Here is a 53,161-nt window from a genome sequence, read left to right as displayed (position 1 = left end):
AAGTGTGGTAACACATGGAGCTGACTGTTACTAATCGGGTGAGGGCTTGACCAAGAAACGCAGGTTAAGAATTGATTCAAAGAGTTTGATTAACGATCAACAAGCATGTATGTAGTTTTGAGAGTACAATGTAAAAGAATTTGTGGCCAACAGCCACTTTTTCTTGTATATAGGGGATTGGTCAAATGGTATGATAGGGGTCTCCAAAACCTTTGGTGGGAGTTCGATTCTCTCATCCCCTGCTCCTTAGGAGCCTGAAAGCCTTTAAAATCAAGGCATTCAGGCTCTTTTGTTTTGTCCAAAAAGGGCAGGGTACCAACTTTGGGGCCCTGCCAAAATCCAGACAAAAAGGAGGTTGCACGTCAAAGATTTCTTCCCCCGGTATGATTGCAAATTAGAACATTTTGAGCAAGAGATGGAAATGAATTACGATGAATTTGTGTCATATTTATTAAAGAAATATGGACCAGCTAAATATGATTATTTTACAAATGCTACTTGTAAAACTAAAAGTAAGCGAATTTCAAGAACTAAAGAAGGGTTATTTTGTCATCATATAGATGAAGATAAAGGCTATATGCTTTCGCGTACAGGATGTGCATTAGAACAACCGTTTGAGTACCAAAAAGCAGAACGTCTAGTTTATTGCAATTATATTGAGCATTTATTACTTCATATATTGATTGGAAAAAACGCTTTTTGGTCTAAACATCAAAAGTTAATTGCACCTAAGCAATTTTCTTATTTCATTGTTCCTGGTGTTTCTTATATTTGTTCAGAAATAAATTTATTGTATGATCAAAATGGAAGTTCTGTAGAATGGAGAAATAGATGTTTTAAAGAAATAGAAAACAATTTTGAAGATTATATTTACATATTAAATTCATTTATTCAATATATAGTGGACAATTATTCTGGAAATATAAATCAAAAAGAAATTATGGTGGGACAACATCTTATCCACAAAGAGCTGGGAGAAGGTATCATTACTGATATAGATGGTGAAGAAATATTTTCGAAAGTGACTATTCAATTTGCAAATTGTAAGAAGGTCATTTATAGAGATCGGATTGATAAAGGAGATTATCATAAGGAAATAAGGAACATTAAAGAGAACCTTGCTTCCGATACATATAGTAATGTGATAATAAAATCTGTATATAATCGTTTAGTAGTAGAGTGAGGTTAAGAAACAAGGCGAAGCCGATACGCCGTAGGGAAGTTTTTGACGGAGCGTTTATAGATCGCTAACCAAAATTTATTAAGGAGTGTTGATATGTGTCAGGCTGTACAGGAAATGTGTGATGATGCAAGAGCAGAAGGCAGAACACAGGGGGGTACAGAGGGTGAAAGTATTGGGCTTCAGAAACAGGCGCTGCTTACAGCATAGAAAATGCTCAAAGACAGCAGATTTACACTGGAAGATATCTCTAATTTTTTCGGGTTGCCGCTGGATGAGATAAAGAAATTACAAATGAAATAACATTCTTAGAATTATGTAAACAAAACCAGGGGATTGCCACCAAGCAATCCCCTGAAATATTTCATACGAAATTATAAAATTATTTCGCTTCAGCTTCAGCGCCTTCAGCGTCCTCATCCTCTTCCGGAGCTGCCTCATACTCACCGATATGAACAACAACTGCATCCTCAGGTGTAATGAAGTGAACCTGCTTGCCTTCCGGGATCGGGAGGTCTTTTACATGGATATCATGGACGTCTGCAGGATAGCCGTTGAAGTCGATGACGATGGTGTCAAGAAGGTTGGCCGGATCTGCTTTGTAGTGGATCTCTTCCATCTCCTGCTCAACGATACCCTGAACCATGTCGGTGTGCTCCAGTTTGACAGCGACTGTTGTGGAAACCTTCTCACCGGCTACCAGTGCCTGGAAATCCAGAGCCATCAGCTGTTTTTCAATTGGATTATAGTCAATATTTTTTACCAGGGCATCAACTTTTTCGCCTTCGATGTCCAGGTAAATCTGTGTACCTTCTTTATTTGCTTTAATGAATTTGGCTGCCTCGGCACCGTCAAACTGAAGTGCTACAGGCTCTTTCATTTCTTTTCCACTAAGAATTCCTGTGACGTAACCCTCACGTCTTAATTTTTTAGCTTTTACATTCGGGTTTCTTTTCTCTGCTTTCAATGTGATCATGTCAAATTCCTCCTCCTGATGCATGGATTCCGGTAATGTTGCTGTTCGCGCTGTTCGCAGTAACACGAATTCTGCATTTCTTTTCTGACTGGGATCATTATAGCACTTCTCGGACGAGGTGGCTAACAAAAAGTTAGAAAATTTAAGAACAATATTTTGTATTGTTTAACTTATGTACAAAACTTCAAGGGTAAAATTAGACAAAAACAAAGCATATATTTGAGATTTTACAGAAAAAATTAAAACAACATAAAAAATTGCACAAATCAAGTGATCATAAAAGCCTGAAAGTTGGCATTTATCTGGAAGAGAGGCAAGTATTAAATATGAATATTCTATTTTTATTTGATTCAGATATGCGAGGAGACGGGAAATATCCATATTGCTGACATATTGGAGAGAGCTGTTGTGATCAATGTAATAAAAATTGGAAGATATGATGCAGGACAGAGATGACGGCGAAAGAAGGTGGCAACATAACACGATGGGTATTTTACTCTGGAGAAAGAATTTAACGGAATTGCATATAATTTCTGAAACAATTTAACATACAATTCACAAATCTTTATCTCAATCACGATATCTGAACAGCCGGAAAAATCCTATACTACAAACTATGTGAGCGAGAGAAGAGAAAGGAGATAAATAATGTCAGAAATTGCACTTAGAAATGTATGTAAGCAATTTGATTCGGAGCATTACGGTGTGAAGGATTTTAATCTTGATATACATGATAAAGAGTTTGTGATCTTTGTAGGTCCGTCCGGATGTGGAAAATCCACCACTTTGCGTATCATCGCAGGCTTGGAGGAGATCACAGACGGTGAGCTGTGGATCGACGGTGAGCTTTCCAATTATCTGGGACCGAAGGAGAGGGGAATGTCCATGGTGTTCCAGAACTATGCCTTATATCCGAACATGACAGTTTATGGAAATATGGCATACGCCCTGAAGATCCGTAAGCTTCCGAAGGATGAGATCGACAGAAAGGTCCATGAGGTGGCAAAGATCCTGGAGATCGACCAGCTTCTTGACCGGAGGCCGGCGGCTCTTTCCGGCGGTCAGAAACAGCGAGTTGCCATTGGAAGTGCAATTATTCGGAAGCCGAAAGCCTTTCTCATGGATGAGCCCCTTTCCAACCTGGATGCAAAGCTCCGTGCTCAGATGCGTGTGGAGCTTGTGAAATTACATAAACAGCTGGACACCACCATTATTTATGTAACGCACGACCAGACAGAGGCCATGACTCTTGGGACTAAGATCGTGGTCATGAAGGATGGTCTGATCCAGCAGGTGGGAGCGCCGCAGAGTATTTATGACAATCCGGTAAATCTTTTCGTGGCAGGCTTCCTTGGTTCTCCGTCCATGAACTTTTTCCGGTGTACGGTAAAAGCAGAAGAAAATAATCGCACGGCTCTTCTTCTGGATGATGCCAAAACTGTGAAAAAGGTTTATCTGGACGGAACCAGAGGAAAACAGATCGCAGACAGATATAACGGCAGACACGTGATCCTCGGAATCCGTCCGGAGGATATCTACGAGCTGGACGAGGCGAAAAAGCTTGGTATTGAAAATGAAAGCGTAGATGTAGATGAGCCTGTAGTAAACCGGGAGATGCTGGGAGCGGAAGTGATCCTCTATTTTGATGAGCAGGGCAAAACCCTGGCAGTCCGCTTAAGTCCGGAAAATCAGACACAGGTAGGGGAGAAGGTTTCTCTGTATTTTGATATGGAGAAGGCCCATGTGTTTGATCCGGAGACAGAAGAAAATATTTTTGTGTCATGAATTTATGTCACGGAAGAGCTTGAGTACAGGCAGATCAGCCTGTAGATAGAATCTGATTATGCAAGGAGGAGAAATAGTTATGGAAAATAACAGCAAAAGCAAGATCACACCGTACTTATATCTGGTGCCTTGTATGCTTATTTTTGGAATTTTTCTGTTTTATCCGTTTGTGAAAACAATTTATTTAAGTCTTTACAAGACCAACAAGATGGGACAGGCAAAGCTGTACGTTGGTCTGGGCAATTATAAAGAGCTGCTTCAGTCAGCATCCTTTATCAACAGTCTGAAGGTGACGCTGATCTTTGTGCTGATCGTTGTGGTCGGCGGCATGCTTCTTGGTCTGATCGCAGCAGTGCTTTGTAACAAGGCGTTTCCGGGAATCCGGGTGTTCAGCACATCCTATGCTCTGCCAATGGCTATTGCATCCAGTTCTGCGGCGATGATCTTCCAGATCATGCTCCACCCGGCAGTAGGTATTGTGAATAAGCTTACCGGCCTGGATATCAACTGGCTGAACGATCCGAACACGGCTCTGATCTGCGTAGCCATTCTTACTGCGTGGCTGAACAGCGGGATCAATTTTCTGTATTTTTCCGCAGGACTCGGAAATATTGATGAGACCATTTATGAGAGAGCTTCTGTGGATGGAGCCAGCAGTGTGCAGCAGTTTTTCAGCCTGACGCTTCCGGGACTTTCCCCGATCATGTTTTATACACTGGTGGTAAATATCATACAGGCATTTCAGTCCTTTGGACAGATTAAGATCCTGACAGAGGGCGGTCCTAATGAGTCTACCAATGTTATTGTTTATTCCATTTACAGGGATGCGTTTTTTAACTACCGCTTCGGAAGTGCGGCAGCCCAGTCTGTTATCCTGTTTGTGATCATCATGATCATCACACTGATCATGTTCCGTATTGAGAAGAAGGGAGTGAATTACTGATGAGCCAGATGGAAAATATGGCAGTCCCGGCAGTGGGAAATATGTCAAAAGAGGAGCTTCTGGAGCTGAAAAAAGCTATGAATGCAAAAGCTCTTGCAAAGAGAAGGACAAGAACAGCACTCCGTGTTACGGCAAATGTGGTGTTTGCAGTTCTGATCCTGCTTCCATTGCTTTATGCCATCAGTAGTGCACTGATGCCTTCCAGTGAACTGTTTACTACAGAGTTGAATCTCTTTCCCAAGAATCCGACCTTTTCCAACTTTATCAATGCATTCCGCACCGTTCCACTTCTCCGATTCATATTGAATTCCTTTATCATGGCGGGATGCATTACCATCGGACAGATCATTACCTGTTCTCTTGCTGCTTTTGCGTTTTCTTTCCTGGAATTCAAAGGAAAAGGTATTCTCTTCATGGTTGTGATGGCAACCATGATGGTTCCAGGAGAGGCAACGATCATTTCCAACTACCTGACGGTATCAAGCTGGGGAATGCTGGATACTTATCAGGTACTGATCGTGCCTTACCTTACATCCGCAATGGGAATTTTCCTGTTCCGTCAGTTTTACATGACTTTCCCGATCTCACTGTATGAATCGGCAAAGCTTGACGGCTGCAGCAATCTGAAATTTATCGTAAGGATCCTGCTTCCGCTGACAAAATCCGCTATTGGCGCTATGGCAGTGTATACCTTTATCAACGCATGGAATATGTACATGTGGCCGCTGCTTGTAACGGGCTCCAACAATATGCGAACCGTTCAGATCGGTATCAGTATGCTGGATAGTGTGGATTCACAGTCCATCACCCTGATGATCGCAGGCGTTGTTATGATCATTATTCCGTCCATTTCCATTTTTATCGTTGGACAGAAGCAGCTGATCAGAGGAATGTTCTCGGGTGCAGTCAAGGGCTGATATCGGAGCAGGCAGCAACCCTGCAGCATCCTGCTGTAAGGGGAAAATATTGCAAAAAGATACTGCAAAGTCGTAAGACGGGCAGTTCATCTTATATAAAAAATGAAAAAAGAGAAAATTTTTCAAGAGGAGAAAAAAGTTATGAAGAAAAAAATCATCGCAGCTTTCCTTACCACAGCAATGACTATCGGTTCTCTTTCCGGAGTAACTGTATTCGCCGCAGATGCCGGCACAGATGAAAAAGTGGAAATGGCAGATGCTTCCGATGTAGACGGAACTACCATTACCTTCTGGCATTCCATGGGTGGTGTCAATGGTGAGGCGATCGATACACTGGTAAAAAAATTTAACGATGAGAATGAATACGGAATTACGGTAGATGCTCAGTATCAGGGGGAATATGATGATTCCCTGAACAAGCTGAAAAGTGCACAGATCGGAAACATGGGTGCGGATCTTGTACAGGTATATGAGATCGGAACAAGATTCATGATCGATTCCGGATGGATCGTGCCTATGCAGCAGATGATCGACGCAGACAGCTACGATGTATCTGAGATCGAGCCGAACCTGGCTGCATACTACACCATCGACAATGAGCTGTACTCCATGCCGTTCAACTCTTCCACACCGATCATGTATTACAACAAGGACATGTTTGATAAAGCAGGCATCACAGAAATTCCGGACAGCCTGGAGGGCATCGGTGAGATCGGACAGGATCTTCTGGACAAAGGCGGCGCAGGCGAGGTAATGTCTCTTGGAATCTACGGATGGTTCTTCGAGCAGTTTATCGGAAAGCAGGGCCTTGAGTATGCAAACAACGGAAACGGACGTAAAGAGGCTGCTACAGCTGTTGCTTTTGACGAGAATGATGCTGCAAAGAATATCCTTACAGCATGGAAGGATCTTAACGACAAGGGCTTCGCACCGGTCGTAGGAAAAGGCGGCGATGCTGGTCTGGCAGATTTCTCAGCAGGAAAATCTGCGATCACTCTTGGCTCCACAGCTTCCCTGAAACAGATCCTTCAGGATGTAAACGGAAAATTTGAGGTTGGTACTGCATACTTCCCGAAGATCAAATCCAGTGACGAGGGCGGTGTTTCCATCGGTGGTGCATCTCTTTGGGCACTGAACAACAATGATCCGAAAAAGCTTCGTGCAACATGGGAGTTCGTAAAATTCCTGATCTCTCCGGAGTCTCAGGCTTACTGGAACGCACAGACCGGATATTTCCCTGTAACTGTAAAGTCTCAGGAAGAGCAGGTATTTAAGGATAATGTTGCAAAATATCCGCAGTTCCAGACAGCGATCGACCAGCTTCATGATTCTTCCGCCGACTATGTAGGCGCTCTGTTAAGTGTATTCCCGGAGGCAAGAGCTACCGTGGAATCCGAGATTGAGAGCATGCTCAACGGAAAAGAGGATGTGGATACGGCTGTGAAAAACATGGCAGATTCCATCAACAAATCCATCGAAGAGTATAACCTGGTGAATGAATAATTCGAAAAGGCGTGGAAACTGAAAAAGAAAAATAAATATATACAGCCAAAAATCCCCGGATAAGCTCCTGGGGATTTTTGCTATAGTCACGGAAAAAAACATCCTGACAGGAAAATATCAGGAGAAAAATCAGAGGAATCTCTGGACGTAAGAGTATATATTGGCTATAATGATGAAGTTAATATCTACTCCTCAGGAAGGAAGAAAAATCTGTGAATAGAAGTAAAAGAGAAGATTATAAGAGATTTGTGGTATTTTGTCTGGCAAGTCTGATCGTAATCGCACAGGCAGCGATCTTTGCTTATGTATGGTATGATTTTTACAGTGACCTGATCCTGAAGCCATTCTGGAGAAAAGGTAACTGGGTAATGATCCTGATCTATGCGCTGATCTATCTGATGTTTGCCAAGCTTTACGGAGGTCTGAAGGTAGGCTATCTGAAGCGTATCGATGTATTTTATTCATTGACGCTGGCAACGATCTGTACCAATGTTGTGACGTATTTTCAGATCACACTGATCAACAGATGGTTTATGTCGGCCAGACCGGTGATCGAAATGACCGGAGTCCAGCTTGTTGTGACGGTACTGTGGATCTGGGGCTCCAGGTATATTTACTCCAGACTGTACGGAGCCAGAAGGCTGCTGGTGATCTACGGAGACCGTGATCCCGGTGATGTGATCCACAAGATGAACACCCGAAAGGATAAATACGATATCAGCGGTAAGGTTCATATCCGTGAGGGCGAAGAGAAGATCCATGCCATGATGGAAGATTATGAAGGCGTGATCATCTGGGATCTTCCGTCCCAGATCCGAAACAGGTATCTGAAATACTGTTTTTCTCATTCCATCCGTTGCTATATGAGCCCGAAGATTTCCGATATCATCCTGCTTGGAACAGACAGGATCCATCTGTTTGATACGCCGCTTCTGATGTGCAGGAATCAGGGACTTTCCATGGAGCAGCGTGCAGCCAAGAGAGTTCTGGATATCATTGTTTCCGGACTTGGGATCATCGTATCCTCACCCATCATGCTGATCATTGCCATTGCGGTGAAGGCTTATGACGGCGGTCCGGTATTTTATCTCCAGGATCGTCTTACCTATCAGGGAAAGGAATTCCGCATCCGGAAATTCCGAAGCATGTGTGTGGATTCCGAGAAGAACGGGGCGCGTCTTGCATCCAAGCACGATTCCCGTATCACACCGGTAGGACATGTTCTGCGTAACCTGCATCTGGATGAGCTTCCCCAGCTGTTTAACGTGTTTATGGGTGATATGTCTCTGGTAGGTCCACGTCCGGAACGAGATGTGATCATGCAGGAATATGAGCAGGAAATCCCGGAATTCCACTATCGTCTTAAGGTAAAAGCCGGACTGACCGGTTATGCTCAGGTATATGGCAAATATAACACCACACCGTATGATAAGCTGAAGCTGGATCTGTTTTATATTGAAAATTATTCATTCCTTCTGGATATCAAGCTTCTGTTTATGACTGTAAAGATCTTTTTCCAGAAAGAAGTTTCCGAGGGCGTGGATGATAATCAGAAGAACGCTCTTAAGGATTCCGAAGACAAAAAATAAGTAACGAAACGAAATGCGTGTCAGGCTGCGGCAGATCATCCTGACGCGCATTTTGTGGATAGAGAGGACGGAGGTTGTTTTTATGGAAAAGCCGTTGGTTTCCGTAGTGATGCCCGTATATAACGGGGAAAGATATATTGGAAAAGCGATCGAATCAGCACTGGGACAGGAGGTTCCGGTAGAAGTGCTGGTCATTGATGACTGTTCTGCAGACGGCACAGAACTTGCTGTAATGAAATATATGGACAGCGGAAAGATCCGTTATATCCAAAATGAACAGAATATGGGGGCTGCCCGTTCCAGAAACCGGGGCGTAAAGGAAGCCCGGGGAAAATATATCGCATTTCTGGATGCGGATGACTGGTGGGAAAAGGGCAAGCTGAAAGCCCAGACAGAGGTTATGGAACAGACCGGCTGTGCGATCTGCTCCACCGGAAGAGAGCTGATGACGCCGGATGGGCGCACTACCAGCAAATATATTCCGGTAAAGGAACGGATCACATACAGGGAGCTTCTGAAGCATAACAGCATCAACTGTTCTTCCGTATTGCTGCGCAGAGAAGATGCACTTGCGTTTCCAATGGAACATGATGACAGCCATGAAGATTACATTACCTGGCTCCGGATCCTGAGAAAGGGAGGATTTGCAGCAGGGATCAACAGACCTTACCTGAAATACCGGCTCAGTGAAGGGGGAAAATCCAGAAATAAGCTGAAGTCTGCGGCAATGACTTATCAGGTGTATCGGTATGTGGGATATGGTCCGCTGAAGAGTCTGTTTTTCTTTGTTTCCTATGCGCTCCACGGGATATGGAAATACCGTTGAAAAATTCTGGAAGAGGTGAATAATTCTGACATATATTAATTCTTTATTTCCAAATTCATAAATATATGTTATTATTTATTCATACTTTTATCAAATATTACAAGGTGGAAACAAATGAAACAGAGAACGGATAGCCAGGGAGTTCCGTATTCTTACCTGGTCGATAACATTAAAGTAGTACTGATCTTTCTTGTCGTATTTAATCATCTGATCGCATTTCAGCTGGTCAAGGTGGACATGGTGGTGCGTTATGTATGGTATGGGATCACCATTTTTCACATGCCTGCTTTTATTTTTATATCTGGATATCTTTCCAAGAAGCCACAGGATGTACTGAAGAATGTGAAGAATCTGCTGATCCCTTATATTCTTGGATACAGTCTGACCTGGTATGCTTATATCTGGACCGGCAGAAGCATGGATTATGAGCTGCTCCGTCCGTCCGGAACAGTTATGTGGTATGTGTTGGCACTGTTTATCTACAGGCTGACTATCGAAGCACTTGGCAAGATACGTTTTATCGTGCCTCTGAGCATTATTTTTGCATTGTGGGCAGGAACAAGACCGGAATTTACGACTTATCTTTCAAGCTCCAGGATTGTTGTATTTTTTCCGTTTTTTGTGGCAGGCTATCTGTGGAAGAGTGATTACACAGACGTGGTCCGTAAATTCAAGGGTAAATGGATCCTGCTCCTGGTTTCAGCCCTGCTTTTGTATGCAGTTCCGAATTTTATGATCGCCAATGAGATCCCGGTAGATATTTTCCGTGGGAATCATACGTATCAGTTATCGGGAATGGATGATATCACAGGAATGCTGATCCGCCTTCTGATGTATCTGGTATCTTTTGTGCTGGTGCTGACGTTTCTGGCATTGATCCCGGATGTGAAGCTGCCGGTTACCTTTGTTGGAAGAAATACCATGGGGATTTATTTTTTCCATTATCCGATCATGATCGTACTCAACGGCCTGCTTCTTCTCAGCATCCCGCAGATGCTGAATGTCTGGGTGCTTTTCGGAGTATCCTGGATGCTTGTGCTGATCCTTGGAAGCAAGCCGGTATCTTTCCTCTACGGAGGGGTACTAAACCTGCTTACATTTATTCTGTTCAAACGTGAGAGGCAGGTGCAGGATGAAGGACTTGAGGATGAATATGATGAAGATGACCGTTATGAGATCATACTGAAAAGAAAGAAAGCCATTGAGGAGCTTGCGGCAACTCTGGACGAGGAGGATGCACGTAAGGTGAAGGACGATGTGGCGGCTGTACTGGAACATGAGACAGAAGAGACGGAAGAAATCCGTGGCGAGGATTTCTTTGTAGATGAGGATCTTGAGATGGAGGAAGGCATGGATGATGCCGGAGCTCCACAGGAATTTGAGCAGCTCCAGGACCTGGATGATATATTAAAGATCACAGAACCGCAGGGGGAAATGGAAGTGCTTTTGAAAAATAAAGAAGAGAAAGCGCAGGATTAAATTAATAATGAAAAAAGTCATTACTTACGGTACCTTTGATCTGTTCCACCAGGGACATTACAATATTCTGAAAAGAGCCAGGGAGCTGGGGGATTATCTTGTTGTGGGTGTCACCAGTGAAAGCTATGATATCGAACGCGGCAAGCTGAATGTACAGGACAGCCTTCTGAAGCGTATCGAAAATGTCCGCAAGACTGGTTTTGCGGATGAGATCATTGTAGAGGAATATCAGGGGCAGAAGCTAAATGACATTACAAAATACAATATCGACCTTCTGGTAGTCGGTTCGGACTGGCGTGGCAAATTTGATTATCTGAAGAATTACTGTGAGGTCGTTTATCTGGAACGTACCAAAAATATTTCCAGTACCAAGCTCAGAAGTGAGGGTATGATCTACAGCATGGGCATTGTTACGGATGATACAGAGGACAACGAAATGGTGATGGAGTCCAAGTATGTCAGCGGACTGCATGTAGAAAGTGTGTATTCCGAGGACGTTTTTGTTGCGAGAGAATTCTGTGACAGATACGAACTTGACTCTTATGGTACAGATTACGGGCAGTTTCTGGAAGGACTGGATATCATTTATATCCGATCCGGTCTGAAAAACAGGGCAGATTATATCCGAAAGGCACTGGAATGTGATAAATATGTGATCAGTGACACGCCTATGGCTCTGGAGCCGGAAGAGATAAGAGAGCTGTTTGCACTGGCAAAGGCACATCAGGTTGTTCTGGTAGAGAAGCTTACCATGGTCTATCTGCGCGCGTTTACGCAGCTTGTCTGGCTGACACATGGAGCGCTTGTGGGAGATGTGGTAGCTGTAAAATGCGCGATTTCTCAGGATGATTTTGAGGGCGGAAAAAATTTCAGCGAAACAGTCAGCCAGGCGCTGTGTGCATGCATCAAGCTTCTCGGTAAGGATTACCTGGAGGTGAAGAGCAATGCAGTGAAAAGCAGTGACGGCTGCTTTATTTATGATATGATCACGATGAAGTATCTCCGGGCACTGGCGACCATTGAGATCGGAACAACGGTGGATGTGGAAAACGAGCTTGCGATCATCGGAACCAGGGGGCGTATCACCGTACCCGGTGACTGGTGGAATACCGGATATTTTGAAGCCAAAATAGAAGGTCAGGAATTCCTGAAACGCTACAGCTTTAATTTTGAGGGAAATGGTCTTCGCTATCTGCTTCAGGAGCTGGTCATCATGATCCGTGACAGACGGACAGAATGTACGAGATTTTTTTATGAAGAATCAGAAACTCTGGCTGAGCTTTTGAAAATAATTAATCAAAGAGGTTGACAGATGACAGAAAAACAGAAGCTTCTTTTGCAGCTCTTCCGAGAGGTTGACGCGATCTGCAAAAAGCATGATCTTAGATATGTAATGGCCGGAGGTACTCTGATCGGTGTTCTTCGAAATGAAGGCTTTATCCCATGGGACGATGATGTGGACATTTACATGCCCAAAAGTGACTGGGATAAATTTGTAGAAATATGTCAGAACGAGATGCCGCCGAACCGGGCGGTTTATTGTGCAGAAGTGGACCGTAATTATACCAACGGTTTTCCGCGCTACGGAAGTACGGATACCTGTGCGATCCACAAGCATCAGATCATAGGAGACGACAAGGCTGGTGAGATCATTGACGTACTGACTCTGGATCCCATTCCGGATGATGACCGTGAGTATGAGAAATACCGGGACCATATGATGATCTATACGGAACTTCTGAATATCAGCATGGTCGTGGGAGTCAGATGGGAAATTTCTCCCTGGCGGTATCTGTACTGGCTTTTCCGCTATACCTTCTGCGGAAAGGACAGAACCTTAAAGAAATTGGAGAAGATCATGTTTTCTTATAAAGAAGAGGAGTGCAGCCGCTATGCCATGCGATGGGGAGGCTGCCCGTTTCTTTTTGACAAGGATATGATGTTCCCTGTAAAATATATGGACTTCGAGGGCGAAAAGGTTATGATTCCTCACAGGACCAGCGATTATCTGATCTGGCATTACGGGGACGAATGGTCCTATATACCGCCTCATGGGGAAAGAGAATCTCATGAGTCTGTTGATGTTCCGGGCGCCAGCTATCAGGAGGTGCGGGATGAATATATGCCAAGGATCGACAAAAAACGTATCCGCAGACAGATGCTTTTCCGCAAATTCTACTGCCTTCTTATGGCAAAGGGAGACCATAAACAGGATGACAGACGAAGAAGGATCAAAGCCGGTGTTGTAGCCCGGGATGTGTCTGCCCGACTGATGAGATCCGAAAAAACAGCGGAGACCCTGCTGAAAGAGAGAAGATATGATGTGCTTGGTGAGATCTTTGAGGAGTATTACCGTGTACAGCTCAGCATGGAGTTTATCGGACGTGAGGATTTTAAGGGGATCCGTCCGTTCTATCATCCGGTCCTGATCCCGCTGGAGGATGAGGCTTTTCAGGCGGCCATGCTGACACTGATCTATCAGGAGCGTGTTTCCAAGGCATACCGTATGTACGAGGTACGCAAGAAAATGGATCATCTTACTCCGGAAATGGAGCAGACAGTGGAGGATATCCGACGTTTCCGAAAAGCAGCCAGCCACTATGAATTTAAAGAAATGCAGGAAGCAGAGGCGATTGTGGATGATCTTCTCAGAAAATATCCGGATGCTCCGGGATTCCTGAAATTTAAATGCCGGTTTGTGATGGAGCGCCTGGAAGGACCGCAGAATGCTTCAGAAGCGGAGAAATTTCTGTCTTACTGCCTGAGAGTATTTCCCCAGGATGGATATTTTATGAAATATAAGGGGGATCTTCTCTGGAAAAAGGGCCTCCGGAACGAAGCAATGGCAGAGTATCTGAAAGCCAGAGAATGCACCAATAACGGCATTGTGCAGCTGGAACTGGATAAATTCCTGAAAAAACAGAAGTCCCAGGCGATCCGGGACTGTCGGGATCTGCTTGGAAGCCAGAGAAGATCAGAAGCACTCTCTCTGATGGAGTTCTGGAGCAGACTGATGCCGGAGGATGAGGAGATCAGAGGCGCTCTTTATCTTGCGAAGGTATCTTCCGTCCGTACAAAAGGGGAGCTGGAAGAGCTGGTGAGAGAGCTTTGCAAAGAACTGGGGATCATCGGTAATTCTCCAAGGGAGGGAACTCTTGAGGAGCCGGTGTACAAAGAGGCACTTACCTGTGCATGGCAGAGATTCGGCTATCCCAAAGCACTGGCAGAGGGCCGTACCAGGATCCTGTGCAGTGAGGAAGAGGGCGAGATGGAATATCTGGCAGAGGAGATCCGCAGCTTTCTGGTCCATAAGGAATGGCAGGGAGAGGTATACAAGCTTCTGGGAGATATCCGGAAGAAACAGGGGCGTACCCGGGAAGCCTTCGAAAATTATTTCCTGGCATTGGATCATGAGCCGCATCCCTATATAAAAAATGAGCTTTCCAGGATCTTCCTGGAGGATCTTTACGATGGAAGCCGGCGTACCGGATTTTTCGCAAAGAAGGCAGACGTGACAGAATTTCTGAACAGCTGGCTGGATAAGTATAAAAGTCAGGAGGAGCTTCAGGAGCTTCTGAAGCGGATCCTGTAATGACAGATCAACAGAAACGAGGCAGAGTGTATTGAACAGAGAACAGCAGAAAGTACTGGAACTTCTAAAAGAAATAGATACCATATGCAGAAAAAATAAGATCACATATTATCTTTCTCCGTATCTTACCCTCTGTGCGGTAACGGAGCGCCCTTTTCCCATGAATCCGGCAAGCAATGATATTTATATGAAGACCGGTGATATGGCCCGGTTTAAAAATATCTTTGATGAAGAACCAGAGCTGCGCAGAACTCTGGAATCTATGGAGAATAACAGCCGTTTCCCCGGATTTTTTCTGCGTTATACAGATAAAGATACGTTGTTTTATAAGCTGGACGAGTACGGAAAATACAAACATCCGGGACTGGGGATCAATATCCTTCCGCTGCAGTGTGAATATGGTCCAAAGGGAAAATATCTCTGGAACCGTATGCGCGAAGAGGGATGGAAGAGGATCTACGGAAAAAAAGGCAAGTGGCGGAACCGGCGTGAGCTGGGATGTATCTGGATGGTGCGAGTCCTTTCCCTTTGCGGACGAGGCTGGCTGGCAAAGAGCATATTCCGGGATCTGCTCCGGCAGCCGCAGGATGGCGCAAAAACCTATGTACTCCGATATTTTGACCAGAATCTTTATTTTCCTGCGCATATTTTTGAAAATCCCGGGGAGGCAATGCTTGGAGGAGAATCCTTTATGGTCCCGGGAAACACAGACAGCTATCTCACCCGGGCCTACGGCAAAAATTATCGAAATAAGTCAATGGAAAACTATGTTCCCGGCTCGCTGGTGGTGTGCAGCACACTGATTCCATGCGAGGAATTTCTGCAGCAGTCAAAGGAACTGAAGAAATTTGCTTTTGTCAGGAAGAAAAGGGAAAAGCGCAGGCAGTTTGGAATGAATTACCGGGAATATCTTGCACAGTGCTGGGATTATGCAAAATTCTGCGGGGAAAAATATACCTGTGCACTGGCTTATCGCAAAAAGCTCAGCTATATCCGGAATCTCTTCAAAAATGAAGATTATGTGGAACTGGAAAAAGCATTTGCAGGATATACCAGGATGAATGATCGCTGTCTGAAATATGAAGAAGCATTTGAAACAGATCCGGAGGTTTTTGACCTGTATCTTAAGTATCTGGAAAAAACAGGAAGGATCTCGTATATGGAGAAGGTAAAAAAATATGTCTAAGGTCAAGCTTACAGATTATGTTGTGGAATTTTTGCAGAAAAAAGGGATCCATGATTTTTTTGGATACCAGGGAACCATGATCGCACATCTGGTAGATTCCATTGAAAAGAATCCCCATGCAAGAAGTCATTCCAGCTATCATGAGCAGGGAGCTGCTTTTGCCGCCTGTGGTTATGCTCAGGCAAAGAATGCCTGCGGCTGTGCCTATGCCACCAGTGGTCCGGGAGCTGCCAATCTGCTTTCCGGTGTGGCAGATGCGTATTTCGATTCTCTTCCGGTGATTTTTATCACCGGACAGCTGAATACCTATGAATATTCCGGTATTACAGGCCTTCGTCAGCAGGGCTTTCAGGAGATCGATATGGTTTCCATGGCAAAGCCGGTAACCAAGTACGCGGTGCAGGTCCGTGATCCGAAAAATATCGTTCGTGAACTGAATCTTGCATGGCAGATCGCCAATACAGGACGGAAGGGGCCGGTTCTTATCGATCTTCCTATGAATGTGCAGAGAGGCGAGGTGGAAGATCCGGCTTATGATATGGAATTTTCCGAGGAAGAGATCGAGACAGCTGTATATGGAAAAAATGATCCGGAAAACGGGGCAGCCTTTTACAGGGATGCAGTTGCAAAGGCGGATTCTTCTGATGGAGCAGAGGCGGCAGAATATATTCTGAATAAGATCAGGACTGCAAAACGGCCGGTATTTATGATCGGTCACGGAGCTTCCGGAGAAGCAGAAAAAATGCTCACAGATCTGGCGCGTGCCCATCACATTCCGGTGATCACAAGTGTACTTGCACGTTCCGCACTGAGCTTTGATGATCCTCTGAACTTCGGGTGCATCGGAGGTGCCTACGGACACCGGTATGCAAATATGATCGCCAATGCAAAAAGCGACCTTCTGCTCTGCTTTGGAATTTCCCTGTGTACCCGTCAGATTGGTACTAAGGTTCATGAGTTTGCGAAGAATGCCGAAATCATCCGTGTGGATATTGATCCTTATAATCTTCAAAGAGAGATCCATGCGGGAAGAGAAGGTGAGAAATGCTTTTGCGTCAGCGCAGAGACTGTGGTGCGTAAGCTGACAGAGCAGCAGGCACAGATCGGTTCCTATGAGGAATGGCTTGCTGTCTGCCAGAAGATCCGTAAGGAACTCTGGAAAGTGGACGATGAGACACCGCAGCGTTATCCGAACCGCATGATCGCATACTTGAGTGATCAGCTTTCCGATACCGGAGCGGTTGCTGTGGATGTGGGACAGCATATGGTATGGAGCTATCAGTCCTTCCACAATCAGCAGGGGCAGAAGACACTTTTTTCCGGCGGACATGGTGCTATGGGATATGCACTTCCGGCGGCTATCGGAGCTTATTATGCTACCGGCAAGCCGGTGGCATGTATCTGTGGAGACGGAGCCTTCCAGATGAATATCCAGGAGCTGCAGTGGGTGAAGCGCGAGAATATCCCGGTGAAGATGATCGTAATGAATAATGAGGCGCTGGGAATGATCCGTCATCTTCAGAGAGATTATTTTGACTGTGTATATGCGGATACCTCCGATGGCAGCGGATTCTCATCCTGCGATTTTACAGATGTGGCGCAGGCCTACGGAATTCCTGCAAAGCGCATCCAGGGAGAAGACGTAGAAAAATATGCCGGTGGATTCCTGGAGCAGAACGGGCCGGAGCTTCTGGAGATCATGCTGGAGCATGGAACCTACGCATACCCGAAGACCTGTCTGGGTGAGCCGATCCACAATCAGCAGCCTTATATACCGAAACCGATATTTGATGAACTGATGGAGCTGTAAAATGGGAAAAATAACTGTGATCACAGGCGGTACCTCCGGAATCGGAAGAGGAATCGCCGAAAAGATCCTGGCAGAGTCGGCAAAAACTGACAGGATCTTCGTAACATATGGACATGATGAGAAGAAGGCACTGTCGTTTCAGGAGAGCCTTCCTGAGGAAAAAAGATCTCAGGTGACTTTGATAAAGGCAGATATGTCTTCTTATGAAGAGATGATGGTTTTTGTGGAGAAGCTGAAAAAGCAGACAGACCATATTGACTGGCTTGTAAGCAATGCCGGCATCAGTACCTACGCAAAATATGAAGACTACAGCTTTGAGGAGTGGACACGGATCGTAAACACCAATCTTTCCGTACCTGTATTTATGGTCAAAGAGCTGAGATCCATGATGGTAGAGGGCGGCAGTGTGCTCTTTACCGGTTCCTATGCAGGACAGCAGGCGTATTCTTCCTCCCTTGTATATGGAGTCACCAAGGCAGCCATCCATTTCCTGACAAGATCCCTGGTAAAGGAATTTGAGCCAAAGGGCATCACAGTCAACGCTATTGCACCTGGCTTCATCGAAACTCCGTGGCACAGCGCCCGCACCCAGGAGAGCTATGACCGTATCAACCGGAAGATCGCACTCCACAGGTTTGGAACTGTGGAGGAAGTGGCGGATATGGCTTATGCAGTACTGTCTAACGGATATATGAACGGCAGTGTGGTGGATATTCACGGTGGTTATGACTACTTTTAACCGCTTGCCTATCAGTTGAAAGTGCGCAGGAAGACAGAAGAAGACATGTTGTGCCTGCACATAAGGGTCTTCTTCTGTCTTCCTGTACAGGGGCGACGTCCCGAAAACGAAATGCAGCGAAGCAGAATCGGGTTTGCGCACTTGAGACGTCCGTACGGAATCTATGAAATTCTTTATATTTAAGCGAAAAAGGCTTGACTTGCACACCTGCTCTGTGATAAAATTGACGAGCGACATGGAAGTTAGGTCTTTTTTTTATGCCCGAAAATGACGACGGATATACGTTCCGGGCGGCATAGAAGACCATGCAAATGAAAACACTGGAGGTGGAAGTTGTGCGCGTTAAGATTACATTAGCATGCACCGAGTGCAAGCAGCGTAACTACAATATGACGAAGGAGAAAAAGAACCATCCTGAGAGAATGGAGACCAAGAAATATTGTAAGTTCTGTCATACACACACTCTGCACAAGGAAACAAAGTAATCACAGAGATTTGTGAGGTTATGCTATGGAAAAACAGAAATCTGAGGATAAGCCGCAGAAGAAAAGTTGGTTTCAGGGACTTCAGTCAGAATTTGAGAAGATTGTCTGGACAGACCGTCCCACACTGGCAAAGCAGACTGTTGTGGTCGTGATCATCACGATCATCCTGGCAGTGGTTATCAGTGTAATGGATTCCGGAATTCTGGAATGCATTAATTTCTTAATGAAGTAAGGACAAGGTGATTATATGTCAGAAGCAGCAAAATGGTACGTTGTCCATACCTATTCCGGGTATGAGAACAAGGTAAAAGCCAACATTGAAAAGACGATCGAGAACAGACACCTGGAAGACCAGATCCTGGAGGTACGTGTTCCGCTGCAGGATGTAGTGGAGATGAAGAACGGAACCTCAAGACAGGTTCAGAAAAAGATGTTTCCAGGCTATGTGCTTCTCAATATGGTGATGAATGACGATACCTGGTACGTTGTCCGTAATACCCGCGGTGTTACAGGATTCGTAGGACCGGGATCAAAGCCTGTGCCTCTTACAGAAGAGGAAATGATGCCGCTTGGTATCCAGAAACCGGATATCGAAGTGGACTTCGCAGAGGGCGACATGGTAGTCGTTACCGGTGGTGCATGGAAAGATACCGCAGGTGTGATCACAGGTATCAACATGCAGAAACAGACGGTAACGATCAATGTTGAGCTTTTCGGTCGTGAAACACCGGTAGAAATAAGTTTCACAGAAATCAAAAAAGCTGAGTAATTCAAAAACAAGGTAACAGCAAGTGGGAGGGACACACCCCCGCCAATACCACATAGGAGGTGCCGAAAATGGCAAAGAAAGTAACAGGATATATCAAATTACAGATTCCGGCTGGTAAAGCAACTCCAGCACCACCTGTAGGTCCGGCTCTTGGACAGCATGGTGTAAACATCGTACAGTTTACTAAGGAGTTCAACGCAAGAACAGCTGATCAGGGAGATCTTATCATCCCGGTTGTCATCACTGTTTACGCTGACAGAAGTTTCAGCTTCATAACCAAGACTCCGCCGGCAGCAGTTCTTCTTAAGAAAGCTGCAAACATCAAATCTGGTTCCGGTACACCGAACAAGACCAAAGTAGCTAAAGTTACTAAGGCACAGGTTCAGGAGATCGCTGAGCTGAAGATGAAAGACCTCAACGCAGCATCCATCGAGGCTGCTATGAGCATGATCGCCGGTACAGCAAGAAGTATGGGAATCGAAGTCGTAGACTAATAAATACCGAAGCTTAAGTTCGGGGTTCCCGTAGAAAAAGTGAAATTTTCAAGTGGGAGGGCTTTTCCCCGCAAATACCACAGGAGGTTATAGAAATGAAACGAGGAAAGAAATATGTGGAAGCTGCGAAAGCAGTAGACCGCGCAACATTATATGATGCACCAGAGGCTATCAGCCTTGTTAAAAAAGCAGCTGTAGCTAAGTTCGACGAGACCATCGAAGTTCACATCCGTACAGGCTGCGATGGACGTCACGCAGATCAGCAGATCCGTGGAGCAGTTGTTCTGCCACACGGAACAGGTAAAAAAGTTCGTGTACTTGTATTTGCTAAAGATGCTAAGGCAGAAGAGGCAAAGGCAGCAGGAGCAGACTTCGTAGGAGCTGAGGACCTCATTCCGAAGATCCAGAACGAGGGATGGCTTGACTTTGACGTTGTAGTTGCAACACCGGATATGATGGGCGTTGTAGGTCGTCTTGGTCGTGTACTTGGACCGAAAGGTTTAATGCCAAACCCGAAAGCTGGTACTGTAACAATGGACGTAACAAAAGCTGTTAACGACATTAAAGCAGGTAAGATCGAGTATCGTCTTGACAAATCCAACATCATCCATGTTCCGATCGGAAAGGCTTCCTTTACCGAGGAGCAGTTAAGCGACAACTTCCAGACGCTTATGGGAGCTATCACAAAGGCTAGACCTAGCACACTGAAAGGTCAGTATCTGAAGAGCGTTACAATCGCTCCGACAATGGGACCTGGTGTTAAGCTTAACCCGATTAAATTAGCTCAGTAATAAATTTTAAATACCCTGTACAGAGGAAACTTTGTATGGGGTATTTTTTTATACATTTATACACCTTGATTTTTGGGGGCAAAAATCCTACAATAAGGCACAAACAGAGTTGTAACAGACCGAAAGCTCATCAGAGCTTTTTCATATAGATTTTACAGAAGAAAATAATAATCATGTTAATATAAAAAAGATGGGGAAAACGTTTCTGTAAGTAAAACTTACAGATGAATTTGTCGGAACAGGGAGTATAAATTGAGATCAAAAAAGCGTAAAGCGAAGAAAATAAAAAAACAGGTAAACAAAATAAAAATGATACTCTGCCTGGTGGTAGAGGCTATCGTGATCCTGACACTTGTAGTGATCATCGGCTGGAATAAAGGGGTAGGTGACTGGATGGAGTCTCTGCAGAGACCGGTTGTCCGTAAGCTTGAGATGAGCGGTATCAACAGTCCCTACGCAGTGCTGATGCAGGTAAAAGGCGGAAAGATCATCGGAAATATGAAGGGCGATGAGAAGATCTATCCGGCTTCCATGACGAAGATCATGACGGTGATCGTGGCTATTGAGAACCTGGATGATCTGGATCAGGAGATCACTCTGACCCAGGAAATGTTCCAGGGGCTTTATGAGCAGGATGCCACCCAGGCAGGCTTTCAGCCCGGTGAGACCGTGCGGGCCATCGACCTTCTTTATGGTGCCATGCTGCCATCCGGTGCGGAGTGTTGTATCGCACTGGCGGATACCGTAGGCGGTTCCAGGGATGGATTTGTGGAGCTGATGAATAAGAAGGCACAGAGGATTGGAATGAATGATACACATTTCTGTGATACGACAGGGCTTCATGATCCGGATCATTACAGTACAGTGAGAGATATTGCGGTGCTGCTCAGGTATGCGCTTCGGAACGATACGTTCAGAGAGATCATTGAGAGTCCGCGGCATTCCACAGGAGTGACGAATATCCATCCCAGCGGGATCACATATTACAGTACCATGTTCAAAAATCTTTCTGACCCTTCCGTTACCGGCGGCAAGATCCTGGGCGGCAAGACAGGATATACCAGCGAGGCGGGTCTGTGTCTTGCAAGCTTTGCAGAGATTTACGACAGGGAATACATACTGGTAACGGCAGGCGCATCGGGAAATACCGGAAGCCCACTCCATGTGGAGGATGCGGTGACGATCTATAACCGCCTTGGAAAGGCCATTGAGGCACAGATGACAGGCAGTGATGGATCGGAGTCTTGAAAAGATAAAGGACAAATTTTGTGTATCGCGAAGCGTGTTGCAGAGAACGGAGTGAACAGTAATATTTTTGGATAAATAAACACTGGCACAGAGGTGTATGCTGCTGTATTGGCAGCATAACGCTTCTGTGCCGTTTTTTGATTCTTCAAAATGAAATCGTATAGCGGGAACCTGCAATGTATTCACGGCTGATGTAAAGCGGATTTCCATCAGGAGCTTCCATATAGGAATCCAGGATCAGCACGGGATCGCCGGAAGACAGACGCAAAGTTTTTGCCATATCCGGGGAGGCTGCAGTAACAGAAATGGTGCTGCGGCTGGATTCTGCGATCGTACAGCGGTAGGTGTTTTTGATATATTCAAAAAAAGAACCGTTTTCTACAGCGTTCGGATCAAAATCCGGGAAAAGCCGTGTGGGGAGCCAGGTGTGAACATCAATAACCGGAATACTGTCAGCCAGAAGAAGACGTTCCAGGAAAAAAACTTCCTCATCCGAAGTAAGCTGCAGAAAATCAGAGGTTACGCTGTTCGCAGGTTTTTTGCAGAAGGACAGTACGTGAGATTCCGGAATCCGGTCATTCTGACGGCAGGATTCGGAAAAGCTCATATTTTTCTGGGATTCAAATTTCCGGAAGATCATGGGGGATTTTACAAAGGTTCCTTTTCCCTGATGCTTGATAAGATAGCCCTGTGTGCAAAGCTCCTCCACGGTACGTCGGACAGTGATCCGGCTGACATGGTAAAGATCGGCAAGCTCCGGCTCAGGAGGGATTTTTTCTCCGGGCTTATAAGTACCGTTTTTGATCTGCTGGGTGATGATATCCATAAGCTGCTTGTAAAGCGGCTGGATCGAATTTTTATTTAACATGAAAATATCCTTTCTGAGGTTGTTCATAAAAGATATTTTACTATAGTGCGGATGTATTTGTCCAGTAAGGGACAAACCTCTGCAGTGCGTCAGAAGGGACATTGGATGAATAATTAATCATAAATCATGAATATACTCTTTACTATAACGTTATAATATGTTATATTCTTCAAAAAGGTAAAATGCAAAAGTACAAGAAGGAGAAATTCATCTGAAAATCCGAAAAAACCTGTATTTTCAATGGATTCAGAGGATTCTCAGACGAATTTCCACGAAAACCGGAGGATGAAAATGGACGTAGTAAAAATCGTAAATAAGATCAACAAAGAGCATGGAACAATCAAAAATGTGTATTTTCTTGCATGCGGAGGATCTCTTGTGGATCTGTATCCGGGATATTATTTTGTCCGTGCGGAATCCGCAGTGATGGATGCACAGTGGATCCCTGCAAGAGAGTTTGCACTGACACCGCCGAAGAAGCTGGGAAAAGACAGTCTTCTGATCATCTGCTCTCACAGCGGCAAGACAAAGGAGTGTTTGGAGGCAGCAAAAACAGGAATGGATGCAGGTGCGGCTGTTGTTACAATGACACATGCGCCAGGTTCCCCATGTGATACCGATAAATGGATCTCCGTTGTATACGACTGGGCACCGGGGGTAAAAGAAGCAGAGAAGCCTCAGGGAATCGTACTTCGTATTCTTAATGAGCTGATGAAGGTACAGGAGCCGGGATATAAGCTTTACGATAAGATCGTGGAAGGCTTTGAAAAGATCGATGATGTTATTGCAACTGCAGTGAAGGATCAGCAGAATGCAGCATGGCTTTTTGCAGAAAAATATTCAGAGGAACCGAACCTTTATATCATGGCATCGGGAGCTTCCTATTCTCAGGCATATGGCTTTGCGATCTGCTCACTTCAGGAAATGCAGTGGATGGACTGCGGTTATCTGAACAGTGCGGAATATTTTCATGGACCGTTTGAGGTAACGGATGAGGATCATCTTTATATCCTTATGATGAGCCGGGGCAGAAACCGTATGATGGATGCGCGTGTGCTGACTTTCCTTGAAAAATACGGAAAGAAATACGAAGTGATTGATGCAGATAAGCTTGGTATGGAAGCAATTGATGACAGCTGTGTGGAATATTTTACTCCGATGCTGTTCTACACCATGACGACCGTTTACCGTACCGCTCTCCAGGATAAACGCCGTCATCCGCTGGATATGAGAAGATATATGGGCGTTGTAGAGTACTAAAGGTGCTGCTGTGCCTGTGCACAGAGAAAGGGAAAATATGAGTAAATACAGTACAAAGCTTCTTGGCTTCGGAGACAATGTAGTGGATATCTATGATCATCTGAAAACCATGTATCCAGGCGGAAACTGCGTAAACGTCAGTGTTTACGGAAAGATGGCCGGATGTGAAAAAACAGCGTATATGGGATATTTCGGAGATGACGACAGAGCAGAACTGATCATGGATACACTGGAAAAAATCGGCGTGGAAACCGTAAAGTGCAGACAGCTGCATGGCGAGAACGGTTATTCCAGGATCACATTAAAAGACGGAGACCGTGAGTTCCTGGATTTTAATGATGGTGGTATCCGTGGAAAAACACCGTATATCCTTGATCGTTTTGATCTGGAATATATGAAAGGCTTTGATGTGGTACATAGCGGAAATTACTCTTTTACGGAGGAAGAGCTGCATAAGATCAAAGAGGCGGGAATTCCGGTTTCTTTTGACTTTTCTGATGATTCCACAGAGGAATATTATGAAAAAACAGCACCGGAGGTTACTTACGCATTTTGCTCCTTTGACGGAACCGACCAGGAGGCAGAAGAGCATCTGAAAAAGATCATCTCCATGGGGCCGAAGCTTGCCATGGCCTCCAGAGGAGCCAGGGGCTGCATTCTTTATGACGGAAGGAATTTTTACCGACAGCCGGCAGCGCCGCTTACGGAAGTAAAAGATACTCTTGGCGCCGGGGATTCACTGATCGCATCTTTCCTTACCGGGTATATCGGAAGAAGGAAAAACGGCATGGCGGAGGAAACCGCGATCTGTGAAAGTCTTGAAGAGGCAGCTGCTTTTGCAGCGTGCATCTGTGGCATGGAAGGTGCTTTTGGCTACGGAAAAAAATATGAATAGCAGGAGGGGAAAATAATGGGACGCAATGGAAAAAGCAGAGCGCTTATCTGTTTTGTACTGTGTATGATCATGGCTCTGCCGGTATATTTCAGCAGTGCAGTGGCAGTAAAAGCGGCAGAACAGCAGACCATCATCATAGGAACGAACGCAGAGTATTCACCATTTGAATACCTAGATGATAATGGAAATATTACAGGTTTTGATTACGATCTTCTGGAGGCGATCGCCAAGGAAGAAAACGTAAAGCTGGTATGGAAGGATATGCCCTTTGATTCCCTGATGGGTTCCATGGAGGCTGGTGATGTACAGGTGATCGCAGCCGGGATCGGACCTACGGAGGACCGTAAAAAAAGCGTTGATTTTTCCGATGTTTATTACACCGGTACACAGTGCATCATCAGCCGTAAGGATAATCCGATCAAGGATTTTGAGGAGATGTCCGGAAAAACCGTTGCAGTTCTGGAGGGTGCACAGAGTGATATGATCGCATCCGGCGAGACTACCGATTACGGTGAAGTTAAGGATGCCAAAGTAAAAAGATTTAAAAACGCTTCCAGTGCAGTCATGGAGCTGAAAAACGGTGGAGCAGATGCAGTTCTGATCGACAATATCATGGCTGAGATCTACTGCAAACAGAACTCAGACCTGCAGTATGAGTCCGTGCCAAGTACAGCAGAGGATACGGTTTTCTGTATTGAAAAAGGAAACACAGAGCTTGTCCAGATCATCAATGACGGGCTTGCAAAAGTAAAAAAATCCGGGGAATATGATGATCTTTATCAGAAGTATTTTGTGGACACACTTGAAAACAGCGAGGATGTGACAGATGTAGCAGCAACCGATGGTTTTCTGGGACTTTTAAGCTTTATTTTCCTTCAGGATAATCGTTGGAAGTTTTATATTAACGGTCTTGGGATTACGCTGATCGTTTCCCTTTTGTCAGTGATCGTAGGTATCCTGATCGGTCTTGTAGTGGCTTTGGTACGGCTTGGAGCTGCGAAAAAAGGCAGAAGAACCATTCTTTCCACGATCGCGGATATTTATGTTGATGTGATCCGTGGAACACCGTCAGTCCTTCAGCTGATGATCATCTATTTTGCAGTGTTCCACAGCAGGCTGGGATATGTGGCAGCAGTGGTCAGCTTCGGTATCAACAGCGGTGCATATGTTTCCGAGGTTATCCGCGGAGGTATTTTATCTGTAGACAAGGGCCAGAGCGAGGCTGGTCGTTCTCTGGGTCTTGGGTATAAAGATACCATGCGTTTCATTATCATTCCGCAGGCTGTAAAAACCATCCTTCCGGCAATGGGTAATGAGTTTATCCAGCTGATCAAAGAAACATCTATTTTAGGTTATGTAGGTATCATGGATCTGACAAAAGCGGCAAGCTATGTTTCTTCCCGTACTTATCAGATGTTCATACCGCTGATCGTTGCAGGTATCATGTACTATCTGATCGTGAAGTGCCTGAGCCTTCTGCTGAAGAGATTTGAAAGGAGACTGAGAGAAAGTGATTGATGTTAAAAATCTGAAAAAGTCCTTCGGGGACGTACACGTATTAAAGGGAATCACAACTCACGTAAACAAGGGTGAGTGTATCTGTATCATCGGTCCGTCCGGCTCCGGAAAATCTACATTTCTGCGCTGTCTGAACCTTCTGGAAAAACCGGAGGAAGGCGAGATCACCGTAAACGGACAGCAACTTCTGGATCCGAAGCTGGATGTAGATAAATTCAGGGAAAATGTGGGAATGGTTTTTCAGCATTTTAATCTGTTTCCAAATATGACAGTATTGAAAAATATCACCCTTGCGCCGGTGCGCCTTGGCAAATGGAATGTAGCGGAAGCTGATCAGAAGGCGAGGGCTCTTTTGAAAAGAGTCGGACTTGAAGAAAAAGCCGATGTCTATCCAGGAAAGCTTTCAGGCGGACAGAAGCAGAGGGTTGCCATTGCCAGAGCCCTTGCAATGAATCCCCAGGTGCTTCTGTTCGACGAGCCGACATCAGCTCTTGATCCGGAGATGGTCGGAGAGGTTCTTGAGGTTATGAAGGAGCTTGCAAAAGAAGGCATGACCATGCTGGTGGTTACCCATGAGATGGGATTTGCAAGGGAGGTCAGCGACAGAGTGCTCTTTATGGATGATGGGGTGATTCTTGAGGATAGAAATCCGAAAGAACTGTTTGGGGATCCTCGAGAGGAAAGGACGAAGGAGTTTCTTTCCAAAGTGTTGTAGGGTTTTTCGTGGAAAAGTTCTGCTTTGAAAAAGCGGGGAAATTCGTGGGGAGGGGAGGCACTCGGAGTTGCGAAGCCCGTTTCCCCTCCCCACACCCCACCCCTCCGGGCACGCCGCTGTGCTACGCCTTGGAGTGTGTTAATTTATCGGCTTAGTCCTGTATGCTGCTGTATTGGCAGTGTCAGGCTGAGCCGATTTTTATTTCGTCGGACGGGAAAGCGGCCCGCGCAGCGGGCCTGTTCCCTGTTGTTAATGGGAGCGGGTTTATGCCAGTGATGCGACAATAGACGGGAGCAAGTGAGCGCCGGCAATACAGCAACAGGCAGAAGTAGGTCTATGCCAGTGATGCGACAACAGACGGGAGCAAGTGAGCACCGGCAATATAGCAACAGGCAGAAGTAGGTCTATGCCAGTGATGCGACAACAGACGGGAGCAAGTGAGCGCCGGCAATACAGCGACAGGCAGGAGCAGGTCAGCACCAGCAATACAACAGGCAGGAGCAGATTAGCTCCAGCAATAGAACAACAGGCAGGAGCAGATCAGCGCCAGCAATACAACAACCACCAGGAACAGGTCTGCTGCGCAGACCGCCTTCCGTCCGGCGAAAAAAAATCGGCTCAGCCTGATGCCACCAATACAGCAGCATACAGGCATTTGCCAATACACTACCCCATACCACAGCGCAGAACAGCGACGTGCCCGGAAAGGGGGAGCGCGAGGGGGAAAAGCGGGCTTCGTAACTCCGAGCGCCTTTCCCCCTCGCAAACTTGCCCACGCCAAAGTGTCCCCCAGAAAGGGAAACCCCACTGCCAAAGTGTCCCCCCTGGAAAGGAAAAGCCCTCCGTCAGACGCCCGACATTGTACAATATCTGGTACAATTTTCTCATTATTTTTATCAATAATACAATTACATGTATATTATAAAGAACATACTTCCAAGCTGTTGACTTTAAATTCGGAATCTGTTATCTTATGGTCGTCATGAGAAATGTTATATATTACTAACTGCGCGGACAGTGAACGAAATATTGAGACAACAGGAAAGGATGTGTAACAAATTGGCAAAAGTTGATTTTGAACAGTGGAATGGTTTTAAGGGTGATCGTTGGAAAGAGAAGATCGATGTTCGTAATTTCATCAGTATGAACTATACACCATATGATGGAGATGCTTCCTTCCTGGAAGCACCAACAGAGGCAACAGATAAACTCTGGGGCAAGCTTCAGGAGCTTCAGAAAGAAGAGCGTGCAAAAGGCGGCGTTCTTGATATGGAGACAGAGGTAGTAACAGGAATCACAGCATATGGTCCTGGATATATCGATGAGGAGCTGAAAGATCTTGAGCAGGTTGTAGGTCTTCAGACAGACAAACCTCTGAAACGTGCTTTCATGCCATACGGCGGAATCAAAATGGCAGAGCAGGCATGTGAGACTTACGGATACCATGTAAGCGACAAGATCAAAGATGTTTTCAACAACTATGAGTTCAAAACACACAACCAGGGTGTATTCGATATCTACACACCGGAGATGAAGAGAGCACGTCACAACAAGATCCTTACAGGACTTCCGGATACTTACGGACGTGGACGTATCGTAGGTGATTACAGACGAGTTGCTCTTTACGGAATTGATCATCTGATCGCAGGTAAAGAGAAAGACTTCGCAGCATGCGACCGTCAGGGTATGAGACGTTATGACTTCCAGCTTCGTGAGGAGATCGCAGATCAGATCCGTGCTCTGAAGAAGATGAAAGAAATGGCTCAGATCTATGGCTTTGATATTTCCCAGCCGGCTAAGAATGCAAAGGAAGCATTCCAGTGGCTGTACTTTGGATATCTTGCAGCGATCAAAACTCAGAACGGAGCTGCAATGAGTGTTGGACGTATCTCCACATTCCTTGATATCTATATTGAGAGAGACCTTGAGAACGGAACTCTTACAGAGAAAGAGGCACAGGAGCTTGTTGACCATATCGTAATGAAATTCCGTATGGTTAAATTCGCTCGTATCCCGTCTTACAACCAGCTCTTCTCCGGTGACCCGGTATGGGCAACTCTGGAAGTAGCAGGTATGGGACAGGACGGACGTTCCATGGTAACAAAGAACGACTATCGTTTCCTTCATACACTTGAGGATATGGGACCGGCTCCGGAGCCGAACCTTACAGTTCTCTACTCTTCAAGACTGCCTGAGAACTTCAAGAAATATGCAGCAGACATCTCTGTTACAACAAGTTCCATCCAGTATGAGAACGATGATGTTATGCGTCCGGTATGGGGCGATGACTACAGCATCTGCTGCTGTGTATCTGCTACAGAGACCGGTAAAGAGATGCAGTTCTTCGGTGCTCGTGCTAACCTTGCAAAATGTCTTCTTTACGCGATCAACGGTGGTGTTGATGAGAAGACAAAACAGCAGGTAGGACCTCAGTACCAGGCGATCACTTCCGAGTACCTTGACTATGACGAAGTAATCGCAAAATATGATCAGATGATGGACTGGCTTGCACATCTGTATGTTGGAACACTGAACATGATCCACTACATGCATGATAAATACTACTATGAGGCAGCTGAGATGGCACTTATCGATACAAAGGTTGACCGTTCCTTCGCAACAGGTATCGCCGGATTCTCACACGTAGTAGATTCCCTTTCCGCTATCAAATATGCAAAAGTAAAAGCAATCCGTGACGAGGACGGAATCACAACAGACTTCCAGGTTGAGGGTGACTTCCCACGTTATGGTAACGATGATGACAGAGCAGACGAGATCGCAACAACTCTGCTTTCCACATTCCTTGAGAAACTGAAACACATCCATACCTATCGTGATTCCAAGCCAACCACATCCATCCTTACCATCACATCCAACGTTGTTTATGGTAAAGCTACAGGATCTCTTCCGGACGGAAGAAAAGCCGGCGAGCCTCTGGCACCGGGAGCAAACCCGTCTTACGGCGCAGAGCAGAACGGACTTCTTGCTTCCCTGAACTCTGTTGCAAAGCTTGACTATGAGGATGCCCTTGACGGAATCTCCAATACTCAGACGATCAACCCGGATGCACTTGGCCATTCTGAGGAAGAGCGTACAGAGAATCTTGTAAATGTACTTGACGGATACTTTGATCGTGGTGCACATCACCTCAATGTAAACGTATTCGGTAAAGAGAAACTTATCGATGCTATGGAGCATCCGGAAAAAGAGGAGTATGCAAACTTCACGATCCGTGTTTCCGGATACGCTGTTAAGTTCATCGACCTTACAAGAGAGCAGCAGCTTGACGTTATCGCAAGAACCTGCCACGAAAGGATGTAATAAAAAATATGGACGACCAGAAAAAAATCACTGGCTACGTCCACTCACTGGAGAGCTTCGGCTCTGTTGACGGACCAGGAGTCCGGTATGTGATCTTTTTGAGCGGCTGCGCCATGCGCTGTCAGTTCTGCCACAATCCGGACACCTGGCAAATGAAAACAGGGACGGAGTACACAGCAGATGAGCTGCTTGAAAAAGCCTGTCGATACCGCTCTTACTGGGGAAGTAAGGGCGGTATTACTGTGAGTGGAGGCGAGCCACTGTTACAGATCGATTTCCTTACTGAGCTGTTCAGAAAAGCAAAAAAACTTGGGATCCACACAACACTTGATACCAGCGGCAACCCTTACACAGAAGAGGGTCCGTGGTATGAAAAATGGGAAGAGCTGATGAAGTACACAGATCTTGTCATGCTGGATATCAAGCACATTGATGAGGAACAGCATAAGATCCTCACAGGATGTACCAATAAAAATATCCTTGCCATGGCCCGGAAGCTTTCCGATATGGGCGTATCCATGTGGATCCGTCACGTACTGGTTCCGGAACGCAATGACCGGGATGACTATCTCCACCGGCTGGCTGACTTTATCGCAACACTGAAGACAGTTGAGAGAGTGGAGGTTCTTCCATATCACACACTCGGAACCTTTAAATGGGAAAATCTGCATATTGATTATCCGCTGAAGGGAATTGATCCGCCAACAAAAGAACGGATCGAAAATGCGGAAAAAATCCTGGGAGCAGGTACACAGTAATAAAAAAACCATATCTTATGTCGAAAAACAGACATAGATATGGTTTTTTTGATGTTCACACCAGTTCTTTGTTTTTGATCAGCATTTCTTTGATGATATCCTGTGTATAGGAACCTAAGCGGCGCTGAGTATCCCGGTCAAGCTCTGAAGGAATGATAGGCTTGCCATATTCGATCACTACGTGTGTAGGTGTCATCTTCGGGAAATTGGCCTCCCAGATATTGGCAGAGTTGCTGATCGCAATAGGAATGATCGGGCTTTTGGCTCTGGTCGCGATCTTGAAGCTGCCGTCATGGAAAGGCAGCATTTCTGTTTCATCAGCATTTTTATTTCGGGTTCCTTCCGGGAAGATACATACGGAAATGCCGGATTTCACATAGTCTGCAGCCTGAAGGATCGTTTTCAGACCCTGCTTGATATCCTCTCTGTCGAGAAAGAGACAGTAGAGATTGCGCATCCAGTTGGAGAGCAGCGGATAATGCTCCATTTCCTTCTTGGCAACATAGCCGGTGCGGATCGGACAGCGGCTGTAGGTGAGCAGGATGTCGAAATAGCTTCGGTGGTTTGCTACATAGAGAACAGCCTGATCCTTTGGAACGTTTTCTTCGCCGATGACGGTGACTTTGGCGCCTGTGATCCACAGGATGAATTTGAATATGGCCTGTACCATGCGCAGAGAGCTGATATCCTTAGTCATGGGAGAAAATTTCCCGATGATCCATTCTACAAGGAGAACCGGAATGGTCAGCACCAGATAGGCGATCACCACGATACAGACAAGTATGAATCGAATCATGTCTTTTGTCCTTTCTGTTATAGATACTTGCGGAGAGTTCCGCAGTAAGATGGTATTTTTATATTATACGAAGAAAATCCGATAGTTGCAATAAATCTTTCCCTGCTCACATAGAATAAATACTGAATAATGGTTACTGTTTACTGGTGATCTTCCGCAAAGCGTGTTACTGAGAACGGAGTGAACAGTAACGAATCATGCAGGTGGCTTATATTATGAAAAAAGCAGTATTTCTGCGGATCGTGCTGACAGCTGCCGTGCTGGCACTGCTGCTTTCCGGGTGTCGATTTGTCCAGGTGGAGGAAGAAGAACGAAAACCGGTAGATTACACCGTTGTGGAACGCCGGGATATCCCGGAGGAGCTTTCCAGGCTTATGGAAGAAAAAAAGGAAAAGGAATTTCAGCTGAGTTATGAAACCGGAGAGGATCTTTACCTGGCCAAAGGGTACGGGCGGCAGATGAGTGGCGGATACAGCATCCAGGTAGAGGAGCTTGGAGAATCCTCGAATGGGATATTTTTTGTTACAAAACTTCTTGGACCGGAGGATCTTAAGGAGGCAGGAGTTCCGTCCTATCCCTGCATTGTGATAAAAACCCGGAAACAGGAAAAGCCGGTAACGTTCCGGGAAAGCAGCAGTCCGGTGAAAAAAGAGTCGGAGAAAGGGGAATAGACTGTGGAATTAAAAAAAGAAAGCATGCAGATATTAAAGGAAAAAAGCAGGGCAAAAAGTCAGATCACTTTTGATGAGGATTTTAATGTACCGGATGCAAAACCGGATGCAGGAAGACTGATCCAGAATAAGGGCAGGATCATTATGGATGATGTTCGTCTTACTGACGGGAAAGGTATTCTTACGGGAAATCTGCAGGTAGATATTCTTTATGTGGGGGAAGAAAGAGGGATCGTCAGCAGTCTTACTGCAAAACTTCCATTTGAGGAAACCTTGAACCTGAAGAATATCATAAACGGGGATAAAATGTGTCTGAAGTGGGAAATTGAAGATCTTACGATCCGCCTGATCCATTCCAGAAAGCTCAATATCAAAGCTTTGGTAACTTTTTGTGCGACTGTGGATGAAACGGAACAGATCCGCCTTCCGGTGGCGCTGGATGCAGAAGAGGTATCAGTCAGAAAAAAAACAGTCCGTTTTCTGGGACTTACCGTACATAAAAAAGATACACTCCGGATCAAGGATGAGTATACCATTGCCTCCAATCGTCCGGATATCGCCAGCCTGATCTGGTATACTATGGATGTACGGGGACTGGATCTGAAGCCGGAGGAAAATGTGGTAAAGGCAAGGGGAGAGCTGTCCGTTTTTGTGCTGTACGGAGCAGAAGATACAGAAGCCCCGGTGCAGTGGCTGGAATATTCGTTGCCTTTTTCCGGAGAAGTGGAATGTCCGGACTGCACGGAGGAACTGATCCCGCTGATCGAAGCTTCGGTGATGCATCAGAGTCTGGAGGCCAAACCGGATGTCGATGGGGAAGAACGGATCCTTGTTTCGGATGTTGTGCTGGAGCTGGATATGAAATTTTTCAGGGAAGAGGAATATGATCTCATTACCGATGTGTATACACCGATCCGTGAATGTGTTCCGGAAGGAAAGAATGAGGTACTGGAACGGCTTCTGGTACGTAATTTTTCCAGATGCAGGATCAGTGACAGGATCCAGGTAAAGGAGACTCAGGGAAAAGTCCTCCAGCTGTGTCACAGTCAGGGAAAAGTGAAGATCGATAAGACCAGGATCGTAGAGAACGGTGTGCAGGCAGATGGCGTGGTCATGCTGAAGATCCTGTACATTATTGGAAATGATGATATGCCGTTTTATTCCATGGAGGCAATGATACCGTTTTCCCATATGGTGGAAGCAAGAGGGATCCGACAGGACAGCTGTTATCAGTTAAAAGCAAAGCTGGAGCAGCTTTCCGCAGCCATGGCAGATGGAAATGAGATCGAGATTCGGGCAACTGTAGGACTGGAGCTTCTGGCAGTTGCCAGAGAACCGGTATTTATCATTGAGAAAGTAGAGGAAAAACCACTGGATATGAAAAAACTCCAGGCTATGCCGGGAATCCTGGTTTATATGGTAAAACCGGGAGATGAATTGTGGGATATCGCAAGGAAATATCACACATCTATCCAGGAGATCCGGACGATCAATGCTCTCAAGGAAAATCAGGAACCCTCTCCGGGAACTCCGCTTCTTGTTGTGAAAAAAGTGGAAGGTCAGATCAAATAAAAAGTGGAATATTTTGCTGTTGAAAAGAATGTAAAAATCATATAAAATACATGTATAAATACTGTATACAAAGTACAAATGGAGGGGCTTATGCGTTTAAAAGCAATGGCAAAGATCAATCTCGGACTTGATGTTCTGGGAAAGAGAGAGGACGGTTATCATGAGGTACGCATGATCATGCAGACCATCCGTATGTATGATATCCTGGATATCAGAAAGACCAGACGGCCGGGGATCGTACTGACGACCAATCTTCCGTTTATTCCTACAGACCAGAGAAATCTTGTATATAAGGCAGCACAGATGCTGATGGAGGAGTTCGATGTTGAAGAGGGACTTTCCATCAAGCTTCGTAAATTTATCCCGGTGGCAGCAGGCATGGCAGGAGGCAGCTCCGATGCAGCGGCCGCATTTGTGGGTGTGAACCGGATGTTCCATTTAGGGCTTACCGAAGAACAGCTGATGGAACGTGCAGTAAAGGTCGGAGCAGATGTTCCGTATTGTATCATGCGGGGAACAGCTCTTGCGGAGGGAATCGGAGAGAAGCTGACCAGACTTCCGGAAGTTCCGAAATGTTATGTTCTGATAGGAAAACCGGGGATCAATGTTTCTACAAAAACAGCCTATGAGAATCTGAATCTGGAAGGGATCGGAAAACATCCGGACATCGATGGACTCATTGGAGCTATCAGAAATAATGATCTGTATGCCATGGCATCCAGAATGGAGAATGTATTTGAACCGGGGATCATCCGACAGTATCCTGTGATCGGCAATATCAAGAACCTTATGGAAGAAAAAGGTGCGCTGAAAGCCGTGATGAGTGGAAGCGGTCCTACTGTGTTTGGAATCTTTAATAACAGGGATAAGATGGCCGCGGCAGCCAGAAGCCTCAGAAAGAGCGGGCTTGCAAAGACTGTATTTGCCACGGATATTTACAATAGAGATGGAGGAGTTACAAATGACAAGTGATTTTTCTGTGGATATGAATGAATATCTGCCGCTTCGGGATGTTGTTTTTAACACCTTGCGGCAGGCAATCCTGAAGGGAGAGCTGAAGCCGGGCGAAAGACTTCTGGAGATTGCCCTTGCAGAGCGTCTTGGCGTGAGCAGAACACCGGTGCGTGAGGCTATGCGCAAGCTGGAGCAGGAAGGTCTTGTAGTGATGATCCCACGTAGAGGTGCACAGGTAGCCAGCATCACAGAGAAGGATCTGAACGATGTTCTGGAGGTGCGTATCGCCCTCGAAAATGTTGCCATAGAAAAAGCGTGCAAGCTGATCACAGAGGATGAGCTGGGAAGGCTCTGGGTGGCAGCCAAGGAATTTGAAAAAACAAAAGCAGAGGGAAATCTGGTCCGTCTGGCGGAAACCGATGTGGCTTTCCACGAGATCATATATCAGGCTTCTGATAATAAGCGTCTGAATCAGGTCCTGAATAATCTCCGTGAGCAGATGTACCGTTATCGTGTAGAGTATCTGAAGGAGGAGCAGACAAGAAATCTTCTGGTCAGTGAGCATGAAGAACTGGTAAAAGCCATCCGTGAAGGAGATGTGCAAAAGGCGCAGGATATTTCTTTCCATCATCTGGAGAATCAACGAAAAGCGATCATCCGTACTATCCGCGCGGAGAATGAGGCAAAAGAGGCCGAGAAAAAAGAATAAGAACCGGATATGCGGGAATATTAAGAGAGATGTCATTGGGGCATCTCTTTTTTTAACCGAATCAAGTAAGTCCCCTGTTTCAATTGCGAAAAGCAATAAGCAGTGGGGGAACTTGCTGTAAAGGATGGTGGCTTTATGGAAACAAGGAAGATATCGATATCTCTTCATGAAAATGAATCATATATCCGGAAACGGTGTGAAAACTGCGATGATATCCTGATCAGGCCCATGCGCCTTGGTGAGGGACATAAGGCGGACTGTCTGATGGTCTATATTGAGGTTGCGGTTTCAAACATGATGCTGGATGATTCTGCTATCGGAAAAATGATCAATCATTTCTGGGAGATCCCGGAGGAAAAGATCCGGGAATTTATCCGCCGAAACAGTCTTGGAATTGCAGATGTGAAGGAGCTGTCTTCCATGGAGGAGGTATTTGGTGCCATTCTTTCGGGAAATGCAGTTTTCTTTCTGGATGGATACGACAAAGCAATGAAAATTTCCAGTAAAGGATATCCGGGGCTGGCTGTATCAGAGGTGAAAACGGAAAAGGTCCTCAGAGGCTCCAAGGAGGGCTTCTGTGACAGTGTAAAAACCAATGCGGCCCTTGTGAGAAAGCGGATCCGGGATACCAGGCTGAAGGTGGAGCAGAGCAGCATCGGTGTACGCTCCAATACGGTGGTACAGCTTCTTTATGTGGAGGATCTGGTCCATGAGGAGCTTCTGACTGCTGTGAAAGAGCGCCTGGAATCTTTTGCAGTGGACGGGATCCTGGACAGCGGGATGCTGGAACAGCTGACAGAAGAAGCATGGTATTCTCCCTTTCCTCAGTTTCAGACAACGGAGCGGCCGGACCGGGCTGCCCAGGAGCTGCTGAATGGAAAAGCAGTTCTGCTCTGCGACAATTCGCCGGTGGCACTGGTGGTTCCCGGAGCATTCAACAGTTTTATGGAAAGTAGTGAAGACTGGTACAACCGTTTTGAGATGGCATCCTTCCTGCGGGTGCTCCGGTATCTGGCCATGGCTGTGGCAACGCTGCTCCCCGGACTTTATCTGGCTGTGATCCGGTTTCATACACAGATCCTTCCGGCGAATCTGATCCTTTCCTTTGCACAGGCAAGAGAGGGCGTCCCATTTTCCAGTGTAGTGGAGCTGGTGTTCCTGGAACTGTCTTTTGAGTTGATACGGGAGGCTGGTGTGCGGATCCCGGGAGCTCTTGGAAATGCCATTGGGATCGTAGGAGGACTGATCATCGGACAGGCTGCGGTGGAGGCCAATCTTGTCAGCCCGGTGGTAGTGATCATCGTGGCACTGACAGCACTGGGATCACTGGCTATACCTAATGAGGAATTTGCTTCTGCATTCCGGCTTCTGAAGTACGTTTTTCTGTTTCTGGGAGGATTTCTAGGTATATTCGGAATCGTGTTGGGACTGTATCTCACCATGGCGCATCTGGCAGGCCTTTTAAGCTTCGGTGTCCCATATCTGGTACCTTTTGTAGAGAAGAACAGTGAGGCGGAAACCGGTGGAAGGATTTTGCGACAGCCCTTCCGGAAGCGGAAATTCCGGCCGCTGTATGCCAGAAATGCCCAGAAACGCAGGCTTCGGACAAGGCCATGGAGCCGGAAAGGATAAAGGTTATGAGATTTGCGGAGAATAACAGGATTTCCCACAGACAGCTTTTTCGGCAGATCATACTGGTGTTTCCGGCGCCGTTTCTGCTGTGCCTGTTTAAGAATGGAGCGATGTTGGGCATCAGTGCCATGGCAGGGACAGCTGCTGCGGCCGTAGTGCTCTCTTTTTATGTAATCTGGCTGATACGTCTGACACCTGCATATGGGGAGCTTTCCAAAAGGCCAGGAAGTTTTACTGTACGATTTATTGGCCTGTTCTTTTTGGTATATGTGATCGCAAGTTCGGCATTTCTTTCGGGCCTTCTGGGGGAGGTGATCCCGGAAAGTCTGATCAGCGGGATTTCCGGAAAATGGCTGTCTCTTCTTGCAGTTGCAGCCTGTAGTCTGGGAACGCATCGCGGAATGCAGAGAAGAGGGCGGATCGCTGAGGTGTCCGGAAGGATTTTTCTGGCAGGGATCCTTCTTCTGATGCTTTTATGTGCAGGGCAAGGAAAAACAGAGTACTTTATGGAAGTGATGAAAGATCCGGAAACAGGATTTACAGGAGAGCGATGGCTCCGTGATCTGTATACACTTTTGTGTGCTTTTTCAGGAGCAGGACTTCTTCCCTTCGGGCTGGAGTATGCAAAAAAACAGGGAAGTGCCAGAAAACCTGTGATCCTGGCTTTTCTTACAGTTTGCGGGATCATTTTTGGAATGCAGCTCCTTCTTCCGGCAGTCTTTGGTGGTGCACGCCTTAAAAACGAGATCTGTCCGGTACTGCCTCTTCTGGAGGGTGCAGATCTTCCGGGAAACGTACTGGCGAGATTTGATGTGATATGGATGGGGTTTCTGGTATTCGGACTTTTGTTTTCTCTGGGAAGTTTGTTTCATTACGGAAATCAGATCGCGGAAAAAACCGGATTCGGGACCGGTCGGTACTGGATCCCGGCAGCAGGCTGGCTGCTTTCCCTGTATGAGAGAAACGGGATGGGGATCCGGGAGTATTATGGCTGGTATCTGGGGTACATCTTTGTGCCGTTTCTGATTGTGATACAGCTTTTTCTCAGTACGGAAAACCGGGGAAGACGGAAGAAAAAAGTAACTGTGGCAGGACTTGTCCTGGTCATCACTTTGACGGGATCAGGCTGTGCGGCAGTAGAACCGGAAAAAAGAGCTTATCCGCTGGCACTGGGGGCCGGTGTTTCAGAGAATGGCTTTGTGCTGAAATATGCAATGCCGGATATGAGTACAGCTACCGGACAGGAAAAACCGGACGAAGATCCGATTTCTGTGCTGACTCTTTCCGGCCGGGACTTTCAGGAGATCGAGGCAGTTTACAACCGGTCTCAGGAAAAATTTCTGGATCTGGGTCATCTTGAAGTGCTGATCCTGGATGAACAGATTCTGGAAGAGGGATCCCGGGAAGCACTGATCGGATATCTGAAGCAGGAAGAGCATATCGGAGAGGATGTCTACGTGTTCCGGACGGATATGCTGGGAGATGTTTTTCACTGGAAGGGAGCCCGGGAAAGCTCCATAGGGGAATACCTTCAGGGAATCCAGGAGAACCGCACATCCGGGCAGCAGAAGAAGGGTGTGACTCTGCGGGAGGTATATCATCAGTTCTGTCAGGATGGAACGCTGCCCTGGCTTCCGGAGATATGGGTGGAAGGTGAGCTTCTGGAAGTGGATTACGGCAGTAATGAATAGATGGGAGCCGGACTGTTAATAATACAGATGATGATCAGTACGATAAATCGTACAGTATATCTCTGGATAAGATCATCAGAAGATTTTTGACAGGAGGGCTTGCTCATGGAGCATATAAAAATGAAGAAGCATGTATTAAAAAAAGCAGGAGGGTTCCTTTTGCTCACGGCAGTGATCCTTGCAGGGAGTACCTGGGAGAGAAGAACTGCCGGTGATCGGCAGCCACAGTTTTATGCCTGGTGGGGAACGATCTACCCGGAATTCTGCTTTGAAAAAGCAGAGGATAACGGGGAAAATAAGCCGGTGAAGATATCCTTCTGGCTTGCGCAAGCCCTGGATTGGTGATACAATATTTCAACGGACCAATCACGTTCGATTAATTATTTCAGGAGATAAGATCAATGAATATAGACAGAAACGCACCGGTGGGTGTGTTTGATTCCGGTATCGGAGGACTGACAGTAGCCCGGGAGATCATGCGCAATCTCCCATCGGAAAAAATCGTATATTTCGGAGACACAGCCAGAGTTCCCTATGGAAGCAAATCCAGAGAAACGGTGATCCGTTATTCCCGCCAGATCATTCATTTTCTGCAGGAACAGAAGGTGAAGGCCATTGTGGTGGCCTGTAATACAGCCAGTGCATTTGCTCTGGATGCGGTGAAGGATGAACTGGATATCCCGATCCTTGGAGTGATCGAGGCCGGTGCCAAAGTTGCTGCCCAGGAAACCAGAAATAAACGGGTGGGCATTATCGGAACGGTGGGCACGGTAGGAAGCGGTATCCATGCCTCTTATCTGAAGGAACTGGATCCGGAGATCACCGTGATCGGAAAAGCGTGCCCGCTGTTTGTTCCGCTGGTAGAAGAGGGCTGGTATCATGATCCGGTCACTGAGGAAGTTGCCAGAAGATATCTGAAGGAGCTGCAGGAGCAGGAGATCGATACACTGATCCTCGGATGTACGCACTATCCTCTTTTAAGATCTACCATCCGCAAGATCATGGGTGAGGAGGTCTGCCTTGTGAATCCTGCATATGAGACGGCGCTGGAGCTTAAAAAGTTACTCTCCAGACTGGATCTTGCCAGCAATGAGGTAGCACAGGAGGAATTCCCGTATCGCTTTTATGTAAGTGATCTTGCAGAGAAGTTTAAGGATTTTGCCAATTCCATCCTGCCGTATAACGTAGAAAAAACACAGAAGATCGATATCGAAAAATATTAAACAGATCTGTACATAAATGATAGGAGAAAAGAATGCAGAAAGAAGTTTTGATCCATGTAAGAGGGCTTCAGATGATGGATGCACAGGGGGATCAGGAACCTATAGAGATCATTGTTCCGGGACAGTACTATTTCCGCAATGGTTCTCATTATCTCAGATATGAGGAACTGCTGGATGAAACAGCAGAACCCACCATCAATTACATAAAAGTATCCGGAAAGGGTCTGGAAGTCAGCAAGAAGGGACTGGTCAATGTACACATGGTATTTGAACAGGGCAAAAAAAACATGACCTATTATACTACCCCTTACGGAACACTTCAGATGGGAATCTCAGCTACGAATCTGGAGCTGACGGAAAGCGAAGAGAACCTTCAGATCAAAGCAGATTATGCGCTGGATATGAATGAAGAACATGTGGCAGACTGCTATCTGGCGATCCAGGTACAGCCAAGAGACTGCAAGGATTTTGTTTTATAGATCCTGCAGAAAATAAAAGATATATAATTACACTACATAAGAACAGCCGCCATGCATCAGGGGAATTCCTGAAAGCATGGCGGCTGTTTTGGATTCTGATCATTTACGGAATCTTGCGAGGAAACCTTTTTTCTTCTTCTGTGGTGCTTCGAGAGAACCACGGATTCCTTTTACGCCAACGATGTAAAGGCCGCTGACTTCAGCTTTGATCTCTTTTTTGACCGGGATCAGATCAAAAACTTTTTCATCTGCAATAAGGATGTTGATCTTCGGACCGACTTTGGCTTTTACGATCGGAAGCTTGGACCGGCGCATAAGCTTAGGTGTCTGGTCGATGACCATCTGTGGAAGTCCGGAATCTTTCAGCGGCATCCGTTTTTTATCGATGACCAGCATGGAAACTGTCTGCTTGTTAGCCTGGATTTGAGCCTGCTGTTCGTCCTGTTTTTTCTGAGCTTTTTTTCCGAAGAAATAGAGTGCGATCACTGCTGCGATCAGAATAACGAGGATGACCAGAAGAACGATGGTAACTGTACTCATTTGAGAATCCCCCTGTATATATATTTGTTTCGCAATCGGTTACATTACGCAAACAACATTTTAGCATTGTTTCATCAAAAAGGCAATTAAAAAAGTGAAAAAGACAGGTGGAACGGTGGAAATTTCAGCAGTTACCAGTTATAATGATTACGATGCAGTTCATCTGTGTATGCTGCAGAGAATACAGGACATAACTATCTTTGAGCTAACATATGTGATGGATAAACCAGAGATGGAGGAAATATTATATGAAAGAGAAAAAGCCCGGGGGAACCCGACCGGAAATGGGGACTCCTGAGTACGAAGAATGGCGGAAAGAGGTATTGAAACGCCGCAGAAAGCGCCAGCTGAAGGAACGCAGAAAACGTTTGGCTATCATAACAGCGGCAATGATCGTCGCAGTCGGGGCATCCGTAGGGGTCGGTGCGCTGAAGGGCAGAAGTGAGAAGGCTTCAAAAGAGAAGACGGTTTCTTCTGACAAACAGAAAGAACAGACCGTTTCCGGAGAAAAAGCTTTAGAAGCAGGTACTAAAAATACAGAGACCGCTTCCAAAGATACTCTCGCAGAGGCAGAGCTTCTGGCCAGTCAATATAACTATGACAAAGCTATCGATCTTCTGAAAAAGGCTCCGTCCTATGATTCTGATAAGAAGATGCAGGCAGCTGCAAAAAAATACGAAGACATAAAAGCAACCTGTACGGCATGGCCCCTTGAAAAGGTGACACATGTCTTTTATCATATTCTGATCAAGGATCCATCCAAAGCGTTTGACGGAGACTACAAAGAAGCAGATTATAATCAGGTCATGACAACCATTGATGAGTTTAACAAGATCACGCAGACCATGTATGACAAGGGCTATGTGATGGTAAGCATCAAGGACATGGCAAAGGCAGACGACAACGGGAATATCACAGAGGGAGAGATCCTTCTTCCGCCTGGGAAAACGCCGTTTGTCCTCTCACAGGATGATGTATGCTATTATCATTACATGGACGGTGACGGCTATGCCACGAAGCTGATCGTGGATGATAAAGGAAAGATCCGCAATGAATATGCGGAAGATGACGGAAGTGTCTCCGTGGGAGATTATGACATGGTTCCGTTGATCGACCGTTTTGTGGAAAAGCATCCGGATTTCTCATACCGCGGTGCAAAAGGAATCCTGGCACTTACCGGATACAACGGGATCCTGGGATACCGGACCGACGAAAGCTATGAGACCCGTCCGGCAGATCTGGATGAAAATAAAGTACAGTGGCTGGATGCACATCCGGATTTCAGCCTGGAAAAAGAACGGGCAGCCGCAAAAAAGGTTGCCGATGCCATGAAGGCAGAAGGCTGGGAATTTGCGAGCCATACCTGGGGACATCAGAATGTGGGACAGGTCACACTGGAGAAGCTTCAGGCAGATACCGAACGTTTCAAGAAAAATGTAGATCCGCTGATCGGGGGAACGGATGTTATCATTTTTGCTTTTGGAACCGACATTACCAATGACCAGGAGTATTCCGGGGATAAATTCGAATATCTGAAGGGGCAGGGATATAATTATTACTGCAACGTGGATTCCAGCCAGTATTATGTACAGATCCGGGATCGGTACTTCCGTCAGGGAAGACGGAATCTGGATGGATACCGTATGTATTATAACCCGGAACTGTTATCCGATCTTTTTGACGTAAAAGATGTTTTTGATCCGGCAAGACCGACACCGGTACCGCCGATGTAACGGTCATATCCGGAGATACGAGGGGACTTTTAGAAAGGGGCATATATATTATTATGAAGAAAAAAATTGCAGGTGTACTGACAACAGTGCTTGCGGCGTCACTTCTTGTGGGCGGAAACCATCCGGTCACTGTTCAGGTGGACAATATGATCTCCGGGACACAGGATGACGAGGATACACAGTCTGATGAAGCGGAAGCAGAAGCTGCAGAAGCCGAAGAAGAACAGTCCGAAGAAGCCAAAGTAGCAGCGGACCCGGAGGACCAGCCGGCAGCTACCGAGACACCGAAGGAAGAAAAAAAGGCAGAAAAAGAAACACAGAAAAGGGAAGCTGCCGAGAACAGCTCCGACAGTACTTCCTCAGACGAAAAAACACTTCTCAAAAAAGCCAAAAAACTGGCACAGCAGTATGATTACACCGGCGCGATCTCCGTGTTGAAAAACAACTGGAAATTTGCCACCAGTGACAAGATGCAGGAAGCAGCAGCAGCCTACATGAAAAAAAGAGATGCCTGTGTGGAATATCCACTTGAGAATATCACCCATGTATTTTTTCATTCCCTGATCGTGAATACCTCACTGGCCTTTGACGGAGATTCCGATGAGGCCGGATATAATCAGATGATGACCACAGTCAGCGAGTTCAAAAAAATGCTCCAGATCATGTATGATAAGGGTTACGTACTGGTGAGTCCTCATGATATGGCTGTGATCAATGATGACGGAACCATGAGCAGGGGAAAGATCATGCTGCCGGAAGGCAAGATTCCTTTTGTTCTTTCAGAGGATGACGTCAGCTACTATCATTATATGGACGGAGACGGATTTGCCACAAAGCTGGTGATCGACGACAACGGAGATATCAAATGCGAGTATAAGAAGGCAGACGGTACAGTTGTGACCGGAGATTACGATGTGGTGCCGATCCTGGATTCCTTTATCAAAGAACATCCGGATTTTTCCTATCATGGAAGAAAGGGTATTCTGGCAATGACCGGTTATAATGGTGTTCTGGGCTACCGTACAGATGGGGCATATAAGACCAAGAAGAATCTTCAGGATGACCAGAAGGCTTTTCTCAAGGCCAATCCGGATTTTGACTATGATAAAGAAGTAAAAGCAGCCAAAAAAGTGGCGAAGGCCATGAAAAAGGACGGGTGGGAATTTGCAAGTCATACCTGGGGTCACAGAAACGCTACAAGCTCCACAGCAGCGGAGTTGAAGACCGATAATAAAAAATGGGAAAAATATGTGGCACCCATCCTCGGAAAAACCGATATGATCATTTTTGCCTTTGGTGCGGATATCGGCGATTGGGAAGGATACACCTCGGATAATGAGAAGTATGAGTATTACAAAAGCCGTGGCTACCGCTATTTCTGCAATGTAGATTCCAGTCAGTATTTTGTGCAGATCACAAGTGAATATTTCCGTCAGGGAAGACGGAATCTGGATGGATACAGAATGTATTACAATCCGGATATGCTCAGTGACCTGTTTGATGTATCGGAGGTGTGGGATTCTTCCAGACCGACACCGGTACCGGAAATGTAAGACAGCAAACACACTTTACAAATCTGTATAAAAAAAGATTATAATCGAACCGACAGTACTTGATGAAGGGAGTAGGTTATGAAGAAAAAAGCATATCTCATGGTTCTTGCACTGTGTGCGGCACTGGCGATCACTGCATGTGGCACATCAACAGACCAGAAAGATGACAAAAAACCTGCAACAGAAGCGCAGGATACAACAGATAAAGAAGATTCCGGATCTGCAGATTCCAAAGAGTCAGAAGAAACGGATTCCAATAAAGACAGCGAAGAGGCAGCCTCCGGAGACACAAGGCTTGTTTCCGTGGATGATGTGAGCAAATATGTGACCATCGGAGAATATAAGGGGCTGACTCTTGATAACACAGTAGAAGCCGTAACCGATGATATGGTTGACGGAAGGATCAAGGAAGAGCTTCAGAACAAGGCTGAGGAAGTAACGGAAGGCAGTGTTCAGAACGGAGATGTGGTTACCATTAATTATGTGGGAACCAAGGACGGAGTGGCTTTTGACGGCGGTACTGCAAATAATTATGAGCTGACCATAGGCTCCGGAACGTTTATCGACGGATTTGAGGACGGGATCATCGGAATGAAAAAAGGTGAGACCAAGGATCTCGATCTGACTTTCCCGAAGGAATACTCTTCGGAAGAGCTGGCCGGACAGGAAGTGGTATTTAAGGTCACTCTGCAGAGCTTTAAGCGTGCACCTGAGCTTACCGATACCTGGGTAGCCAAGAATACAGACTGCAAGAGTGTGGATGATTACAAGAAGGAAATCCGTACTACACTGGAGGATGAAGCGAAGACAAGTGCACAGAACACATTGCGTGAAACTGCATGGAACACAGTGCTTTCAGCATCTGAAGTGAAGGAATATCCACAGGAGGATCTGGATACAGCCAAGACAGAGTTTCGCAGTCTGTATGAGAATTATGCAAAACAGGGTGATATGACGCTGGAGGATTTTGTAAAAGCTCAGGGAATCTCCATGGATGATTTTGAGGAGCAGAGCGGTCAGTATGCGGAGTTTAAAGTAAAGCAGAACCTGATCGTACAGGGGATCATGGATAAGGAGAATATGACACTTGAAGATAAAAAATCTCTCAGTATCCAGGATGAACTGATCAAAGCATACAGTGTGAAGGATCTGGCTGCGCTGGTAGATAAATACGGACAGGCAGCCGTGGATGAATCCATCGGACTTCTCAGAGTGGAAGATTTTATCCTGGACAATGCAACGGTTGAGGAGAAGGTTTCTGCCGGTGATACCCAGGGAGTAAACGGAGATGATCCTTCCTCGGACGGAAGCAGTGCGGAAGGTACCGTGGATGAAGAGCTGGAAGCGGCAGAGGCTACAGATATGGTGCCGGAAGACGGCGAGGCGGATCAGGATGCAGACAGCAGCACATCGGATGCAGCGGGTCAGGAGTGATCTGACAGTATCAGCAGCTAAAAAAGTGTGGTGCCCGGAATGTGTTCCGGGTGCCATTTTTTTTACATGTGCATCGCGAAGTGTGTTACTGAGAACGGAGTGAACAGTAACAAATTAAGAGATTCTTTCGGGAATTTCCATTGTATTTAAGCGTTAAATGCGGTATGATTAAAGACAGACATTAAATATCAAAGAAAGATATGAGTATATAAACGGGGATGTAAAAAATGGACAAAAGAGTTTTGCGTGAGAGGATGCGCAGAAAACAGCAACAGTTAAGACGGCGGCGGATGATGAAGCGGATAACCTGTGTAGTTGCGGCGATTCTTCTGCTGGTTTTTGTTGTTCGAGGGGTAATTCTTCCCATCGTCAACCATGCAGGCGGCGGAAGCAATAAGGATGCGGAGACAGTAAATGTTCAGGCAAATACCGCCGGAGCTTCCACAGACAGCAGTACGAAGGACGGTACGGCATCGACGGATACGGCTGCTTCGGATACAGACAGCGCGGATTCCGGTACGGATGCAACGGTGATGCCGGTAAAGGGCAGTGCAGCAGGCGAAAGGCTTTCTGTTATGACTCCGGGATGGCATGAGGATTCTACAGGAAAGTGGTATCAGAATCCGGATGGTACATATTATGTAAATGGTTTTGCGGATATTGACGGAACAACATATAGCTTTGATAAAAAGGGATACATGCAGACCGGATGGGTGGAGAAAGGTGTGAAGGACTATTATTTTAATGAGGATGGCTCTTATGATCCTTCCAAGAAGCGCCCGATGATCGCTCTGACTTTTGATGATGGTCCTGGAGAGTATACAGAGACACTTCTTGATACTGTTGAGAAATATAATATCCATGTTACGTTCTTTATGCTGGGACAGAATGTGGAGGGCCGTGAATCTACCATACAGCGAATGGTAAAGCTTGGCTGCGAGATCGGTAACCATACTTGGGATCATCCGGAACAGACGCTGCCGAATATGGATCTGGATTCTGTTATGCAGGAGTTCCAGAAGACGGATGATGCACTGGTAAAAGCCTGTGGGCAGGCATCAACAGTATGTCGTGCACCGTATGGCGCGATCACAGATGAGCAGATGAGTGCAGTTGGCAAGCCTTTCTTCATGTGGTCTACGGATTCTCTGGACTGGAAGCTGATGGATGCGGATGCAGATTATAACCAGATCATGAATGATTCCTCACTGGGAGACGGTTCTATCATCCTGATGCATGATATTCATGAACCATCTGTGAAGTGTGCCACAGAGAAGCTGATCCCGGCACTGATCGACCAGGGATATAAGCTTGTAACAGTCAGCGAGCTTGCAGAAGCGAAGGATGTTACGTTACAGAGTGCTTCCTATTCTGACTTCTGGGACAGCTCTCTTCAGGCTGGTCGTGTTGCAGGATATGCAGGAAATTCCAGCGATTCAGAGGATTCCTCTGAGGATGGCTCCGATGGAAGCGATTCTTCTGACGGATCGGATGTCAGTGACGGATCTTCCGATGAAGGGGACTATTCCGATGGTTCTGACGAAAGTGATTATTCGGATGGATCTTCCGATGATGGAAGCTATGATGATGGTTCCTACGACGAATCTTATGACGATGGAAGCGAAGAATATTAAAAAATGACAGGAGAGACCTGAATGACAAAATGTGCGTCATTCAGGTCTCTTTTTTGACTTTATCTGACACTGTCGGATAATAGACACATATTAGCCGGAGAGGGTTTTTCCTTGACTGAAAATATGGGGATTGGTATAATTATAGAATAAAAAATTCCACTTAAAATTGGGGAATGGACGGTGGCAGAACTATAAAGGGAGGTACCTGAAAATGGGAAAGAAATTACAATTTACGGAGCTTGACCAGTATCTGTTTGGTCAGGGCACGAATTATGATATTTACAGGAAGCTGGGAGCACATCCAGATACGCAGAACCGAAAAAAGGGGGTTTATTTTGCAGTGTGGGCACCTAATGCACAGGCGGTTTCTGTTATAGGTGAATTCAACGAATGGGATACGGAGAAGAATCCCATGAAAAAAGTTGGACCCATTGGCGTTTATGAGACATTTGTACCGGGAGCGAAGATCGGACAGCTGTATAAATTTTACATTACAGGTGCACATGGTGAGGAGCTTTACAAGGCAGATCCATATGCCAATGCCGCTGAAATGCGTCCCGGAACAGCTTCTCGTATTACAGATATCACCAACTATAAATGGAAAGATGATACCTGGATGAAAAATCGCGAGAACTTTGATCCGGACACAGGTGCCATGTCTATCTATGAGGTGCATCCGGGTTCCTGGATGAAGCATCCGCAGACAGCAGAGGATGAGGATGGTTTCTATTCCTACAGAGAACTGGCGCCGAAGCTTGCACAGTATGTCAAAAAAATGGGATACACCCATGTGGAGCTTATGGGTATCGCAGAGCATCCTTTTGACGGTTCCTGGGGCTATCAGGTAACCGGCTATTACGCACCGACTTCCCGCTACGGAACACCGCAGGATTTCAAATATCTGGTGGATTATCTTCACCGTCAGAAAATCGGTATCATTCTTGACTGGGTACCGGCACATTTTCCGAAGGATGCACACGGACTGGTTAACTTTGACGGAACTGCTGTATATGAGCATGCAGATCCGAGACAGGGTGAGCATCCGGATTGGGGAACCAAGATCTACAATTACGGACGTCCGGAGGTGAAGAATTTCCTGATCGCAAACGCTCTTTACTGGGTAGAGGAATGCCACGTTGATGGTCTTCGTGTAGATGCGGTTGCATCCATGCTCTACCTGGATTACGGTAAGAAAGACGGTGAGTGGATCGCCAATAAATACGGCGGAAACAAGAATCTGGAGGCTATTGAATTTTTTAAGCATCTGAATACCGTTGTTCTCGGAAGAAATCATGGAACTGTCATGATCGCAGAGGAATCTACCGCATGGCCGATGGTAACAGGTAAGGCAGAAGACGACGGGCTTGGATTCTCTCTGAAGTGGAATATGGGCTGGATGAACGACTTCCTGGAATACATGAAGCTAGATCCATATTTCCGTAAATTTAATCATAATAAGATGACATTTTCTATGACTTATGCATACAGTGAGAAATATGTTCTGGTTCTGTCTCATGATGAGGTAGTACATCTGAAGTGTTCTATGCTGGAGAAGATGCCAGGAGAGCTGGATGATAAATTCAAGAACCTGAAGGCCGGATATACTTTTATGTTCGGGCATCCGGGTAAGAAGCTTCTGTTTATGGGACAGGATTTCGGACAGCTGCGTGAGTGGAGTGAGGCCAGAGAGCTTGACTGGTATCTTCTTGGCGAGGAAAATCATCAGAAGTTGCAGCAGTATGTCAGTGATCTTCTGCATATCTACCGCAAATATCCGGCACTTTACGGTGCAGATAATGATCCATCTGCATTTGAGTGGATCAATGCCAACGATGGCGACAGAAGTATCTTCAGCTTTGTGAGAAAATCTCCTACAAGACGTAATAATATCCTGATAGTATGCAACTTTACACCGGTAGCACGTCCGGATTACCGTGTAGGCGTTCCGAAGAAAAAACAGTACAAGCTGATCATGGATGAGCAGGGGCTTCTTCCAAAGGGCAAGGTATTTAAAGCCGAAAAGAAAAATTGTGACAACCGGGAGTTTTCTTTTGCATATCCGTTGGAAGCTTATGGAGTTGGTATATTTACATACTGATATTCTGTATAGCGAAATCTTTGAAAGAAAATATAAGAGATAAAATAAAAATACCGGAGATCTGTGTACCTTTGAAGTGTTGGCTTCAGAGGTGCCGGATCTCCGGTATTTTATGGATCTGGGTATAAACTGGTTACGAAAAGTTATCGCTATTCTTCGCTATCATCGTAGGAACCATCATCGTAGGAACCATCATCGTAGGAACCGTCGTCGTAGGAACCATCATCGTAGGAACCGTCATCGTAGGAACCGTCGTCAGAGTAACTGTCGTCGTAGGAACCGTCATCCGAGGAGTCGTCTGTGCTGCCTGAGTTATTATCAGCAGAGTTAAAGTCTTCGGAAGTGATGTCAATGCCTTTATCTGCGTAATATTTTTCTGCTGTGATGGAGTCGGTATCTTCTACGACATTTCCGGATGCATCGATCATGTTCAGGTCTGTGTCAATAGTCACATCCAGGAGGTTGGTCCCTGTGGATGGAGTGACATTCATGGACATGATCTCGTTGAACTTTTTTTTCAGGTTGTCAAGAGTGAATACACCGGAACCAATGTATGACTGTACACCGTTCTGAGATGCAAGTTCTTCTGTGTAATCGGAAAGCATATATGGTCCGAATTCACCGGCATCGCTGTTGTAATGCATGACCAGAGGTTCCACTGTAGGGGTCAGGATCTCAATTGAGGTCTTGCCGTCCTGTACGGTTTTCTGAATGGTGAATTTTGCCATTCCGCCGAGAAGTTCTTCCAGCTTCTGCTGGGTGGATACGAAATTTCCCAGAGAGTAGAAGACTACAGTTTCATTGCCTTTGTCATCAGTAAGGCGGCCATATGGCTGGAGTACATGTGGATGTCCGCCGATGATGACATTTACGCCCTGCTCCATAAGGTAGGCTGCCCACTGTTTTTCGTATTCGTTTGGCATGGTTTCGTCTTCGGTACCCCAGTGTGCTACAAAGATGATGCAGTCGGCCTGCTGTTTTGCTTTCTGGATCATGGCTGTGATCTTGTCTTTGCGGATCATGTCGATCATGTAGTCTTTTCCTTCAATGCCGCCTACGTTTGTGCCGTAGGTGTAATCCAGAAATGCGATCTTGATACCGTTTACTTCACGGATCTTGACGGTGTCGGCATCTTCCTGGGAGTCATGGATCCCCAGAAGTGTGACATCCGGATATTTGGTTTTCCAGAAGTTCAGTGTGTCTGTGAGGAAGCCTTCTCCGAAGTCATCGATGTGGTTGTTGGCGGATTCTACTACATTGAATCCTGCTTTTATAATGGCGTCTCCTACTTCTGTGGGTGTTGCAAAGGATGGGTAGGAGCTTACGCTGTCATGGTCGGTTGTGAAGACGGTTTCCTGATCAATCATTTTGATGTCTGCGTCCTTGATGGCGTCCTGGATGTGGGTGTAGATCTTGTCGTAGTTCCAGTTGCCGTCAGAGGATGCGCCTGCGTCGATGAGACTCTGGTGATAGAGGTTGTCGCCTACTGCGATGACGGAGGCAGTGGTAGTTTCGGCAGTGGTGTCGGCTGCTTCCTGATCGGCCTTGGCTTTGACTGCCGCGGCTTTTTTCTGGGCGTCTATAGCTGGTTTGCGGATGAGGCGGTAGTCCAGCTGATTGAAGAAGAGGACCAGGATCGCAAGGACGATGACGGATGCCATAAGACTTACGCGGGCATTGCTGCGTTCGCGGAAGTTCAGGGGGATGTTGTCCTTGGGGTTGCGCCGGGGTTCTCTGAGGGGATCCGGGGTGGAGCTTTTTTTGAAGACTCCTTTGAGGGAGTCGGGGATTTTGATGTTGGGTGGAAATTTCATTTATGTTTTACCTTGTCTTTCTTTGGATTTTGAATGCGATTGATTGGTGATTGTTCGCTTTGTTATTTTTGATTTTTGTTGTGTGGTTGTATTATAGCAGATTTTTATTTTGGTGGGAAGAGGGTGGTGGGGGTGAACGTACGCCCGAGCCGGGGATGCTGTCTGGTCTGCGGCTTCGTCGGGGGCTGGCTTCTAGGCTGCCGGGAATCTGCTAAAAGCGTTTTCCAAAAGTCCGAACTCGCGTCTTGCAGCCGCTCAGACAGCGGACTTTTGAAAAACAACGCAGATTTCCGCCAGCCAAGAATCAGCTCCCCTCCTGCAGAGGCAGACCAGACAGCATCCCCGGCTCGGGCTGTGAGGTTCAAGGCGGTAGGGTTAGGGTGGTTGGGCGGGAGTTGGATGAGCCGTCAGCGCTGCGCTGGACGGCGTGGAGGAAAGGCTGAGTTTCCTTGTGGTTTGATGGGAAGGGGGTGGGCCGAGGTGCTTCGCTGTCGGCTGGGAGTGTGTCGAGGTGCTTCGTTGTCGGCTGGGAGTGTGTCGAATTGTGGTGGAATTTTTGGATGGGTTTTGCGTGATTTTTTTTCTGGTGTATGGTATGGTTGGTATATCTTATAAGATCTTTTGTCTGTATGGACATTCTTGGAGCTTCGGGTTCTGAAGCGTTTTCCATTTTTTGTTACTGTGAAGGTTCTGAAAATCCGTTTTATGGGGTTTTTATCCAATGCATCGTAAAACCCCTTGCGTCAGCTATGGGGATATAAGACGCGTCCATCGAATTTATGCAAGTAATTGAAGATGGACAAAATAGTAATTGTATTAACTAATGAGCCATAGTATAATATAAATATAAACATAACATATGAATCAAACAACAATGTCGTCTATTCCTGTAAATACCATGTAGTATGGTGTCCAAAGTATAGACGAAAAGTATTAATTAATGGTGTGGACGTCCGGCTGAAGGAGCTGCTCACAGAGTAT

General features: G+C 46.1%; 46 protein-coding genes and 1 tRNA gene. 42 read left to right on the top strand and 5 right to left on the bottom strand.

What is annotated here, in order from left to right; all coding sequences use genetic code 11:
* The first annotated feature begins 171 nt into the window (after positions 1-171).
* Positions 172-242: transfer RNA gene (locus DMI82_RS17445), tRNA-Trp, on the top strand.
* Positions 243-421: 179 nt separating this feature from the next.
* The gene (locus DMI82_RS17440) at positions 422-1,183 is read left to right on the top strand and encodes a hypothetical protein (RefSeq protein ID WP_146207183.1); all 762 of its coding nucleotides are present in this window, start codon (positions 422-424) and stop codon (positions 1,181-1,183) included.
* Between the two features lie 379 nt (positions 1,184-1,562).
* Here the strand turns inward: DMI82_RS17440 and DMI82_RS17435 are convergent, their stop codons facing one another.
* Positions 1,563-2,156: a 50S ribosomal protein L25 gene (locus DMI82_RS17435; protein ID WP_110104079.1), complete on the bottom strand. Its 594-nt coding sequence runs from the start codon at positions 2,154-2,156 to the stop codon at positions 1,563-1,565.
* 648 nt (positions 2,157-2,804) lie between these two features.
* Between DMI82_RS17435 and DMI82_RS17430 the strand changes: the two genes are divergently transcribed.
* The 18 genes from DMI82_RS17430 to DMI82_RS17345 all read left to right on the top strand — a co-directional run bounded on the left by DMI82_RS17430 (position 2,805) and on the right by DMI82_RS17345 (position 22,312).
* Positions 2,805-3,941, top strand: coding sequence for an ABC transporter ATP-binding protein (locus DMI82_RS17430; protein WP_110104078.1), 1,137 nt, complete (start codon positions 2,805-2,807; stop codon positions 3,939-3,941).
* 79 nt (positions 3,942-4,020) lie between these two features.
* On the top strand, positions 4,021-4,884 hold the full coding sequence (locus tag DMI82_RS17425; protein WP_015525321.1) for a carbohydrate ABC transporter permease: 864 nt from the start codon (positions 4,021-4,023) through the stop codon (positions 4,882-4,884).
* Positions 4,884-5,801 (top strand): carbohydrate ABC transporter permease, encoded by a 918-nt coding sequence (locus DMI82_RS17420; RefSeq protein ID WP_110104077.1) that lies wholly within the window; start codon positions 4,884-4,886, stop codon positions 5,799-5,801. Before DMI82_RS17425 ends, DMI82_RS17420 begins: the two co-directional genes overlap by 1 nt.
* Positions 5,802-5,942: 141 nt before the next feature.
* The gene (locus DMI82_RS17415; RefSeq protein ID WP_022427090.1) at positions 5,943-7,304 is read left to right on the top strand and encodes an ABC transporter substrate-binding protein; all 1,362 of its coding nucleotides are present in this window, start codon (positions 5,943-5,945) and stop codon (positions 7,302-7,304) included.
* Between the two features lie 212 nt (positions 7,305-7,516).
* Complete coding sequence (locus DMI82_RS17410) at positions 7,517-8,893, top strand: sugar transferase (protein WP_022427091.1); 1,377 nt, start codon at positions 7,517-7,519, stop codon at positions 8,891-8,893.
* 82 nt (positions 8,894-8,975) lie between these two features.
* Positions 8,976-9,719 (top strand): glycosyltransferase family 2 protein, encoded by a 744-nt coding sequence (locus tag DMI82_RS17405; RefSeq protein ID WP_022427092.1) that lies wholly within the window; start codon positions 8,976-8,978, stop codon positions 9,717-9,719.
* 114 nt (positions 9,720-9,833) lie between these two features.
* The gene (locus tag DMI82_RS17400; protein WP_022427093.1) at positions 9,834-11,198 is read left to right on the top strand and encodes an acyltransferase family protein; all 1,365 of its coding nucleotides are present in this window, start codon (positions 9,834-9,836) and stop codon (positions 11,196-11,198) included.
* 7 nt (positions 11,199-11,205) lie between these two features.
* On the top strand, positions 11,206-12,507 hold the full coding sequence (locus DMI82_RS17395; RefSeq protein WP_015525326.1) for an adenylyltransferase/cytidyltransferase family protein: 1,302 nt from the start codon (positions 11,206-11,208) through the stop codon (positions 12,505-12,507).
* Positions 12,508-12,510: 3 nt separating this feature from the next.
* Positions 12,511-14,790, top strand: a complete 2,280-nt coding sequence (locus DMI82_RS17390; protein ID WP_015525327.1) for a LicD family protein — start codon at positions 12,511-12,513, stop codon at positions 14,788-14,790.
* 31 nt (positions 14,791-14,821) lie between these two features.
* A complete protein-coding gene (locus tag DMI82_RS17385) occupies positions 14,822-15,976 on the top strand; it encodes a LicD family protein (RefSeq protein WP_022427094.1) in 1,155 nt (384 codons plus the stop codon).
* The gene (locus tag DMI82_RS17380) at positions 15,969-17,786 is read left to right on the top strand and encodes a thiamine pyrophosphate-binding protein (RefSeq protein WP_059086342.1); all 1,818 of its coding nucleotides are present in this window, start codon (positions 15,969-15,971) and stop codon (positions 17,784-17,786) included. The genes DMI82_RS17385 and DMI82_RS17380 overlap by 8 nt, the downstream gene beginning before the upstream one ends.
* Position 17,787: 1 nt before the next feature.
* On the top strand, positions 17,788-18,525 hold the full coding sequence (locus tag DMI82_RS17375) for an SDR family NAD(P)-dependent oxidoreductase (RefSeq protein WP_059086341.1): 738 nt from the start codon (positions 17,788-17,790) through the stop codon (positions 18,523-18,525).
* 335 nt (positions 18,526-18,860) lie between these two features.
* Positions 18,861-19,010: a 50S ribosomal protein L33 gene (gene rpmG, locus DMI82_RS17370; RefSeq protein ID WP_044961412.1), complete on the top strand. Its 150-nt coding sequence runs from the start codon at positions 18,861-18,863 to the stop codon at positions 19,008-19,010.
* 25 nt (positions 19,011-19,035) lie between these two features.
* Entirely contained in the window at positions 19,036-19,242 is a 207-nt protein-coding gene (gene secE, locus DMI82_RS17365; RefSeq protein WP_021651261.1) for a preprotein translocase subunit SecE, read from the top strand.
* A gap of 15 nt (positions 19,243-19,257) precedes the next feature.
* Positions 19,258-19,779, top strand: a complete 522-nt coding sequence (nusG, locus tag DMI82_RS17360) for a transcription termination/antitermination protein NusG (protein ID WP_015525332.1) — start codon at positions 19,258-19,260, stop codon at positions 19,777-19,779.
* 68 nt (positions 19,780-19,847) lie between these two features.
* Positions 19,848-20,273: a 50S ribosomal protein L11 gene (gene rplK, locus DMI82_RS17355; protein ID WP_015525333.1), complete on the top strand. Its 426-nt coding sequence runs from the start codon at positions 19,848-19,850 to the stop codon at positions 20,271-20,273.
* Between the two features lie 95 nt (positions 20,274-20,368).
* A complete protein-coding gene (rplA, locus tag DMI82_RS17350; protein ID WP_015525334.1) occupies positions 20,369-21,064 on the top strand; it encodes a 50S ribosomal protein L1 in 696 nt (231 codons plus the stop codon).
* 252 nt (positions 21,065-21,316) lie between these two features.
* On the top strand, positions 21,317-22,312 hold the full coding sequence (locus DMI82_RS17345) for a D-alanyl-D-alanine carboxypeptidase family protein (protein WP_022427096.1): 996 nt from the start codon (positions 21,317-21,319) through the stop codon (positions 22,310-22,312).
* Positions 22,313-22,457: 145 nt separating this feature from the next.
* On the opposite strand, the gene DMI82_RS17340 is transcribed toward DMI82_RS17345, so the two are convergent.
* The gene (locus tag DMI82_RS17340; RefSeq protein ID WP_022427097.1) at positions 22,458-23,180 is read right to left on the bottom strand and encodes a GntR family transcriptional regulator; all 723 of its coding nucleotides are present in this window, start codon (positions 23,178-23,180) and stop codon (positions 22,458-22,460) included.
* A gap of 291 nt (positions 23,181-23,471) precedes the next feature.
* Between DMI82_RS17340 and DMI82_RS17335 the strand changes: the two genes are divergently transcribed.
* The 6 genes from DMI82_RS17335 to pflA all read left to right on the top strand — a co-directional run bounded on the left by DMI82_RS17335 (position 23,472) and on the right by pflA (position 31,647).
* Complete coding sequence (locus tag DMI82_RS17335) at positions 23,472-24,440, top strand: SIS domain-containing protein (protein WP_022427098.1); 969 nt, start codon at positions 23,472-23,474, stop codon at positions 24,438-24,440.
* A gap of 37 nt (positions 24,441-24,477) precedes the next feature.
* Entirely contained in the window at positions 24,478-25,335 is an 858-nt protein-coding gene (locus tag DMI82_RS17330) for a PfkB family carbohydrate kinase (RefSeq protein WP_021651267.1), read from the top strand.
* A 15-nt stretch (positions 25,336-25,350) separates the two neighbouring features.
* A complete protein-coding gene (locus tag DMI82_RS17325) occupies positions 25,351-26,853 on the top strand; it encodes an ABC transporter permease subunit (protein WP_022427099.1) in 1,503 nt (500 codons plus the stop codon).
* The gene (locus DMI82_RS17320) at positions 26,846-27,568 is read left to right on the top strand and encodes an amino acid ABC transporter ATP-binding protein (protein ID WP_021651269.1); all 723 of its coding nucleotides are present in this window, start codon (positions 26,846-26,848) and stop codon (positions 27,566-27,568) included. The genes DMI82_RS17325 and DMI82_RS17320 overlap by 8 nt, the downstream gene beginning before the upstream one ends.
* Positions 27,569-28,627: 1,059 nt before the next feature.
* Positions 28,628-30,889, top strand: coding sequence for a formate C-acetyltransferase (pflB, locus tag DMI82_RS17315; protein ID WP_235812376.1), 2,262 nt, complete (start codon positions 28,628-28,630; stop codon positions 30,887-30,889).
* An 8-nt stretch (positions 30,890-30,897) separates the two neighbouring features.
* A complete protein-coding gene (gene pflA, locus DMI82_RS17310; RefSeq protein ID WP_022427299.1) occupies positions 30,898-31,647 on the top strand; it encodes a pyruvate formate-lyase-activating protein in 750 nt (249 codons plus the stop codon).
* Positions 31,648-31,702: 55 nt separating this feature from the next.
* Here pflA and DMI82_RS17305 read toward each other — a convergent pair whose 3' ends face one another.
* A complete protein-coding gene (locus DMI82_RS17305; RefSeq protein ID WP_022427300.1) occupies positions 31,703-32,443 on the bottom strand; it encodes a lysophospholipid acyltransferase family protein in 741 nt (246 codons plus the stop codon).
* 215 nt (positions 32,444-32,658) lie between these two features.
* On the opposite strand from DMI82_RS17305, the gene DMI82_RS17300 reads away from it, so the two are divergent.
* From DMI82_RS17300 to DMI82_RS17260, 9 genes are all read left to right on the top strand, one after another.
* Entirely contained in the window at positions 32,659-33,114 is a 456-nt protein-coding gene (locus tag DMI82_RS17300; RefSeq protein ID WP_110104075.1) for a protease complex subunit PrcB family protein, read from the top strand.
* 3 nt (positions 33,115-33,117) lie between these two features.
* The gene (locus tag DMI82_RS17295; RefSeq protein WP_021653079.1) at positions 33,118-34,686 is read left to right on the top strand and encodes a DUF3794 and LysM peptidoglycan-binding domain-containing protein; all 1,569 of its coding nucleotides are present in this window, start codon (positions 33,118-33,120) and stop codon (positions 34,684-34,686) included.
* A 90-nt stretch (positions 34,687-34,776) separates the two neighbouring features.
* Positions 34,777-35,658, top strand: a complete 882-nt coding sequence (ispE, locus tag DMI82_RS17290; RefSeq protein WP_110104074.1) for a 4-(cytidine 5'-diphospho)-2-C-methyl-D-erythritol kinase — start codon at positions 34,777-34,779, stop codon at positions 35,656-35,658.
* A complete protein-coding gene (locus DMI82_RS17285; RefSeq protein ID WP_022427303.1) occupies positions 35,648-36,349 on the top strand; it encodes a GntR family transcriptional regulator in 702 nt (233 codons plus the stop codon). The genes ispE and DMI82_RS17285 overlap by 11 nt, the downstream gene beginning before the upstream one ends.
* A 135-nt stretch (positions 36,350-36,484) precedes the next feature.
* Entirely contained in the window at positions 36,485-37,981 is a 1,497-nt protein-coding gene (locus tag DMI82_RS17280; RefSeq protein WP_110104073.1) for a spore germination protein, read from the top strand.
* Between the two features lie 5 nt (positions 37,982-37,986).
* Complete coding sequence (locus DMI82_RS17275) at positions 37,987-39,672, top strand: GerAB/ArcD/ProY family transporter (protein ID WP_110104083.1); 1,686 nt, start codon at positions 37,987-37,989, stop codon at positions 39,670-39,672.
* A gap of 105 nt (positions 39,673-39,777) precedes the next feature.
* Positions 39,778-40,017, top strand: coding sequence for a hypothetical protein (locus DMI82_RS17270; protein ID WP_021653073.1), 240 nt, complete (start codon positions 39,778-39,780; stop codon positions 40,015-40,017).
* A 56-nt stretch (positions 40,018-40,073) separates the two neighbouring features.
* Positions 40,074-40,895, top strand: a complete 822-nt coding sequence (murI, locus tag DMI82_RS17265) for a glutamate racemase (RefSeq protein ID WP_021653072.1) — start codon at positions 40,074-40,076, stop codon at positions 40,893-40,895.
* A gap of 32 nt (positions 40,896-40,927) precedes the next feature.
* The gene (locus DMI82_RS17260) at positions 40,928-41,374 is read left to right on the top strand and encodes a DUF1934 domain-containing protein (protein ID WP_021653071.1); all 447 of its coding nucleotides are present in this window, start codon (positions 40,928-40,930) and stop codon (positions 41,372-41,374) included.
* Between the two features lie 99 nt (positions 41,375-41,473).
* Here the strand turns inward: DMI82_RS17260 and DMI82_RS17255 are convergent, their stop codons facing one another.
* Positions 41,474-41,914: a type IV pilin gene (locus tag DMI82_RS17255; protein WP_021653070.1), complete on the bottom strand. Its 441-nt coding sequence runs from the start codon at positions 41,912-41,914 to the stop codon at positions 41,474-41,476.
* A 115-nt stretch (positions 41,915-42,029) separates the two neighbouring features.
* On the opposite strand from DMI82_RS17255, the gene DMI82_RS19950 reads away from it, so the two are divergent.
* From DMI82_RS19950 to glgB, 6 genes are all read left to right on the top strand, one after another.
* Positions 42,030-42,212 carry a hypothetical protein gene (locus DMI82_RS19950; protein ID WP_158526507.1) on the top strand — a complete coding sequence of 61 codons (183 nt, stop codon included), beginning with the start codon at positions 42,030-42,032 and terminating at the stop codon, positions 42,210-42,212.
* Positions 42,163-43,647: a polysaccharide deacetylase family protein gene (locus tag DMI82_RS17250; protein ID WP_330409306.1), complete on the top strand. Its 1,485-nt coding sequence runs from the start codon at positions 42,163-42,165 to the stop codon at positions 43,645-43,647. Before DMI82_RS19950 ends, DMI82_RS17250 begins: the two co-directional genes overlap by 50 nt.
* Before the next feature lie 53 nt (positions 43,648-43,700).
* Positions 43,701-45,200 (top strand): polysaccharide deacetylase family protein, encoded by a 1,500-nt coding sequence (locus tag DMI82_RS17245; protein WP_021653067.1) that lies wholly within the window; start codon positions 43,701-43,703, stop codon positions 45,198-45,200.
* Positions 45,201-45,278: 78 nt separating this feature from the next.
* A complete protein-coding gene (gene tig, locus DMI82_RS17240) occupies positions 45,279-46,634 on the top strand; it encodes a trigger factor (protein WP_110104072.1) in 1,356 nt (451 codons plus the stop codon).
* A 227-nt stretch (positions 46,635-46,861) separates the two neighbouring features.
* The gene (locus DMI82_RS17235; RefSeq protein ID WP_021653064.1) at positions 46,862-48,268 is read left to right on the top strand and encodes a polysaccharide deacetylase family protein; all 1,407 of its coding nucleotides are present in this window, start codon (positions 46,862-46,864) and stop codon (positions 48,266-48,268) included.
* Between the two features lie 211 nt (positions 48,269-48,479).
* A complete protein-coding gene (gene glgB / locus DMI82_RS17230; RefSeq protein ID WP_110104071.1) occupies positions 48,480-50,366 on the top strand; it encodes a 1,4-alpha-glucan branching protein GlgB in 1,887 nt (628 codons plus the stop codon).
* A gap of 149 nt (positions 50,367-50,515) precedes the next feature.
* On the opposite strand, the gene DMI82_RS17225 is transcribed toward glgB, so the two are convergent.
* Positions 50,516-52,180 carry a CapA family protein gene (locus DMI82_RS17225; protein ID WP_242981867.1) on the bottom strand — a complete coding sequence of 555 codons (1,665 nt, stop codon included), beginning with the start codon at positions 52,178-52,180 and terminating at the stop codon, positions 50,516-50,518.
* Between the two features lie 846 nt (positions 52,181-53,026).
* Here DMI82_RS17225 and DMI82_RS17220 point away from each other — a divergent pair.
* On the top strand, positions 53,027-53,161 hold a 135-nt coding region (locus tag DMI82_RS17220; protein ID WP_199579978.1), incomplete at its 3' end, for a transposase.

Source organism: Blautia sp. BCRC 81119 (assembly GCF_003184505.1).
Classification (GTDB): Bacteria; Bacillota; Clostridia; order Lachnospirales; family Lachnospiraceae; genus Blautia_A; species Blautia_A fusiformis.
Note: the sequence above shows the minus strand (reverse complement) of the source record. Positions and strands in the feature narration are given on the sequence as shown.

Excerpts from the sequence above, each read along its gene's own strand:
- DMI82_RS17440 (WP_146207183.1), top strand. The coding sequence starts at position 422 with ATGAATTACGATGAATTTGTGTCATATTTATTAAAGAAATATGGACCA.
- DMI82_RS17435 (WP_110104079.1), bottom strand. The coding sequence starts at position 2,156 with ATGATCACATTGAAAGCAGAGAAAAGAAACCCGAATGTAAAAGCTAAA.
- DMI82_RS17430 (WP_110104078.1), top strand. The coding sequence starts at position 2,805 with ATGTCAGAAATTGCACTTAGAAATGTATGTAAGCAATTTGATTCGGAG.
- DMI82_RS17425 (WP_015525321.1), top strand. The coding sequence starts at position 4,021 with ATGGAAAATAACAGCAAAAGCAAGATCACACCGTACTTATATCTGGTG.
- DMI82_RS17420 (WP_110104077.1), top strand. The coding sequence starts at position 4,884 with ATGAGCCAGATGGAAAATATGGCAGTCCCGGCAGTGGGAAATATGTCA.
- DMI82_RS17415 (WP_022427090.1), top strand. The coding sequence starts at position 5,943 with ATGAAGAAAAAAATCATCGCAGCTTTCCTTACCACAGCAATGACTATC.
- DMI82_RS17405 (WP_022427092.1), top strand. The coding sequence starts at position 8,976 with ATGGAAAAGCCGTTGGTTTCCGTAGTGATGCCCGTATATAACGGGGAA.
- DMI82_RS17400 (WP_022427093.1), top strand. The coding sequence starts at position 9,834 with ATGAAACAGAGAACGGATAGCCAGGGAGTTCCGTATTCTTACCTGGTC.
- DMI82_RS17395 (WP_015525326.1), top strand. The coding sequence starts at position 11,206 with ATGAAAAAAGTCATTACTTACGGTACCTTTGATCTGTTCCACCAGGGA.
- DMI82_RS17390 (WP_015525327.1), top strand. The coding sequence starts at position 12,511 with ATGACAGAAAAACAGAAGCTTCTTTTGCAGCTCTTCCGAGAGGTTGAC.
- DMI82_RS17380 (WP_059086342.1), top strand. The coding sequence starts at position 15,969 with ATGTCTAAGGTCAAGCTTACAGATTATGTTGTGGAATTTTTGCAGAAA.
- DMI82_RS17375 (WP_059086341.1), top strand. The coding sequence starts at position 17,788 with ATGGGAAAAATAACTGTGATCACAGGCGGTACCTCCGGAATCGGAAGA.
- secE (WP_021651261.1), top strand. The coding sequence starts at position 19,036 with ATGGAAAAACAGAAATCTGAGGATAAGCCGCAGAAGAAAAGTTGGTTT.
- nusG (WP_015525332.1), top strand. The coding sequence starts at position 19,258 with ATGTCAGAAGCAGCAAAATGGTACGTTGTCCATACCTATTCCGGGTAT.
- rplK (WP_015525333.1), top strand. The coding sequence starts at position 19,848 with ATGGCAAAGAAAGTAACAGGATATATCAAATTACAGATTCCGGCTGGT.
- rplA (WP_015525334.1), top strand. The coding sequence starts at position 20,369 with ATGAAACGAGGAAAGAAATATGTGGAAGCTGCGAAAGCAGTAGACCGC.
- DMI82_RS17340 (WP_022427097.1), bottom strand. The coding sequence starts at position 23,180 with ATGTTAAATAAAAATTCGATCCAGCCGCTTTACAAGCAGCTTATGGAT.
- DMI82_RS17335 (WP_022427098.1), top strand. The coding sequence starts at position 23,472 with ATGGACGTAGTAAAAATCGTAAATAAGATCAACAAAGAGCATGGAACA.
- DMI82_RS17330 (WP_021651267.1), top strand. The coding sequence starts at position 24,478 with ATGAGTAAATACAGTACAAAGCTTCTTGGCTTCGGAGACAATGTAGTG.
- DMI82_RS17325 (WP_022427099.1), top strand. The coding sequence starts at position 25,351 with ATGGGACGCAATGGAAAAAGCAGAGCGCTTATCTGTTTTGTACTGTGT.
- pflA (WP_022427299.1), top strand. The coding sequence starts at position 30,898 with ATGGACGACCAGAAAAAAATCACTGGCTACGTCCACTCACTGGAGAGC.
- DMI82_RS17305 (WP_022427300.1), bottom strand. The coding sequence starts at position 32,443 with ATGATTCGATTCATACTTGTCTGTATCGTGGTGATCGCCTATCTGGTG.
- DMI82_RS17300 (WP_110104075.1), top strand. The coding sequence starts at position 32,659 with ATGAAAAAAGCAGTATTTCTGCGGATCGTGCTGACAGCTGCCGTGCTG.
- ispE (WP_110104074.1), top strand. The coding sequence starts at position 34,777 with ATGCGTTTAAAAGCAATGGCAAAGATCAATCTCGGACTTGATGTTCTG.
- DMI82_RS17285 (WP_022427303.1), top strand. The coding sequence starts at position 35,648 with ATGACAAGTGATTTTTCTGTGGATATGAATGAATATCTGCCGCTTCGG.
- DMI82_RS17280 (WP_110104073.1), top strand. The coding sequence starts at position 36,485 with ATGGAAACAAGGAAGATATCGATATCTCTTCATGAAAATGAATCATAT.
- DMI82_RS17275 (WP_110104083.1), top strand. The coding sequence starts at position 37,987 with ATGAGATTTGCGGAGAATAACAGGATTTCCCACAGACAGCTTTTTCGG.
- DMI82_RS17270 (WP_021653073.1), top strand. The coding sequence starts at position 39,778 with ATGGAGCATATAAAAATGAAGAAGCATGTATTAAAAAAAGCAGGAGGG.
- murI (WP_021653072.1), top strand. The coding sequence starts at position 40,074 with ATGAATATAGACAGAAACGCACCGGTGGGTGTGTTTGATTCCGGTATC.
- DMI82_RS17260 (WP_021653071.1), top strand. The coding sequence starts at position 40,928 with ATGCAGAAAGAAGTTTTGATCCATGTAAGAGGGCTTCAGATGATGGAT.
- DMI82_RS17255 (WP_021653070.1), bottom strand. The coding sequence starts at position 41,914 with ATGAGTACAGTTACCATCGTTCTTCTGGTCATCCTCGTTATTCTGATC.
- DMI82_RS17250 (WP_330409306.1), top strand. The coding sequence starts at position 42,163 with ATGAAAGAGAAAAAGCCCGGGGGAACCCGACCGGAAATGGGGACTCCT.
- DMI82_RS17245 (WP_021653067.1), top strand. The coding sequence starts at position 43,701 with ATGAAGAAAAAAATTGCAGGTGTACTGACAACAGTGCTTGCGGCGTCA.
- tig (WP_110104072.1), top strand. The coding sequence starts at position 45,279 with ATGAAGAAAAAAGCATATCTCATGGTTCTTGCACTGTGTGCGGCACTG.
- DMI82_RS17235 (WP_021653064.1), top strand. The coding sequence starts at position 46,862 with ATGGACAAAAGAGTTTTGCGTGAGAGGATGCGCAGAAAACAGCAACAG.
- glgB (WP_110104071.1), top strand. The coding sequence starts at position 48,480 with ATGGGAAAGAAATTACAATTTACGGAGCTTGACCAGTATCTGTTTGGT.
- DMI82_RS17225 (WP_242981867.1), bottom strand. The coding sequence starts at position 52,180 with ATGAAATTTCCACCCAACATCAAAATCCCCGACTCCCTCAAAGGAGTC.